Source organism: Spirosoma koreense, assembly GCF_054777875.1.
In genome coordinates this window covers 230,165-287,835 of the sequence record NZ_BAAHAC010000002.1, presented here as the reverse complement: position 1 = coordinate 287,835, position 57,671 = coordinate 230,165, and the positions used below count along the sequence as shown (strand labels likewise).

Sequence of the window (57,671 nt, the reverse complement as noted above, 5' to 3'; positions counted from 1 at the left end):
TCGCCACCGCGTACGTTATCCGCTAAACCGCACCGGCCACCCTATGGCTCGGACGGGGATTATTTTTCGAAGCCTAACGTTGATGACGTTATAGAGATCGTTTACGGACTCATGAGCGAAGCCGAGCCCGATCGCTTTCCTCAACTTTAATGATCCGGTCAGGAAAAAGCGAACGTCGTCGTCTCTTTCCTTCATTATTGCTCGTTCACTGGTTAGAAATGTCGTATTTTCAGGATATACAAACAGGTATCCGAACCACACTGAAAGGTCTGAGTCTGACCTTTCGGCACCTTCGGAATGCTACCCGGCGCCGGACGCCCCAGGGCATCGCGAGCGCAAATTATTTTGATGTACAAAACGGGCTGGTTACACTCCAATATCCGCATGAGCAGTTGCCCATACCCGATAATGGCCGGTATCGGCTTCGGAATGAGATCGAAGATTGTATCGTTTGCGACAAGTGTGCTAAAGTGTGCCCGGTCGACTGTATCACGATCGACGCCATTAAAGCAACGGAAGAGGTAGGCCGGGCTTCGGATGGATCGCCGATACGGTTGTATGCCGCCAAATTCGATATCGACATGGCCAAGTGCTGCTACTGCGGCCTGTGCACGGTAGTCTGCCCCACGGAGTGCCTGACCATGGATAAAAAGTTCGATTACAGTGAGTTCGAACTGGGAAAATTGACTTATAATTTTTCGAATCTGTCACCGGAGCAGGCCGATGAGAAACGGACGTTGTATGAGCAGTTTTTGCTGGAAAAAGAAGCGGCCAGAGCGGCTCAACTGGCGGCTAAGTCGGCTGCTCAACCCTCCAGCGACCCAGTAGCCAAACCGGTTTTCAGGCCGACGGCCAAACCCGTGGCGAAAACACCACCTGCTGAACCGGCCAATTCGGAAGGCTCTTCGATTGAGCATCCGCTCACGGATGCCACCCCCGAGGAAATGCAGCATATTGCGCAGGGAGGACTGGAAATGAAAAAACATCCGGTCTTCCAGCCAGCGGAGAAACCGGCCACCCCACCGACCGACATCCCTACCGAAGGGCAATCAACCAAGCCAGCGCAGGCATCAGAACCGGTAGAAGCAGTTAAACCCACGGCCAAACCAGCCGGTTTCCGGCCCACGATGAAACCTGGTTCACCTAAACCTGCCGTTGATGAGTCAGGTAAACGTACCTCAACCGACGCTGGTTCTGAATCACCGGAACCAGACGCCAGGCCACCAGGCTTCCGGCCCACGATGAAGCCGGCGCTCAAGGAAACAAACGAGCGTTCAGAAGCTGATGCGCCCAAAGCTAAACCAGCCGGATTTAAGCCGACGATGAAGCCATCGGCGACAAAAGCAGAAGAATCTGGCCCTGAGTTACCGAACCCGGCAGAATCGCCGGTGCCAAAGCCAGCGGGTTTTCGGCCGACCATGAAACCAGTCAAACCAGCTGAAACAGAGCCAATAGCTCAACCTGAAGCTGAGGTACCGGAGCCACCCAAACCCAAACCGGCTTTTCGGCCGACTATGAAACCGAAAGTAGCGCCATCCGAGCCGGAAAGCCTGGTTCCGACAGTAGAAAATACTGAAGAAAACACAGACGATCTGCCCGTGGAGCTGCCCAAACCCAAACCGGCTTTTCGGCCCACGATGAAGCCGAAACCAAAATCAGACGACGGTACATCAGCCAGTTCATAGACTAATTCATTCGTGCTTCAACTTGCTTTTTATGCTTTTTCGGCCCTAACACTGATTGGGGCGCTGGCCGTGCTGCTTACCCGCAATGTTCTATATGCAGCCTTCTTTCTGCTACTGACACTGCTGGGTGTGGCGGGTTTGTTTGTGCTGGCCAGTGCCGATTTTCTGGCTGTTGCCCAGATTATGATCTACATTGGTGGAGTGCTGGTGCTGGTTATTTTCGGGGTTATGCTCACTCATAATGCCGAGCCGCCTACGAATACTGGTAGTCAGCAGCCGAATCGTGTTCCGTCATTGAATCGAACAGGCCCGCGGGCGGGCTGGCTGATAGCTCTGCTAGTAGCTGGGGGCTTTTTTGCTGCTCTGTTTTCGTTGCTGATCCGGGCCAATTATGCGTTGCTGGATCAACCGATCGGCTGGCAGAGTACTATAAAAACAATTGGGATGCAACTAATGACCGAGTACGTTGTGCCCTTCGAAATCGCGGGGATTCTCCTATTAGCCGCTTTGGTCGGATCGGCCTACCTAGCCGCTTCTTACCGTAAACCGTTCCAACATGCAGCCCGTCGATAGTCACTTGTTTTTAGTTGTCGGAGCGGCACTTTTCAGTATCGGGCTGGCGGTCGTCCTGTTAAAACGACACGTCATTGTGGTTCTGATGGGAATCGAATTGATGCTTAACGCCGTTAACCTGAATCTGGTTGCATTTAGTCAATACGATCCGGATCGATTGCAGGGGCAAATGCTGGCCTTATTTGTAATGGTAGTTGCAGCTGCCGAGTCTGCCATTGCCCTGGCCATTGTGCTACAGGTATACCGACATTTCCGAACAGCGCAGCTAGACGAATTGAATGACTTGAAACAGTAACGTAACGCGGACGGTTGGCCGCAGCCATGAAAACTCGCCGGTTTTATATGAGTAATGAAGTGAACGGATTATCGCTTGCCTCTCTGTTTGAGCCAATTATCGATGGAATACTGACGGACGGATATGGCGTAGCTGATCAGTTTCTGACCTCCGCCGAAGTAGAGGCACTCACCAGCCACCTGCGCAATCGTCGGCAAGCCGGTCAGTTTCGGTCGGCTGGTATAGGAAATCAGCAGGTAACGGTCGAGAATACCATACGGGGTGATGAAATTTTATGGCTGAATGCCGATACGGCAACGTCCGATGAAGCAGCTTTCCTGCACCGGATCGACGCTTTTGTCGACTACCTCAACGAAACTTGCTACCTCGGTTTGCGGGAACACGAGTTCCACTATGCCGTTTATCCTGTCGGCACCTTTTATAAGCGTCATCTGGATCAGTTTCGAAGCGATTCACGGCGGAAGCTTTCAGTAATCTACTACCTCAACGCCGGTTGGCAGGAGGCCGATGGTGGTCAGCTCGCCCTTTATTTGCCGTCGTCCGATGGGCAGTCGGAACAGCAGGTTACGATCCTGCCAATGGCTGGTCGGTTAGTGTGTTTTGAGAGCGGTCGGCTGGAACACGAAGTGCTGCCCGCTACCCGCGAACGACTCAGCATAACGGGCTGGCTAAAAAGGGGGTAAAAGCTGTTTGTTTCCGTACGGTAGAATCGGGATATTTGCGGCCAATTCAGATCGATTCTAAATGCCCATCCACGATCCCCCGGTCTTTTCCACGCTGCTCACCATCTTGCTGGGGTTACCGTTTGCCGGGTTTTTGGCCTCGGCGGCCAGCCACCGACGAAGGGCAGGTGCGCTGGCAATAGTCCTGACGGGCATAGGGCTGATCTTGTCCGTAATACTGGCCATGAACGTTCCCGATCGGCCGCTATTCCTGCGATCTGATTGGGTAAATCTGACAAACAGTTCGTTTGGCATTAGCTTTCAGTTCGACCGGCTCAGTGCCCTGATGCTCGTTCTGGTTCATTTTGTTGCGTTACTTGTTCAGGTATACTCGCTGTCTTACCTCCACGACGAACCGAAGCTAAGCCGCTATTTTGCTTACCTCCAGCTGTTTGTTGGGGCCATGCTGGGTATCGTTCTGGCGGGAAACCTCCTTCTACTCTACGCATTCTGGGAACTGGTAGGACTGGCGTCTTACCTGCTCATCGGTTTTTACGCCGATCGGCCTTCGGCCAATCAGGCGGCTCTGAAAGCCTTTCTGATGAATCGGGTAGGGGATATGGGCTTCCTGATCGGGATTTTCATGACCTATTATTACTTCGATACGCTCGAGTTCGACGCCTTGACGACGACCTCAGTCATTAGCCCGCCGATGCTTCTTGGGCTCTGCCTATTTATGGGCTGTGTCGGTAAGTCCGCTCAGTTTCCGTTACTGACCTGGCTTCCCGATGCTATGGAAGGTCCAACGCCCGTATCGGCGCTGCTGCATGCGGCCACGATGGTTGCCGCCGGTATTTTCCTGCTGGCCCGAATCCAGCCGTTGCTATCCCCCGATGCCCGGGTGGTGATTACGCTGGTGGGTACGATAACGACCCTTTGGGGCGGCTATTCGGCAGTTTTTCAGCAGGATATCAAAAAGGTGCTTGCTTTCTCTACCGTTTCCCAGCTAGGGCTGATGGTAGCGGGTATGGGAACTGGCTACGTGAGCGGAGCGATGTTTCATCTGTTGACGCATGCCTTCTTCAAAGCAGGCCTGTTCCTAAGCGCGGGCTCTGTCATTCATGCAGTTCATACGCAGGACATGCGTCAGATGGGCGGCCTGAGAAAATCGTTGCCTACCACCTTCTTGAGTTACACATTTTGCGCAGCCGCTTTGGCAGGCGTTCCACTTTTCTCTGGATTTTTGTCCAAGGAGGCTATTCTGGGCGGGGTGTTCTCCTGGGCTGCCGATCAGCATGATGGTTTCGCGTATCTTATTCCTGGGTTGCTGCTGCTATCGTCTGCGCTGACCGCTTTTTATATGGCCCGGCAATGGCGAATGGTTTTCTTTGGCGCGTACCAAAGCGAAATAATTCCGCTGGAGCAGGTGCATGAACCGGATTGGCTGATGCGCGGACCTGTTCTAATGCTGACTGTGTTGTCGGGCTGGTTCTGGTTTTCTCTAAATCCAGTCTCAGCGCATGAGAGCTGGTTCTTTTCACTACTGCCAGCCAACGAAGACAGTGGCTTTTGGTGGTTGATACCTTTATCGATCGGGCTGGTTCTTATCGGAGGGGGGATGGGCTTTCGAATGCCGGAACCGCATGGCGAACGCAGTTACGTTCGACTTTCGCAGGAATACGGATTTTTAGATACGTTCTATCGGCATCTGGTTATCAACCCGAGTCGTAAACTGGCGACTTTACTGAACCGTACCGATCAGCGGATAATTGATGGCGCCGTAAATGGTGCGGGCGTCTCGACGGTTGTACTGGCTTATCTGGCCAACGGCATCGATCGGTTCGGGGTCGACGGTGTCGTAAACGGAGCCGCCTGGCTCGTGGGGCGCCTGGGGCGGGTTGCCCGCTCGGTTCAGAACGGGCTGGTTCAGTCGTACATTACAGCCGCCGTGGTTGCGTTGCTGCTGATGCTTTGGTGGTTACTATAAGGTTTATGGCAGCCACAACTGTCGGAAACAACTATGATTCTTTCGTTACTTATTTTTCTGCCGTTGATGGGTTCACTCCTGGTGGCGCTGTTGCCAGAGAACCTCAGTGCGCAGTTTCGATGGATTGCCCTCGTCGTAACCATCCTTGAAGTGGGGCTGGCGGTATTGGCCTATGGCCACTTTGATAAAACCCTGGCCGATTACCAACTGCTCGAACAGGCGGACTGGATTACCCTGCCCTTAGGGAATTTGGGCATTGCGTCGATTCAATATTTGCTGGGCGTCGATGGAATCAGCTTACCCCTTGTAATCCTGTCGGCGGTGGTTATGCTGATCGGGGTTGTGTCGTCCTGGTCGGTCACTCATCGGCTCAAAGCCTATTATTCGCTTTATCTGCTGTTGACCGGTACGATCATGGGCTGCTTCGTAGCCCTCGATTTTTTCCTGTTTTTTTTATTTTTCGAGTTTATGCTCCTGCCGATGTATTTCCTGATCGGTCTCTGGGGTGGTCCGCGTAGGGAGTATGCGTCGATCAAGTTTTTTCTTTATACCTTACTGGGGTCGCTGCTGATTCTGCTCGTGATGATTGGCCTTTATCTGTCTGTCATGGACCCCGTTGGTACCGCCGTAGCGGCCGGGATACTGACCGACCCAGCGGTGGTCACGGGAGAGGTGATTCGGGGAATTCAAACTTACCTCCAGCATGGGCAACTAAATCCGGCGCAGGTCGTCCATACGTTCGATATGCGTTACCTGGCCGATGGTGCCAACTATTTGCCGAATGCTTTGCTGAATACCGCCACTAATCCTGTTGTCGTAGGTATACCCGTTCGAATGCTGGCGTTCTGGGCCGTATTTATCGGGTTTGCCATCAAACTACCGATCGTCCCTCTGCACACCTGGCTGCCCGATGCGCACGTAGAAGCGCCCACGCCGGTGTCTGTCGTACTGGCAGGGGTGCTGCTTAAAATCGGTGGTTATGGATTTCTGCGGATTGTCTGGAGCTTCTTTCCGGACGGCGTCACCGAATACGCCCCCACGCTTGGTTTTTTAGGCACGTTGTCGATTGTGTACGGGGGCTTGAATGCCCTGGCGCAAATGGACGTCAAGAAAATGATTGCGTATTCGTCGGTTTCACACATGGGCTTCGTGCTGCTGGGAATTTCATCGTTGACAGCCGAAGGGATCAACGGTGCGGTTTATCAGATGGTTAGCCATGGTATCTTATCGGCCATGCTCTTTCTGATAGCTGGCGTACTTTATGACCGCACGCACGATCGGCGAATCGACTCGTATCGGGGACTCATGCAACCGATGCCGCAGTATACCACCCTGACGGTCGTTGCCTTTTTCGCTTCGCTGGGCTTACCGGGCTTTTCGGGATTCGTCGGCGAATTGTTCACGCTGATGGGAAGCTTTCAGTCGCCGTGGTTACCGGGCTGGTTAACAGCCTTGGCCACAACGGGTATTCTACTGGCGGCTGCTTATTTCCTCTGGACACTCCAGCGAATGTTTTTCGGGCCCACCTGGATACGACCTTTTGAAGCGCAGGCCGGTACCTCGTCGGTGCTTGCGGACCTTACTGCTCGGGAAAAAATTCTGTTAATCCCGTTGGGGCTGATGACGTTGCTACTAGGGCTGTTTCCGAACCTGCTGTTCAACCTATCCAGTGCTACCGTTGCGCAGTGGTTGACGAAGTTTTCGACGCAGTAGCCTTACTGGCTGTATCGCCGACGTCTGGCCACTTGCCACACTCCACCAATCAAGCCGATCAGGGCCAGTGGTCCGAGCAGGTTGAGTAATTGCCAGGTAGTACGGCTGGCATCTACCCGAATTTTATCCAGCGGGCGTAGCGTAACAGATCGGGTGCGGGCGGCAATAACCCCATTTGGATCGATCAGAAAGTCGATGGCGTTGAGTGCAAAATCTTTATTGGCAAACGTGTTGCGCGTAAACCGGTCATAGCCAAGTGGATAAGGCATATTCCGTTTGTAGTCGACGTCGTTCACAATCAGATCACCATCTGAGCAGACCAATACGCTGGAAGCCGTTCCTTCACTTTTGAAGCCAGCCGCCCGCGGATCGCCGGGTAAAATCCGGTTAGCAAACATAGATTTAAACTTTCCTTCGAGGAGGCAACCGATGAGATGCACACCGCCATTATATGTTTGCGGATCGGGTTGTTGGCGAGCTTCATTATAAGAAATCAAAGCAGGCGCTTTCAGAATCTTCGTGTATGGCGAAGTAAGCAGCAAAGGGGTTTTACGAATACCGATTGCCTGTACCGTATCGAGTGTACTAACGAACCGGCCAAGTACCGCATCGAGGTTCCGGACGATAGGGTTACCCGAGGTTCCGAAATTATTCAATAAGGGATAGAACCGCCAGGGAAGTAACTGAATGTTAGGTTTATCGCCCAGGTTGCCTACGTTCAGCGGAATCGGCGCACAATAATAATCCTTGACTACATCACGATTGACGCGCACTCCCCAGCGAAAAAACAAATCATCCAGGTTCAGGCTGAGTGGCTGAGCATACGTCCCCTCGTTATTGACGCTGTCGACCCGCTGACCATCGACCAAAAATAATGCTCGTCCGCCATTGACTACGTATTGGTCGATTTTGAACAACTCGTCTTCCGAAAAAGGCCTGTCGGGTTTAGGCACCAGCATCAGGTCCAGTCCGGTGACAGGGCCTGGCTTGGTCATGTCGATAAAAAACAAATCATAGTTTTCCTGAACCGAAGCCAGCAAATCAGCAAAGCGGGAAGGCGGGACCTGCGTATGGCTGTAAAGCAACCCCACCCGACGGCGGTTTTCGGCGGTCTGAGTGAGTTTTCGAATAGCCGACGCCAGCTGAAACTCGACTCCCTCGTACGATTGATTCAACTGCTCCTCTTTCGATGCCGTTTTATTGCCTTTCAGCAACAAAACGGGGGTTTCCTTGCCTTTGTAGGAAACAATAGCACCCGGGAAAATCAGCTTTTCGGTCCGTTTACCGCCTTCGCTGGCAAACAGATTCGTGGGGAATAAGCCACGCTGCTGTAAGGTTTCAATCAGTTTATTTTTTTCGTCGACGCTGGTAATGGCGGCCGGATCGATGAACCGGTAAGTTACGGTTTTGCCAGCACGTGCCTGAAATTCATCCAAGGTTTCGCGAACCGCATTTTCGAGCCGTTTGAAAGCGGGTGGAAGGTCACCCGTCAGATAAACATCGACATGGAGGTCATCCGGCAGGTCAGCCAGCAGGACTTGAGTTGCGTTCGAGAGGGTATAGCGCTTTTCCTGGGTCAGATCGAGCCGGAAAAAAACGAACGCTGACAACAGGTTGACGGCTACCAGAGCCGCCAGAATAAAAAGCGTACGTGAAGAAACAAATTTCATACGTGACCTTAACGAACAACTCGGTCCAGTTGGTCTATAGCCGCCTTGCTGTAGACGCGCTTTACCAGTGTTAATTTAAGCGCTGTACCGGAATGGCCGTCAGATTGATAGCCTGCGCATCATCCTGAGCCGTTTGTGGTGTGTCCAGATTTTCGGGTTCGATACCGAGCTTTTTCAGGATGCGGTACTGCCGGGCTTCCAGGTAAACCAGCCGGGCAATTAACTGATTCATGCGGGCATCCTGTTCGTCTTGCCGGGCCAGTAGGTAGGCGGTTTTAAGTTCCAGCTCGTCAAGGCGTTGTTTATCACGTTCACTCATAGGAAGTTCCATTAAGTATCGTATTGGCAAGTTACTACTTTTTGAGTTGCCTGAATCCTTACCGCCCATAAAACCCACCGTTGTCGTAGAAGCTCCGACGTCGACTCAGCTTAAGTTCCTGCAAAATAGACGATCGGGCGCGCAAATCGAACGAGTAGTTACCCGCCCGAATGTTATTTCCGGAGTAGGGCGTCCAGTTGAAGGCCATTTCCCAGCAGTGTAAATCCCGGTTGATACCGATGGTGGTTAACGTTGGGCTCTGGTACTGGAAATCATAACCCGTACTGATGGTGATCTTCCATTTGGGGGTTAGACTCAGATCGCCCGTTAAAGTCAACGCCTGAACGACCTGCGAAAGCTCCGGCGTCAGCTTGGTCAGCCCAAAAGTATAGCTGACGTTCATCGACCAGGGGACGTTGAAGTCGACGTACAACTCTGGATTGTTGTTGATGGCCTTCATGGTCGCTTCGGAGGCATTCGGACTGACTTTCTTTTTGTCGGCCTGCTTAGGCGCGAAGCGCGCACTTAGGTAAGCCTGTAAATTGGTCATCCGAAGCAGCCCCTGACCGGCCTGAAATGCGTATAGATTGGGTACCCGAATGAACTGCTGGTTGACATACGGCTGATCGGCCCGCAATCCCTGAAGCGATGGCGAAAAGGCAAGCGGAGTTACGGTTGAGGACGTTTCCGAAAAATAGTACTGGGGTGTTCCGCCGTAAGCCCGGTAGGCGTATGGATCGAATGTAGACGAGAAATTGAAGCTGATGTTCTTGAAAATCTGCGTGTTGGCACTAACTGCGATCGGTGACAGCTTGTAATCGGGCGCCAGGAAATTGTAGCTGCCGGTAAGGCTCAGGTTGTCAAAAATCGGAATTTTCTTAAAATCCTGGCCCGCCGAATCGCTCCGGGTCCGAACCTTCATCTCCAACTGGTTGACAATCCCGAACGAAACGAAAGCAGACTGTGTGCTCGATGCGTTGCTGGTGTTTCCGTCAATACCCCGGAACACCGACAGCGTCCGACGATACAGGGGCAGATTGGCTAAGCTACCCCTGGCGTCCAGAATCTGGAACTGCCCGAAAGACGGATTCGTGAAATCGGGTACGTAACTGAACGAGATAGATGGAGCTACTGTGTGGCGTATGGCTTCGATGCGCTTACCCCGGATAAAATAGGTACCGTAGAAGCGCGTATTCATGCTGGCGTTAACCGAGAAATTATAGGAAGGGAAGAACCCCCGGGCAGTGTCGATACGAACTGCATCACTGCTTTCCACGTAGGTGTAATTCAGCTTCCTGGTAAAAATATTCCCCTGTAACGAAAATCCCGGAGTCAGGTTGATGTACCGTAGAAGCTTGATGTTGGGCAGCGAAATGGGGATGCTGTACCGAGCCTGTACGACGCGGTTTTTCAGGATCTGGGCGGCATTGGCAAAGTTGAAGGCAATCAGATTGGGGTCAGCCGTAACGATGCCCAGCCGGGCGTTGTTGGCCCGCGTGATGCTGTCCTGAATCCGCTCAAGACTGCTGATCGTTGTTAGGTTGGTGATCACCGGGAAACCAAGCCCGGTGGTGTCTACCTGACGGCGGATGGTGTTGTTGACGGAAAACGAACCGCTCACGTCTAACCCGACCCGGAAGCTCTCATACCAGCGGCCGGTGCCTCCTTTGAGCGCAAAGGGCGAAATCTGGTTGACCCCGAAGTTGAAATCGGACGATACATCTGTTTTGCCATTCTCACGAACGCCCGTTCGCTGGTTGACCTGACCAAACTGCTGATTTACCCGAAAATTGGCTCCCGCCCGAACATACTGGCCGAAAGTGCGGCTGTACTGTACGGAAGAACCGGCAACGTTCGAAATATACGACTGGGTGCTGTAAGAGTTGAACTGGTTATAACTGTTGCTGCTGACGTTGACGTTGGCCGAGAAGCTGCCCCGTCCGCGCGGTACGGGTGAGTGCGACCAGCTAATCTGGAAATCGTTACGGGGCGATTGAGTTGTATCGACGAGGTCGCCGGAGCGGTTGCGGTTAAACTGCAGATTAAAGCTTCCACTGTAGCGATAGCGCTTATTATAAGCCGAAGATAATCCGAGCCCCCAGCTACCCCGCGAATAAATCTGTCCTTTAAACTGCAATCCCAGATTCTCGCTCACGGCCCAATAGTAGCCCCCGTCGCGCAGGTAGAACCCGCGCCCGTTGGGCTCTTCGCCGTATTGTGGCACAATAATCCCCGAAACGCCGATTTCTTTTCGTTTCGGAAAAGGGAAAAACCCGAAGGGCAAACCAATCGGTAACGGTATCTGGTTGATCACCAGGTTAAACGGGCCCGCTACAACCTGCTTGTTATGAATGACTTTCAGCTTACTGGCGTTGATGTGGAAGTGTGGGGTCGCCAGATTACAGGTCGTATAGATCGCTTTGCCGATATACATATTGTCTTCGGCATCTTTCTTGACGGTCGTCCCCCGAATATTACCTTCGCCCTGTTGGGTAATCACACCCTGAATCCGTCCTTTTCTGGATTTGAAATTATACCGGATCTCTTTCGTATCGTACTTGCCTTCGCCATCCTGAAACACCGGCCGGCCAATCCATTTTTTGGCGGTCGAATCGTAGCGTCCTTTGGCATAAACCTCATTCGTTAGGTAATTCAGCCGGATATAATCGGCTTTCAGGGAAATATCGCCGTAAATAACGCTGGCTTCCCCAAATAGCTCGACCGTACGTCCGTCGGCTGCGTAGATCGTGGAGTCCCTCGCTTCGTATTTAACCGTCGTTTTGAACGCATCGGCATTCTGCGTCGAATCTGCTTTAGCCGAATCACGGGCGGCTATGCGTAATGAATCCGCACCGATCGTCGTTAAGGATTGAGGACGGACGAGGTTGGGCGAGACGATTCCGGGAGTTACCTCGATGGGCTTCGCTGGGGTAGACTGAATTCGCTTGGGCTGCAGCGGGGCAATGGCGTTGGTTTTTACCGAGTCGGTCCGGAGGGTATCCCGTTTGGGTTTGGCGGCTACGCGGGCGGGCGGCTGTGTTTTCGCTGAGTCGGGTCGGGCGGTTCCGGTGCGTCCTGGTGCCGCCACACGAGTCGGTTGTTTGGCGGGGGGCGTCTTCGTGGCCCTGGACGGCTCAGGACCTAATTTATTGGGTGCCGAATATTTCTGGTTCAACTCGCGTTCAAGTTCGCTTTCCTGCTGCGGAACACCTGCCGGACTTGTTTGTGAATTAGGTCTGGTAGCCGGAGTAGGCTTAGGCCGAACAGTATCCGTGGGGGCAGATGCACTGGCTGGCCTGGTCGTATCGGCCAGGCTCGTCTTAGCGGGGGAGTCGGGTACGCGCTGAGCAGGAACCGAAGCAGGTGGTAATCCTCCCTTAGGCGGCTGCTGGGGTGTATTGGTACTTTGCCCCAGCGCGCAGAACGTCCAGAGTAAGCAGACAAGACCGAACGTCGTCTTTATCCATGATGGTCGTATACGCGAGGGCCGCAAAATAAAGTGACGTTTCGTTAGGACTATTAAAAAAATTATATTTGCCCAAAGACCGTTAAGTCTATGGCTTACAAAGGTATTCACGAACGGTTATCTCTACTATCGCTTTGAAACGATTTCAGCTGTTAAAAATTATTAAACCCGTGACGCTTTCAGCTCCCGGAATAATGACAACTTTGGTACTGGCCACTATTCCTTTGCTGGCCTTGACGACCACCGGTGACTTCCTGCCTGATCCTCCGCAGGATACAGTTCGTACGGAAGCTTCTCCCGCTACGCTGACGGCTCCCAATCAGGTTCGTACCATCGTGCTCGACGCGGGCCACGGGGGGAAGGATCCGGGTACGCATGGGCGTTATGTCAAAGAGAAAGATATCAACCTGGACCTGATTTTACAACTGGGGCGGAAAATTAAGAAGAATCATCCGAACGTCCGGGTAATTTACACCCGTTCGTCCGATCATTTTGTGGACCTGTACGAACGCGGAGCCATTGCCAACCGCAACCGGGCCGATCTGTTCATTTCGATTCACTGCAATGCCAGCCCGTCGAGCAGCCGCGTGTACGGTACAGAAACGTATACGTTGGGGCTGCACAAAACCGAGCGGAATCTTGACGTGGCTCGCCGTGAAAACGCCGTTATTCTGCAGGAAAAAAATTACCAGCAGACCTACAAAGGTTTCGATCCGAACTCGCCCCTGGCAACGATTATGCTGGCCAATTATCAGCATGCGTTTATGGGCAGTAGCATTAATTTTGCCGAGAAAATCGAGAAAAGCTTCCGGCACAACGCCGACCGTAAAAGCAATGGCGTCAAACAGGCTGGTTTTATTGTACTCTGGAAAGCAACGATGCCTAGCGTGCTGATTGAAAGCGGCTATCTGACCAATCCGGCGGAAGAAAACTTTCTGCGGTCCGATGAAGGGCAGGAAGCTATTTCAGAGGCTATTTACAAAGCGTTTGCCCGCTATAAGCAGGAAATCGAAGGCGAACAATAGGTCTATCAGGACCGGTGCAGACTCGGTTAGGTAAGATTCCTTGCCAGTAAATTCACCACTTTTTGGGACAAACCGATCTTAAAGTTGGTTATACCTACAACCAAATCGGTTGGCAGGCCCTGATGGGCTATTCTGTTCACCTTCACACACGCATGAAAATGTCACAGGAAATAAAAGTAGGCTTACTCGCGGTGATTTCGCTGATGATGTTCTACTTTGGATTTCGGTTTCTAAAGGGTGCTGATTTCTTTTCTTCATCGAATAAATACCAGGTTATTTACGACAATATCGACGGATTGACTGCGTCGAACCCCGTCCGGATCAACGGGCTGTCGGTTGGCCGGGTTAGAAGTATCGAGATCCTACAGGATCAGAACAATAAACTTCTGGTAACCCTGGAGGTCAATAAAGATATTCGGGTGACCCAGGGTGCGAAGGCGTTTCTGGCCGACGATGGGCTGCTGGGTGGGAAAATGATTCAACTGAACATGAACCCCCGTAACCCCATTCTTGAAGACGGCGGTATGCTTGTTTCAGCCAAGGAGTCGGGCCTGTCAGCGCTGATCCGGGAAAAAACCCTGCCGGTGCTGAATAACGTCGATTCGCTGACCTATCAGCTCAACAAGGTCGTATCGCAGTTCGACCAGACGGGGGTGATCCTGAATAAAACCCTGAGCAGCGCCAATGGTGTTGTCGGTACGCTGGGCCTGACGGTTTCCGAAAACCGGGCGGCCTTACAGGCTACGCTGGCCAACGTGAACCGATTAGCTTCGTCACTGGTCGAAACGGAAAAACAGCTAAAACCCATTCTGGCCAAAGCCGATACCTTTGCCGATTCGCTTCAGGGGCTTCAGCTGAAACAAACCCTGGCGAGTGTCAATAAAACCGTCGATAACCTACAGACCATACTGGCCGGCATCAATAAAGGGCAGGGATCGCTGGGTAAGTTAACCTCCGATGAAGCCCTGTATAGCAACGTCAATAAAACGGCATCCAGCCTGGAAAAACTACTGACCGACCTGCGCGAAAATCCCAAACGGTATGTCCATTTCTCACTTTTCGGCCGGAAAGACAAAACCGCGTCGGCAACGCTGCCCGCCAGTACAACCATAACGACGGTGACACCAGCAGCTGATTCGACCCAGAAATAAGGTCGGTTCGAAGCGGTTATTTTTCGATACAGTGAACCTTCGATAAAGCAACTCGTCAGAACAGGATAGCCTCAGCGTGCTGCCATTGGCGGTTTACCAGACAATACTATATGGGCTCTATTGTGTTCTCATGCAAGCTTACCTCGACGAACTAACGCAACGTGCCGGCCTGACCAAGATGGGGGGCGGCCAAAAAAGAATCGACGATCAGCACCGTAAAGGCAAACTCAGTGCCCGCGAACGCATTGATTATCTGACCGATGCCGGCAAACCTTTTGTAGAAATCGGTTTGTTTGCAGGAGAGGGTATGTATGCTGAACACGGCGGTTGCCCGGCGGGCGGAGTGGTCGTTGGCATCGGGTACGTGTCGGGACGCCAGTGTGTGATTGTCGCAAACGATGCCACGGTGAAAGCAGGGGCCTGGTTTCCTATTACTGCGAAGAAAAATCTTCGGGCGCAGGAAATCGCCATGGAAAATCGTCTCCCGATCATTTATCTGGTCGATAGCGCAGGCGTTTATTTACCCTTACAGGATGAGGTTTTTGCCGACAAAGATCACTTCGGGCGTACGTTTCGTAACAATGCGCAACTCTCGGCAATGGGTATTTTGCAGGTGGCTGCCATTATGGGAAGCTGTGTGGCGGGTGGCGCTTATTTGCCCATCATGTCGGACGAAGCGCTGATCGTAGAAGGTACGGGATCTATTTTTCTGGCTGGACCTTATCTGGTCAAAGCCTCGATCGGCGAAGACGTAGATGCTGAAACTCTCGGCGGAGCCACTACCCAGACCGATATTTCGGGAGTTGTCGATAATAAATACCCAGACGATAAAAGCTGCCTGGATGCAATAAAGCGCATTTTTGATAAAACCGGTCAGTCCGAACGGGCTGGTTTCGATCGCGTGGTTCCACAGCCGCCGACAAAAGATCCGGCAGATATCTACCAGATCCTCCCACTTGACCGGGTGAAGCCTTATGATATGAATGAAATCATAAGCCGACTTGTGGATAACTCGAATTTCGATGCTTATAAACCCGGTTATGGGCAGTCGCTGATCTGCGGATATGCCCGTATCGACGGCTGGGCGGTAGGTATCGTTGCCAATCAGCGAAAAGTGGTAAAGGCAAAAGGGAGAACCGGCCAGCCCGTCGAGATGCAGATGGGCGGGGTCATTTATGGCGATGCGGCCGACAAAGCGGCTCGATTCATCATGAATTGCAACCAGAAACGAATTCCACTGCTATTTCTACAGGATGTGTCGGGCTTTATGGTCGGTAGCCGGGCCGAACAGGGCGGCATCATCAAAGACGGCGCCAAAATGGTGAGCGCGATGGCGAACTCGGTAGTGCCTAAATTTACCGTTGTGGTCGGAAATTCGTATGGTGCCGGTAATTACGCCATGTGTGGAAAAGCCTACGATCCGCGACTGATGCTTGCCTGGCCAACGGCTCAGATGGCTGTCATGAGCGGAGCCTCCGCGGCAAAAACGTTGCTCCAGATTCAGGTAGCAGCGCAGAAAGCTAAAGGACAACCCTTAACCCCTGAAGAAGAACAGGCCCAGCTAAACAAAATTACCGAGCAATACAACGCGCAGCTCTCGCCTTATTACGCAGCGGCCCGGCTGTGGGTCGATGCCGTCATTGATCCGCTCCAGACCCGGCAGATCATCTCAGAAGGGATCGCGGCTGCCAATCACGCGCCCATTACCAAACCCTTTTCGGTAGGCATTATTCAGACGTAGTAGCGCTCTGGTTCGCTGGAGCAATTCGGGCTTATTTGGTAGCCCGGGTTGTCTTTACTTCATCGGCGGTGATGGCGTCCGCTTTGTTTCCGAAGTTGCTTCGGATGTATGTCAATACGTCTGCAATCTGGGTGTCCGTCAGGAAATCGTGAGCGGGCATGGCATTGTCGTACGCGTCGCCTTCGACCTCATGCCCCTGCAATCCTTTCAGCACAACGTTGATCAGCCGGGTTTTATCGCCCAATACCCAGTCGGTATTCCGTAGTGGTGGGTTTAGATTCGGTACGCCCGACCCGTTGGCCTGATGGCAGGTCAGACAATTTTGTTCGTAGACGATCTGACCGGCTGATTTGATTGCCGTCGCATCGGGTTTCGGCGGGGCTTTGACCGCGGGTTTTTTTGTCTGTGCCAAAGCGGTCGATAAGACCAGGCAAGCGAAAAGAGTAAAAAAAGCTTTCATGAGATCAAGGCTGTTTTCGCCATTTCAGCGTGTTGAGTAAATGTAAAATGTCTTTACGAATGTACTGAATAATAGGCTGTAGAGAGTCATTCTCGGTCGCCGTGTTAAAATACAGGGCTCCCCGCAAAAAATTCGTGGTCGAATCGGTAGTGATAAACTGTACCTGGCTGGGCACCTCACCCGAGAGATCAATCAGACTGGCTTCCAGACCGGATGATTTGAGCCGGATTTTTCGCTCTTCGATGGCCGACGCTTTGATGTTATGGCGGGTTGCCAGTTTATACGAATCGTCGAGTATAGCGCGCAGCCGGTTGATGTCGTGCCGAATTGGCTTATAAGTAAGCTGAACGCTGGCGTGATAAGCGGGGTAATTGATGAAAATCCAGTGGGGCTCCGATCGGGCAAACGTATCGGGCAAAATCCGGGCGATCTTGTTGTACTCGAACTGATAGGGGTGAGTCGGTTCGAGAAGCGTATAGCTGGGTGTGGGTAAATCAAAACGCGGGAATCCCTTGGGCTTAGGAACATAATTATCGGATGAACTACTTCCGCAGGCTGCCGTAATTAAACCAATCAACAATACGAGTGAGTATTTTACCACAACGGATCAGGCTAAGAATCGAATGAACAAAGAAAACAACGAAAAAGCCCAGCGTTTTGGTGCCAGGCTCATTCTATATTCCTTATACGGAGCTATGCATTCACATCTTCGAGTTGCTCCTGCCGTACGGGCTGACCCATCAGTGTAGCAAATCGATTGATATTGAACGTTGGCTCAAACCAGACTTCGCCCATCACAGGGTGTTTTACGGGGACTTCAGGATTTTGAATCTCATTCAATAATACACCAGTCTCGCCCGTTGTGTGTCGTTTTACCTGACGGATAGTATAAAGCTGATCGCGCTTGGGTGTTTGTACGCCAAACTCGGCGTAAAAAGCCAGCACAGGTGCCGGAAAACTATCATTCGTGCAAATAACTTCCATCTAAACCGGGATTTATTTGATTTGACTGATTAACATGATTTTAAGGCAAAAAGTCTCGTATCAGACTCAATTCTTATGATAAAAGTCCTGGAGTTGAATAACATCATCATCAGCTATTGATCTTGATGGTCAGTGTAATCCCCAAAATCCTGGTTTAGATACTAGTCCTCGAACAAGTTTCCCAGCTGACCCAATACAGATCCGCTTTCTTTGTGAGCCTGGGCACCGTTGGGCGACAGGCGCTGTACGAGTTTGGAGATCGGCATCGATTGAATCCAGACTTTGCCCGATCCGCGAAGCGTGGCCAGAAACAGACCTTCGCCACCAAATACCATACTTCGCAGACCACCCGCCCGCTGAATGTCGAAATTGATGCTTGGCTCGAAACCAACGACACAACCCGTATCAACGCGCAGGGTTTCGTTGTTGAGCGTCCGTTCGATCACTACTCCACCGGCGTGAATGAACGCCATTCCGTCGCCCTGTACTTTTTCCAGAATGAAGCCTTCACCACCAAAAAAACCGGAACCCAGGCGCTGATTGAACTGAATGCTTAGTTTAGTGCCCAGCGCAGCGCACAGGAAAGCGTCTTTCTGCACAATGAGTGTATTGCCGTATATATTGGCCAGATTGACAGGCATGACCGTACCGGGATAGGGTGCTGCAAAAGCGACCTTACGCTTGCCAACACCCCGATTGGTAAAGTGCGTCATGAACAACGACTCGCCCATGATCATGCGTGATCCGGCTTGCAGCAGTTTGCCCAGAAAGCCCTGGTCCGGCTGAGAACCATCGCCCATTTTGGTTTCGAACGAAATGCCATCTTCCATAAACAGCATCGAACCAGCCTCTGCAATGACCGTTTCGTTCGGGTCTAATTCAATCTCGACAATCTGAATGTCTTCACCAATAATTTTGTAGTCGATTTCGTGAGAATACATGACGGTAGTCGTTTGGGTTAGTCGTTGCTCGTTTCGATGAACGAAAACTACGGAAACCTGTGCATTTTGCCCATAAAATTTCGTACAAACGGCATTAAAAATGCCCGACCGGGCTTTAAACGGGTCGGGCAGTCAAGTCAGCGTTGGTTGATATCGTCGGGCAGGTCGTTGTCCGTCTCATCGAACAAATGCTCGTCGTCCGATTCGGGCTCGTCCTCTTCTGATTCAGCTTCCCCTTTCAGGTTCAGATCGGTCCGGTGTCGCAATTTTTTATCGTCAACCGTTTTATTGAGAAATTGATTGATCTTGTCGATGTCGAAGCTCGTGGTGATTTCACCAAAGGAGTTGATCTGAATATCGAAACCTTCGAGTTCTTTATGAACGCGCGGTTTATCGTTTTCGTCAGGGTTCGTTTTTTTCTTAGCCATGAGTTCAGAGTTTAAGCCAGGCCACAAAAAGCTCCTGAAAAGTTTGATTCATGTCCTGTTTAGCGTATAACTGTAAAATGCCTGTAGAGGTTAGTTGGCAGGTATGCCCAATGTCGCAATTGCTTTTTCCAGCCGGCTAATGGTTTCGTCTCTACCGATAATTTCCATCGTCAGCATCAGGTCGGGACCAGCCCCTGAACCCGTTAGGGCCAGCCGCATGGCCTGCATGATTTTGCCCTGTTTAATGCCTGCCTGCTGCATAGCGTCGGACAGCGTATGCTTGATGGTATCGGCTAGATACTCGCCGTCGAACGTCTGCAACGCATCGCGAAAAACCGTCACGGCCCGAACGGCATCCGCGTTCCACTTGGCAACGGCCACACTTTCGTCGTAGGTAGTCGGTGCATTGAAAATGGTGTTGGCTTCGGTAAAAATTTCCCGGGCGAAATTCACCCGACCTTTCAGCAGCGCTGCGATCTTTTCGGCTTTCTCCATCGAACACGTAAACCCGGCCGCTTCGGCCTGTTGTTGCACTGCAGGAGCTAGCTCCGCATCGGGACGCTGCCGGATATATTGGTGGTTGAACCACTGCGCTTTCTGGATATCGAATCGGGCGCCAGCTTTGTGTACCTGAGCCAGATCGAAACTGGCAATCAGTTCATCCATCGTAAACAATTCCTGCTCGGTGCCGGGGTTCCAGCCCAGAAGCGCCAGAAAGTTAACCGTAGCTTCGGGCAGATAGCCGTCTTCGCGGAAACCGCGCGCTACCTGACCCGTAACAGGATCGGTCCACTGTAACGGAAAAATCGGGAAGCCGCCCAGATCGGCGTCGCGTTTGCTGAGCTTACCGTTGCCTTCGGGCTTCAGCAGGAGCGGCAGATGCGCAAACTGGGGCATAGTGGCTTCCCAGCCCAGATACCGGTATAGCAGCACGTGCAGCGGTGCCGACGGCAGCCATTCCTCCCCCCGGATGACGTGAGTAATCCCCATCAGGTGGTCGTCGACAATATTCGCCAGGTGATACGTCGGTAGTCCGTCGGACTTCAACAGTACTTTGTCGTCGATAGCCGATGAATGAACATTGACCCAGCCCCGAATAAGGTCATTCAACCGTACTTCTTCCTTGCGCGGGGTTTTTAACCGAATGACAAACGGCTCACCCGATTCAATTCGCGAACGTACGTCGTCGGCGCTCATCGTCAGTGAGTTGCGCATCTGCATACGCGTGATCGAGTTATACTGGGCCGCCGGCGCATTGGCTTCTTCGAGTCGTTTGCGCATGGCATCCAGCTCTTCGGCGGTATCGAAAGCATAATACGCCTTGTTCTCGTCGACGAGCCGCTGGGCTTCTTTCTGATAGATATCTTTCCGTTCCGATTGGCGGTAGGGCGCATTGGGTCCGCCAACTCCTTGCCCTTCATCGATCTGGATACCCACCCAGCGCAACGATTCCAGAATGTAATCTTCGGCGCCTGGCACAAACCGATTCTGGTCGGTATCTTCAATGCGCAGCAGCATCTGACCGCCCATTTTTCGGGCAAACAAGTAATTGAAAAGAGCGGTACGCACGCCACCGATGTGCAGTGGACCCGTAGGGCTAGGTGCGAAACGAACGCGAACAGGAGTTGACATAAGATTTTTAACAGAGCGAATGAGTGAACAGTATAGGGACCGATACGGTTTTTGCCCTCGTTCACTCCAATTGTTTTACGCTCATTGAATAGCGATTACTGAAATTTCAACATTAACATCTTTCGGCAGGCGAGCAACTTCTACGGTTTCGCGGGCGGGCGGTTCGGCCGTGAAAAACTGACCGTATACCTCATTGATGGCTGCAAAGTCGTTCATGTCTTTTACAAAAATGGTGCTCTTGACAATGTTCGTGTACTCCAGATCGGCGGCTTTCAGAATAGCGCCGATGTTTTCCATGACCTTTTTCGTTTCAGCCCGAATATCACCCTGGCCAGCCAGCTCGATGGCTACCTGACCCGAAACGAACACCATTCCATTGGCTTTAACGGCCTGGCTATAAGGCCCGATCGGCGCTGGAGCCTGCTCGGTATAAACAATTTCTTTGTTCATGGTTTTACTAGTCGACGGACGACGGTTGACTTTCGCCCCAAAGTTACCATAAACCCCGGTAAGCCCGGCAGAGAATCTCGACCAAATCGGCTTGTCGGCCTATTCCGCTTTGTCTCCTTGCTTATGACTACCTGGAAAGACTGGCTCACCACGGCCACCGCCGATGCGGAAACGCAGTTCAATAAACTAAAGACCCACCTATTTAAACGACTCGATTCGGAGAAGCCTTATCGAATCATCTATTATCGAGGCTTTGGGAGTCCCACATCCGTCTGGCTCAAAGGGCGTGTGCTGCGGCAGCAGGACCTGAGTACGCCCAGTGATAACGACACACTGTGGCAAAATTTACTAGCCACCTACGAACGGTTCGGCAGTGAAGAAGTCGGCGGGGTAACTGTCCGGATTGAGGCATTCGGTCAGGCGTATTCCACCATAACCGACCCAGAAGGCTATTTTGACCTGACGATCAATCCGCCGGATAACCTCCCTCCGGGGAGGGCCTGGTTTCCGGTCCGGTATTCACTGGAAGGAATCAGTCAGCCAGCTACAGAACTGACCATCGGCCAGGCAGCCGGCCAATCGGTGAGTAAAGATGGGTATCTGATGATTGCGCCACCTTACAGCCAGTTTGGGGTCATTTCAGATATCGATGATACAGTTCTGGTAACCGACGCTACCAACTTGCTTCAGACGGCCCGGCTGACGTTTCTGGGTAATGCCTATACGCGGCTCCCCTTCGCCGGAATTGCGGCCTTCTACCGAGCTTTACAAAGCGGCCCCGTCACAACGCTCTTCAACCCCATTTATTTTGTGTCGAGCAGCCCCTGGAATTTGTACGATCTGCTGGTCGATTTTTTTCGGATTCAGGGCATTCCCAAAGGACCGTTGTTACTACGTGATTTCAGTATGAACCTTAACCTGCTGTCGTCTGAGGGGCATCATACCCACAAACTGGCAATGATCCGGAAAATACTGGATGTGAATCCGCAGCTACCGTTTGTGCTTATTGGCGACAGTGGTCAGCAGGACCCGGAAATTTATGCGCAGATCGTGAAAGAGCATCCCGGCCGGATTCGGGCTATTTACATCCGGGATGTCTCGGAAGATCGGCGGGACGAAGCTGTGCGGGAGCTTATTCGCACTACCGAAAGCTACAACGTACCGATGCTGCTGGTGACCGATACCGTTGCGGCCGCTGAGCATGCAGCTTCCATTGGCCTGATCGATTCCGACACGATCCCTGAAATCCGGGCCGACCGTCGGGCAGACAAGGAATAAGAACCCTTATAGTGACGCGAACGGAAACCCGCGATTTTAGGCTACTGATCATGGTTTTCACCCACATCACCTACGAACTGAGTAAAATTATATAGGTAACTACATTATTTTTTTCGACTCACGCAACCCTTTTTCAACACCCTCCGTATTGACGGACGAACCGGTTCAACTGTTCTTTTTCTCACTTTAAAAACACAGTTGATAATATGAACTCGTCCTTTTTCGCTAGTCGCCTGCTGGTGGTAACAGCTCTGCTGGTGGTAGCCTTGTTGGGCTGTAATGAGGAGAATCCAACGACGGTGCCAACGCTGGCACTCAGGACTACCTCGCTCGGTGAAGTGATTACCGGTGATAACGGTAAAACACTATACGTATTTGCCCCCGATGTAACCGGCGCTTCGAGTTGCACAGGGACCTGCAAAGACACCTGGCCTGTCTATTACAGCGCAACACCTACGATCGGCGGTGGGCTAAAAGCATCGGACTTTGCGACCATTACCCGTGCCGATGGCGACAAACAAACGACCTACAAAGGCTGGCCGCTTTATTATTTCAAAAACGATGCGCAGGCTGGTGATGTACTGGGCGAAGGTATCGGCAATGTCTGGTCGGTGGCCAAGGCCCACTATACAGTGATGCTCGCATCGGCGCAACTGGTCGGTAATGACGGAAAAAATTATACGTTCGATACGAAAGAAGGCGTTGGTAATTCAATCTTTCTGGTCGACAGCGTTGGGCGTACGCTCTATGCGTTTGCGCCCGACAAGTTCAACAAGAATACCTATACGAAAGCTGATTTGAGTAACAATGCTACCTGGCCTATTTTCGAAACATCGGCCAAAGTCGGTGATCTACCATCGAAACTGACTAAGTCGGATTTTGCTACGATTACGGCAGTTGGCAAAACACAACTGACTTATAAAGGCTGGCCGTTGTATTATTTCGGGTCCGATGCTGGCCAGCGCGGAGCTACCAAAGGTGTTAGTGTACCAAGACCGGGTGTATGGCCTGTTGTAAACAATACGTCGCCTATAGCACCAAATTAGTTGAGTATTATTGCTTAAAAGTTTAGTAACTTGTTGTCGCCGAAAGCTTAGTTGACGTCGGTATAAACGAGTACCATTACGCAGTTCAATGTCCAACGCTCCGAACATACCTGCCCTGTCTGATTTGCTGGCTGGTTGCCTGCGCAACCAGCGGCAAAGCCAGGAATTGCTATACCGGCAGTTCTACGGGTATGCCATGAGTATCTGCCTACGCTACGTATCGACCCGTGAGGGCGCTCTGGAAGTGCTTAACGATGGGTTTCTAAAAGTCTTTACGCGTCTGGACCAGTACGACCCGGCTCAACCCTTCAAAGGTTGGCTCCGGCGTATACTGATCAATACGGCGGTGGACCACTACCGGCAGGAAGTCCGTCATCATCATTACGACGATGTCGAAAAGGTTGAGCATACGGCTGCGTCCGAATCGGCCGATGGGCTGAGTCAGCTGGCCCACGAAGACTTGCTGGCTTTAATCCAGCGGTTGTCGCCCTCCTACCGGTTAGTTTTTAATTTGTATGTGATGGATGGCTTCACACACGACGAAATTGCCACTCAGCTCGGCATTTCAGTGGGTGCTTCGAAGTCGAACCTGGCCCGGGCCCGGGAGAATCTGCGCTTGTTACTGAAGCAATTAAATTACGATGAGTATGTCAGAGCTAACCGATGACCAATTGGACGGGCTCTTCAGAAAGTCGGCTGAAGAGTTCGATCCCCCGTTTGATCCTGCTGCCTGGCGAGACATGAAAACTCGCCTGGATGCCAGCGACCGTACGGTTGGGGTGCCGTTTTGGAAAAAAATGCTCCGCTGGGGATTGCCAATTGGGCTGCTTTTGCTGTTAAGTGGTGGTGGCTGGTATGCCTATCGCAGGACGAATCCGGGAACGGTTAAGTCTGTTTCGCGGGCCATGATCGCTTCGCGACCGACGATAAACCGAATCGAGAGTCAGCCTCCGCCAGTCGAAAAAACGCAAACCACTGAAAATGAACCCGCACGAACGACGACAGCCGACTTGAAAGAGTCTGGTGCAGATGCCGTTCAGCAATCGACCGAGTCACGTGCGTCGGTTGCTGAACGCATCCGGTCGGAAAAGCGGGTCGGTAATTCAGCGGCAGAACAGCCTACGAACTCGGCTTTAGGATCAGAAATTGCAACGAAACACCGCCCTGGGACGTATGGACTCGAAACAGATCGGAAGGAACTGGACGAAGAACGGGTTGCTGCATCAGGTATCGCGACTCGTACGACCGGACCAATGACGAAGGCTAATCGGCAAAGCAAGGTAGGGTTGAATACAAAGCGGACAAGCCGGAAGCAACGCAGGACAACCGTAGACGGTTTTGGTCTGGCGGCTATAGAAACGGCCTATCCGACCGCAACTTCTTCATCGGTTCGTCAACGACGTAAGGAGATGGAATCAGCAGGTTCACCAAAGGGAATTCGTGATCTGAGCTTGGCGAACCAGCTAAACACCACGGGCACAACGGTCAACGAAATAGGTGCTGTTCCTTTACCACCTGTGTCGGAACTGCAGGCTCGGTCCGGAAAATGGCCCAGATGGTCTGCCTTTACAAACCGGGATGTTACTGCCAACCCCGATACAAGCGTGAGTCGGATTACGCCGAAGGCTGCTTCACAACGAGGGCTGAGTATTCGGGCGATCGTATCTCCGGATTTGAGCACGATCGGGTTAAAAAACTTCGAGAAGCCTGGAACGAACGTGGGGTTATTGCTGGAGTACAGAATCGCTTCGCGCTGGAGCGTGCAGGCGGGCGTCATGCAAAGCACGAAAGTATACCGGGCGCTGTCAGGCGACTATCCTATGCCACCAGCGGGTACCTGGGGTGGGTATCTAAAGCCCGAAAGTGTGGATGGTCGTTGTAACATGCTGGATATACCGATTAACCTGCGTTATGACGTCATTATCCGTTCGCAGAGGGATGGGCAGCTAATTAACCGGTGGTTCGTGAGCGGGGGCGCAACGAGTTATATTATGAATCAGGAGCGTTACACATATAACTATGCGTATTCCCCCCATAATTATCAGCGGACTGATACGACTGCCAGCACCGGAGGCTACGGATTCAGTAATGTAAACTTCTCGCTGGGTTACGAACGTGGTGTAAGCAAACGCTTATCGCTGCAACTGGAGCCATTTATGAAAGTACCGCTACAGGGCGTTGGCTATTTCAAAGTACGCCTGATTAGCACGGGAGCCTTCTTCTCGATACGCTATAAGCTTTCTAAGTAATGACCAACCTATGATGAAAGTCGATGAATACAACCTGTTTTTTTTAATCTGTGTAACTACATCAAATGCCTAATCTTATGAAAGCCAATCCAACGAATGACCAGATGAATCGGGGAGAATTTTTGCGTAACCTTGGCTTAAGCAGCGCAACGCTTATGGCATTCTATTGCATGGGAACGACGCTGACCTCCTGCTCAAAAGGAAGCAGTGATCCAACGCCGACGCCCTCCACCGGCACAAACCCTACTACCGGAGCCGGATTTACCGGAAACGCTGATACCTCAAAAGGAGCCATCAATTTTACGCTCGACCTAACCAACAGTACCTACAATAAACTAAAAACGGCTGGTCAGTACGTCATTGTCGGTAGCCTGATCGTGGCGAAAGCGAAGAGTGGTTCGCTGATCGCGCTGTCTAAAACCTGTACTCACGAAGGAACGGAAGTTCAGTACCGGTCTGCGCAGGACGATATCTATTGCCCAAACCACGGGTCTGAGTACAGTACAACGGGCGCTGTGGAAGTTGGCCCGGCCAGCCGACCGCTGACGCAGTATAAGACGTCGCTCAGTACCGACGGAAATACCCTGACTGTAACTGCTTAATTTTTAGCTCGATCCTGATGAAATACGTGTTTTGGATTACCCTGCTATGGTTTGGCACCAGTAGCCTCCGTGCTCAGGATTCGACGGCTGTTCGTCGGGATACGGTAATTGCACCGGCTGCCAAGGACAATTCCGCCGATGACCTGCTGGCCGGGCTGACCGATTCGACGGAGACACAGCCGTTATTACCCCATAAAATGCTCTTTACCCAACGTGCTTTCTGGGGACCAAAGGGGTTGCTTCGGACGATGAAAATTGCTCCGCTTACCTCCGAAGGGCGCATCAATGAATTGAAAGTTCGGCGGACAATGCTCGTAACCCACCAGATTACCGGGTTCGTTACGCTGGCTGGGTTCGTGGCGCAGGGTATACTGGGCGCTAAACTGTATAACGCCAAAGGACAGGATTACGTCGATATCAAGAAATGGCATGAGCGTTCGGCTGCGTTCATTAACGTCTCGTACGGAACCACCCTGGTGCTGGCGCTTACGACTCCACCACCAATTATCGGTCCCAGAAAAGGATTCACGACCATTAAGCTGCATAAGTATCTGGCAATCGTTCACCTGACGGGTATGGTAGCTACCAATATTCTGGCACACATGATCGATCAGAATCCGGAGCTGAAGCCGGTTCACCGGGCGGCCGCTTACACTACTTTCGGCGCCTTTGCCGCTTCGATTATTGCCTTAAAATTCTAAGCATATGAAAAACTATTGGATGTTGCATGGCTACTGGCTAGCCATCGGGCTTCTGTGTGCTTTTACGGCCCCGCAGGCGAAGCGTAAGCTGATGGCAGATAAAGCGTTATCGACGGTGATTTACGCGGCCAAACACCCGCTTCATAGCTGGGAAGGCGTCAGTCATGATGTGAACTGCGCCATGCTGTACAACGATGAAACCAAACAACCCGAAAGCATTGCCGTATCGATCAAAGTGGCTTCCTTCGATAGTGACAATAACAATCGGGATTCGCACGCTATGGAAACGCTGGAGGGAATAAAATACCCGAATGTAACTTTCACCAGTTCCGACATCCACGCGGGCGATAATGGTACGCTGGCAGCAAAAGGCACACTGACGTTTCATGGTGTTGCCAAACCAGTCACCCTTCAGGCGACGCACAAGGAAGCGGGCGGGAAAATGACCTTGACGGGCGAGTTTCCGGTCAGTATGAGCGATTACAAAATTGAGCGACCGTCGCTGATGGGTATGAAAACCGAAGACGGCATGATTCTCAAATTTAATGTCGTGTTCAGTCTGTAATATTGCAAAATGGCGTAATGTACCTCAACTTGCTGGTACATTGCGCCATTTGCCATATACCCTGAATACACATGAGGATTATTGCCTTTTTTCTTTTTAACCTAATCACCTTTACCGGATTTACCCAATCCCCTTCTGCCAAACAAATTCAGGAGTTCGACAATTATGTCGAAACTGCGCGTAAACAGTGGAACGTGCCGGGCCTGTCGATTGCTGTCGTTAAAAACAATAAAGTTCTTTTTCGGAAGGGATACGGTGTCCGCGAACTGGGCAAGCCTGACCCGGTCGATACCCAGACCCTGTTTGCCTGCGCATCGACAACCAAAGCTATGACCGTAACCCTGATGGGTATGCTGGTCGATGAGGGTAAACTGGCCTGGGACGATCCGGTGAGTAAGTACCTGCCCGAACTTCAACTGTACGATCCATACGTAACCCGCGAACTCAAAATCCGTGATCTGCTGATCCACGACACGGGTGTTGGTGGCACCGATTTTCTGACGGGAGCCATGACTATTCCGGCTAATGAGATGTTTAAGCGGCTGGCATTGGTCAGACCGAGCTATCCGTTCCGGGCGGGGTTCGTGTATCAGAACACGTTTTATTCGGCCGCTGGGCGGGTTATCGAGCGGATTGTGGGCAAAACCTGGGCTGAATTCCTCAAAGAGCGCATCTTTATACCCCTGGGCATGAACCGAACGGCACCCAAGCGGGGATACATCAAGGACAGTAACCTGACCAAACCGCACTTCGCTATCAACGATACGATCCGGGTCATCGAGTACGGAGCGGATAGCGAAATCGGTTCGGCCGGTGCAGTCTGGTCATCGGCCGACGACATTAGCAAATGGATGATCTGTATGCTCGACAGCGGCAAATACAGCGGTGGGCGTTTACTCAAGCCTCAAACCTGGGCCGAAATGTTTAAACCGCAGACGTTCTTTCCGGAAGACGAATACCCAACCATGCAGATACTAAAGCCCAACTGGCGAACCTACGGCCTGGGTTGGTATCAGCACGATTACAAAGGTCATAAAGTGAATTTTCATACCGGCAGTTTATCAGGTCTGACGGCCATCATCGGGCAAATACCCGACGAAAAACTGGGTGTTTATGTGTTCGGCAATTACGACCACGCGGAGGTGCGCCACGCGCTGATGTACAAAACGTTCGATCTATTTGCGTTGGGCGGCAATCGCGACTGGAGCGCCGAATTCAAAAAGCTGTATGATGGCTTTAAGGAGGAGCACAAAAAAGCCGGGCAGGCTTTTATCGACAAGCGTGTCCCCAACACCGCGCCCTCCCTGCCTTTGGTGGCCTATGCCGGAAGATACACCAGCCCACTGTATGGACAGGCCGAAGTAAACGTACAAGGAAATCAACTGGTGCTCAACGTGAACAATAATAGCCTGAATGCGCGTCTGAGTCACTGGCACTACGACACGTTTTATGGTCCTCTTCAAAAAGCCTGGTATGGCAAAGCATTGGCCCAATTTAGCCTCAATGCGTCAGGACATGTCGCCGGGCTGCTCGTCGACGGAATGGATTTTCGAAAAGAATAGGTGGCTCAAAGCGCAACCTTCAGACGATAGTGCTTTGTCAATCCGCTGAAGGTTGGACCTGGGCTTCAGCGACTGGCATGGTCATTCGCTTTTTAAGACCACGACGAGCCAGAACTGCGCTGATTAAAAACAGGACTGAGCCTAAATAAAAAGGTGCGCCTGGCAGATAAGTCGGTGCTTTGGGCGAGGTGAAATACGAGAAAAGATTCGTCATGATCAGCGGGCCGAAAATAGACGTCGTGCTGGTCAGGCTCGTCAACGCGCCCTGGAGTTCCCCCTGTTCGTTAGCGGGTACCTGATTGGAAATGATTCCCTGAATAGATGGACCGGCAATACCCCCCAATGCATAAACGCTCATAAAGGCAAACAGCATCCAGCTTTGGCTCGCGATGCCCAGCAGCACAAAACCAATGGCGCTGAACGTCAGACCTACATAAACCGCCCGTTGCTGGCCTAGCTTTGGAATAATGATCCGGCTCAGACCGCCCTGCACAATGGCAAACGACAATCCAATAGCTGCCAGCGACAAGCCGACCGTTTTTTCATCCCATTTGAATTTCTCCATCGTGTAGAACGTCCAGGTCCCCTGAACGGCAAAACCAGCGATGTAAATCAGGACCAGCGAAGCGACCATGCCCAGAATAACGGGATACTTACCCAGACGCATCAGGGAGCCAACGGGATTCGCGCGCTTCCAGTCGAAGGGACGACGATTTTCCGGAGCAAGCGACTCCGGGAGGATAAACAAGCCGTACAGGAAATTCACCATCGTCAGACCGGCCGCCACGAAAAAAGGCACACGTGGTCCGTATTGACCTAAAAAGCCACCCATTGCCGGACCCAGGATAAAGCCAACGCCGAAGGCAGCGCCGATCAGCCCGAAGTTTTGGGCCCTCTTTTCGGGTGTGCTGATGTCGGCAATATAAGCGCTGGCGGTGGTGAAACTAGCTCCCGTAATGCCCGCCAGGATTCGCCCGACAAACAGCCACTCGACAGTCGGCGCAAAGCCCTGTAGAATATAATCGAGCCCAAACCCAAACAAAGAAAACAGCAGGACTGGCCGACGGCCGAAGCGGTCGCTGAGCCCGCCCAGTACGGGCGAGAAAACGAACTGCATCAGCGCGTACGAGAACGAGAGCCAGCCCCCGTAACTGGCTGCCTGACTGATGTTGCCATGAATAAGCTGTTCGATCAGTTTCGGAAAAACCGGAATGATAATCCCCAGTCCCGTAACGTCGATGAGTAACGTAATAAAAATAAAAACAAGGGCAGGCGCCGTCCGTTTGGAAGCCATAGACTAAAAAGTGAAGAGTGATGAGTGAAGAGTGATGAATAGCTGGTAAAACGCCGAAGGTATTCATCACTCATCACTCATCACTCTTCACTGACTTATGCGTAGGTATTCAGCATAACTGGCATGACCAGCATCAGAATGTCTTCGTTTTCTTCTTTATCCGCCGGAATAAGCAGACCGGCCCGGTTCGGTGCCGACATTTCGAGCGAGATCATTTTAGCGCTCAGGTTACTCAGCACTTCCGACATCAGTTTGGCGTTGAAACCAATTTCCATCGCGTCGCCGTCGTACTCGCAAAGGAGCTTTTCGTTGGCTTCGTTGGAATAATCCAGATCTTCGGCCGAAATGGTCAGAGACGGTCGACCGCTGTCGTTGGCTTTGAGCGACAGGCGAATCTGGTGCGTTGTGCGGTTGGCGTAAATCATGATCCGCTTCAGCGAGTTGAGCAGATCCGTCCGACCGATCGTCATCACGTTCGGGTTGTTGGTCGGAATGGCGTTTTCGTAATCCGGGAAACGCTCATCGATCAGCCGGCAGATCAGTTTCGTCGGCCCGAAGGTAAACGACGCGTTCGCCTGGCTGAACTCCGCCGTAACCGGTACGTTCTCCGGCAGTGAAGCTTTCAGCAACTGGAGCGCTTTCCGCGGAATAATGATCGAGGTGCTGGCTGAAGAGCCCAGGTCGGTCCGGCGGTAGCGAATCAGCCGGTGGCCATCCGTTGCGACAAACGTAGCGTTGTCGTCGGTCAGTTGCAGCAATACCCCCGTCATAGCAGGCCGCAGATCGTCGGTGCTGGTGGCAAAAACCGTATTGTTGATGGCGCTCAGCAGTACATCGGAGGTCATATCGACCGACATATTTTTGTTGACCGTCGGGAGCTTAGGAAAATCGATCGGATTTTCGCCGGACAGTTTGTAGCGGCCATTGTCGGTCAGAATTTCGGTGCCGAACGTGTCGGTATCGATGTTGATCGTGACAGGCTGTTCGGGCAGGCTGCGGAGCGTATCCAGCAGCAACTTGGCCGGAATGGCAATCGATCCGTTTTCGCTGGCCTCGACCGGAATCTGGGTGGTCATGGTCGTTTGCAGATCCGAAGCGGTTACCGTAAGTGTTCCGTCTTCCAGGCGAAACAGGAAGTTTTCGAGAATCGGAACGATCGGGTTGGTGGCTACGACACCATTAATATGCTGAAGGTTTTTGAGCAGGACAGACGAGGAAACGATAAATTTCATTGGGTCAAGCAGTTAAGACGTTTCGTCATGATAGATAAAAACAAAAGTAGCAAAAAAAGCCGACAGCCTGTGCACGTTTTAGCAGAACCTTTCCATAGCCGGCGACCGTTACATGGGATAATGAATACTGTAAAATGTATAATGGAGCTGATTGACCATTTTACGTTATTCATTATCCATTAGGCATTAAAATCATGGAAACCGAAATCGTTAACCGCGTCGCCAGCAGTGGCCTGATTACGCTCGATCTGGAGGATTATTATCATCCTGGCGAACGGGTAGTGTACGACCTGAAAGACAACCTGTACATGGGTCTGATCCTGAAAGAGAAAGATTTTCGGGCGTTTCTGAAAGAGCACGACTGGAGCCAATACGCCGGTAAAAACGTAGCGATCACCTGCACAGAAGACGCTATTATCCCGACCTGGGCGTATATGTTACTGACGCTTCAGTTGCAGCCCTACGCCCATATGATCGTGTTTGGCACGCTGGCCGATCTGGAAGAAAAACTGTATTTCGACGCCATTGCCCGCATCGACCCTGAAACATACCGCGATGTGCGGGTGGTTGTCAAAGGCTGTTCGAAAGTGCCGGTTCCGATAGCCGCTTATGTCGAGCTGACCCGTGTGCTGAAACCGGTAGTTCAAAGCCTGCTCTTTGGTGAACCCTGCAGTACGGTACCGCTCTACAAACGCCCGAAAGCATAAGGGACTTTTACATGCTTTTAAGAGCCCGTCGCTTAGGTTAGCGACGGGCTTTTTTGTTTCATGTCGATATTACGCCGTATTTTGACGAAAATGATTATGCTCGATTTTCGCCTGAACGTATTTTACACGGTTGCCAAACGACTTAGCTTTACCAAAGCGGCTGCCGAATTGTATGTGACGCAACCCGCTGTAACCAAGCACATCCAGGAGCTTGAGCATCAGTTCGGCACTGCGCTGTTCGACCGGCGCGGGAATCAGATTAGCCTGACCGCAGCCGGGAACGTGCTGCTTCGACATGCCGAGACCATCATGGCGACGTACCGCCAGATCGAGTTCGACATGAATGCGCTCAAAGGTGAATCGGGTGGGACCTTGCGGGTAGGTGCCAGCACGACTGTGGCTCAGTACGTGATTCCGCCGGTGCTGGCCCGCTTTCATGAACAATCCGCCGATGTGTCTATCTCGATGCTGAGTGGTAATACCGAACAGATTGAACAGCAGTTACTGAACAATGATATCGACCTGGGGCTGGTGGAGGGGCGAACGCATCATAGCGACATCCGGTACACGCCGTTTGTTAAAGACGAGCTGGTGCTGATTTGCCGGGCCGACCACCCCCTGGCCGACCGCGACGAAATTACGCTCGACGAACTGCGGGCGGTGCCGATCGTCCTGCGGGAGCGAGGGTCTGGTTCACTCGAAGTAATTGAACACGCCCTCCGGGGCGTTGGTGTACGACTGACCGACCTGACCATCGACATGCATTTAGGAAGCACCGAGAGCATAAAATCATACCTTGGCAGTTCGCGGTGCATGGCTTTCATTTCCATCTTCGCCATACAGCACGAACTCCGGGCGGGCACCCTGAAAATCCTCGACGTCGCTGGGCTCTCGATCCACCGAGATTTGTACTCCATTCAATTGCAGGGTGTCACGGAGGGGTTGGCCGATACCTTTATGCGGTTTGCCCGCCAACATTACAAGCGCGGGTAAACAAGGGCGAGGTGGTCAATCTGGATGTGCTTTTTCTTACTTTTGTGTAGAATCCAATCATCATGCAAACATCTTCTGTGCTGGCCTTGCTGACCGGCTCTGTGTTAATGACCACGTCTGTATTGGCACAGCCGCAGCCAGCTAAAAGCGGGGCGTCTCGTGGTAAAGTTACTTCATCGGCTGGGGCATCATCCAAACTCCCGGAGTTTTCGATGCCTCGTTCGGAAGCAGAATCGCACATGCGTTTTCTGGCTTCTGATGAGCTGGAAGGCCGCCGGACGGGCGAAAAAGGCAACTGGACAGCCGCCCGCTACATTGCCGAACAGTTTCGGCTGCTGGGCCTCAAACCGGCTGGAGATCAGGGCGATTATTTTCAGCGGATTAATTTCGAAAAGGTTAAAACCGCCACATCCGCCAGCCTGCTGGTCGGGAAAGATACGCTTCAGCTCGGCAAAGAGCTCGTTTTGATGGCCGGTGGCCCTACAAACACATCGGGCGAAGTGGTTTATGTCGGCTATGGACTAACCGATGGCGAAGATGGCTACAAAGGACGCGACGTCAAAGGGCGCATCGTGGTGGCCCAAGGTGGGTCGCCGGAAGCGAAAGGCCCCGGCGAGATTTTCCGGGCATCGAGAGACAAGCGGAAACTGGCTGCCGACAAAGGAGCCGCTGCGCTGATCGAGCTTTACAGCGAATCGATTCCCTGGGGCTTCGTCAACCAGTATTTCAATCGCGAGCAGATTTCATTACCGACTGAGTCAGGCGCTAGCAAAGCGGTTACGCATCTGTGGCTGAACAATGCCAATAACCAGTATAAACAGTTGAAAGAAGCCGGGCAGATGGTTACGCTTCGTACGTCGGGTCGGCCGCAAACAACGGCTCCTTCGGCTAACGTAGCCGGAATTATCGAAGGAACGGACCCGACGCTCAGGAATGAATACGTGGTACTCTCCGCGCATTTCGATCACGTCGGCGTTGGTAAGCAGGGCGGGAACGTCTATCAGCCGTCCGACAGCATTTTCAACGGCGCACGCGACAATGCGATTGGAACCGTAGCTATCCTGGAAGCAGCTAAAGCGCTAAGCGTACAGCGTCCTAAACGATCAATCCTGGTTCTGGCTTTAACCGGTGAAGAAGTCGGCTTACTGGGCAGTAAATATTATTCCGATCATCCGCTGGTGCCCCTCAGGCAGACCGTTTTCGATCTGAATACCGATGGTGCCGGTTACAGCGATACGACCCTTATCTCGGTAATTGGCCTCGACCGGACCGGCGCCCGGGCTGAAATCGAAGCGGGTGCCAAAGCGTTTGGTTTAGGCGTTTTTGCGGACCCAGCACCCGAGCAGGGCTTGTTCGATCGGTCGGATAATGTGAATTTTGCCGCAAAGGGTATTCCCGCACCGGATTTCGCGCCAGGTTTTAAATCGTTCGATCAGGAAATCGCTAAATACTACCACCAGGCCACCGACAATCCTGAAACGGTCAATTTCAACTACCTGCTGCGATTCTGTCAGGCGTATGCCTATACGGCTCGTCTGATCGCGAACCGGCCAACGCGTCCTCAATGGTCGGCTGGCGACAAATACGAAGCGGCCAGCAAGACGTTATATGGTCAGCAGTAGAGTTCTGGCAAATATGCTTTTTAGTGATAGAGCCAGCTGACCAGTCAAACCGGATAACAACCGCTCGACGAAACCGAAAACTAAACGGCGCTCCGGCGCGTTAAACTAGTACCAACAAGACGTTAAGATGCTACTTAAATATCTGTTTATCATCACGCTGATTATTTTATTCGTGCCACCCGTGCGCCGATTTGTATTTTATTTGCTGGTCGGTCGTCAATTGGTGAAAGAACAAAAAAGACAGGGCGATATTCGGGGCAAGCGGCATGAAGGAGAAGTCCGGGTTGACGCGCGTCCATCGAAAGACGACAGCTCAAGATATAAGGGCGGTGAATACGTTGACTATGAGGAAGTTAAATAGCTATTTCTTCCAAATAAAACAGCCCGCAAACTCCGACGAGTTTGCGGGCTGTTTTATTTGGCTGTCATCTCATGTTCGTGCTTATACCTGACGGCGAGTCCGGTCATCAGGTAGCCGTTGTCGGTCAGCGAGGTGTAGTATGTATACCGAACGGCTACCAGCGCATCGGCTCCCAGTTTCTTCGCCTGCATGGTCAGCCGAGATAGCATCAATTCTTTTTGCTGCATGTCGTTCCCCCGGCTCAGCATCCGGTGATTCTTTGACTGCCGGTCTGTCAGCGGCACTTCCCCCTGTACTTCCAGGTCCTGCAGGGGCTCGAAGGGCCGTTCGGGTCGCTGATTTTCGTAGAACACATCGACCGGATAATTGGGTTTATTCTGCAGATAAACCGCGGGTCGGAAACAACCCGTTACACTCACCGAAACAAGCAGGAACAGTACCCTGACTATACTCATCCGTGTATTATTTTTCGTGCGTCATTAATACTTCCTCCACGACTCTGGGGTAGTGCTGGTGTTCCAGTATCTGTACCTTGTGGGCTACGTCGTCGGGTGTGTCGGTCGGCAACACAGGGCAACTCGCCTGAAAAATCCGTTGCCCTTCATCATAGCGTTCGTTGACGTAGTGAATCGTGATCCCAGATTCAGTTTCGCCAGCCGCCACAACCGCTTCGTGAACGTAATGCCCGTACATACCCTTTCCCCCAAATTTAGGCAATAAAGCCGGGTGAATGTTAACGATTTTAGCTGGAAATGCCCGAACCAGATCTGTCGGAATCAACCACATGAATCCGGCCAGCACCACCAGGTCGACGTTCTGGTTCAGTAGGAGTTGTGTAATTCGGTCAGAGTCGTAAAACGTGGCTCGGTCGAAGAGGAGAACGGGAATATGCAGACGTCGGCTGCGCTCGATGACACCGGCTTTGGGGTTATTCGAGAGAATCAGTGAAATGTCTACCTCAGGATTATCGGCAAAATGATGAGCAATTTTCTCGGCATTGGACCCCGAGCCCGATGCAAAAATGGCGATACGTTTCAAGGGAATGAGGTTTAATGAGTAATGAATAATGGATCATGTAAAATGAATAATGTACACTGATGCAGCACCCATCATTCATTTTACATGATCCATTATTCATTACCTCTTGAGTCTCCGGCGAAATTACGGGCTTTTGTCTATTTTTGTGCGTACTCGCCCGAATCCAATGCTGGCAACCCATCAACTCACGTTTGAATACGGCCCTTCGAAACGGTTCTCGTTTCCGGATGTTCAGTGCGCCAATCGCGAAGCGCTGCTGATTCTGGGCCGCTCCGGTACCGGAAAAACCACCTTCCTGCATCTGCTGGCTTTGTTACTCAAGCCCAAAAGCGGCTCGGTAGTGATCGACCAGACCGACCTAACGCAACTGACCGTTGCTGAAACCGCGGCCTTCCGGGCTAAACACGTCGGGATCGTTTACCAGAAACCGCACTTTGTCAGTTCGTTGTCGGTGCTGGATAACCTGCTGATGGCCAACTACCTGGCCAATAAGCCTCAGGACAGAAACCGCGCGCGTGAACTGGCCGGACAACTGGGCTTCGGCGATCAACTGGGCAAGAAAACAAATCAGCTCAGTCAGGGCGAGCAACAGCGGGTGAGCATCGCCCGGGCCGTGATGAACCAACCCGATGTTATTCTGGCCGATGAGCCAACCTCTAGCCTGGACGACGAAAATACGGACCGTGTGGTCAGTCTGCTGCGTGAACAATCGGAGCAGATCGGGGCCAGCCTGATCGTGGTGACGCACGATCAGCGGCTGAAAGATGCCTTTAAGAACCGGGTCGCTTTGTGAGCCCAGTCAATCCGTTACCTCTAAGCTGTTTTCCTGAATTGATGAAGAGACTTTTATTTATTTTTATCCTGGTGCCTACCGTTCTGCTGGCTCAGAACCGGAAGAAAAAAGATTACCTGATAACGCTAACCACCGATTTTGGACCGATGCGGCTCGTGCTCTACGACCAGACGCCGAAGCATAAGGAAAATTTTATCAAGCTGGTAAATCAGAAATTCTACGACGGGCTGCTGTTTCACCGGATCATCCAGAATTTTATGATTCAGGGGGGCGATCCGAACTCGCGGAAAGCAACCGCCGACCAGCCACTGGGCAACGGTGATGTCGGGTACAAGATTCCGGCCGAATTCGTTCCGACGCTTTTTCATAAGAAAGGTGCTCTGGCCGCTGCCCGCGACAATAACCCCGAAAAAGCGTCGAGTGGTTGTCAGTTCTACGTTGTGCAGGGGCGCGTCTGGGATGAAGCCGGTCTGCAAAAACAGGTAGAGCGAATTCAGGCCATGAACGGTCGGGTGCCTACGCCCGAGCAGGCGCAGGTGTATAAAACGCTAGGTGGAACTCCGCATCTGGACGGCAATTACACGGTGTTTGGGGAAGTGATCGATGGCCTGGCCGTGGTCGACAGCGTGGCCAAACAACCGCGCAATGAAATGGATCGTCCGGTAAAAGACATCCGGATGACCGTCACCGGCGATTGGGTGAAGAAAAAGAAGATTACCAAACAGTACGGGTATAAATTTTAGTCATCAGTCGATAGTGGACAGTAGTCCGTATTAAGTCTGTTGACGATTCCCTGATAGCTATTAGTTAAAACTTTTATGAAACGTATTCTCATTACCGGCGCCAACGGACTGCTGGGGCAAAAATTAGTCGGATTGTTGATGAAGCAGCCGGATGTCGAATTAACGGCCACCGCGCGGGGCGACAATCGGCTCCCGTTTTCGGACGGCTACACGTATCGATCCATGGACATCACCGATCGGCAGCAGGTGCTGGATACCATCGGTGAAGTTCGTCCGGACGTAGTTATCCACGGAGCGGCCATGACCGATGTGGATAAGTGCGAAGTGCAGAAAGACGCCTGCTGGGCGCAAAACGTGCACGCTGTGGAATACATCATTGAAGCCTGCCGGGCAACGAATGCGTTTCTGCTGCATGTTTCAACGGATTTTATTTTCGACGGTACCGCCGGACCCTACGACGAGACGGCCGAGGCCAACCCAATTAGTTTCTACGGCTGGAGCAAGCAGGCGGGCGAATCAGCCGTGCGGCATTCGGACATACGCTGGGCCATTGCCCGAACGATGCTCGTGTACGGTATTGCCCACGATATGAGCCGGAGTAACATCATTTTGTGGGTAAAGAAATCGCTTGAAGACGGTAAAAACATCAAGGTTGTAACCGACCAGTGGCGCAGCCCGACGCTGGCAGAAGATCTGGCGATGGGATGCTACCTGATCGCCGACAAAGAAGCTGAGGGAATTTTCAATATCTCCGGCAAAGGCGTTCTGACCCCCTACGACATGGCTATTAAAACAGCCGATTATTTTAGCCTCGATAAATCACTGATTACACCCGTCGATGCCTCTACGTTCTCGCAGGTCGCGCGTCGGCCTCCGCGTACCGGCTTCATCCTCGACAAAGCCCGGACGGTACTGGGCTACGACCCGCACACGTTCGAAGAAGGGATTGCCGTGCTGGCGGGCCAACTAAAACCCGAAGTAGCGTGAGTCAGGTAAAAATATACGGTGTTCGCGAGCAACTGCTGCCCATCCGGAACCAACTGTCGGACGTGATTCACGGCTGTGTAGTCGAAGCGCTTCAGTTTCCGGAAAACAAACGCGCGCACCGCTTTTTCTATCTGGACAATGACGATTTTTTTCGGCCGGCTACGGCATCCGACCGCTACATCATTCTGGAGTTGATGATGATAGAAGGTCGTACGGTCGAAACCAAAAAGAAGCTGATTCACCTGCTTTATGCACGCGTTACGGAGCAGCTGGGTCTGGCAACTGCCGATCTGGAAATCTGTATTCTCGAAAGTCCGGCGCATAACTGGGGATTTCGGGGAATGACGGGCGACGAGATCAAGCTGAATTATAACGTCAATGTGTAAGCGGTGACTCTGCACCTGAAAGTAAAACCCGGCAGCAAACGGGACCAGCTGTTTTATGACGCTGCCGGACAATTGAACGCTAAAATTAAAGCACCCGCCCAGGACGGGAAGGCAAACGCTTACCTGATCGAGTTTCTGGCGAAAGAATTCAAGCTGCCCAAATCGAGCCTGACCCTCGTAGCGGGCTTTACCAATCCGCACAAACGTATCGAAATCGATGGTGATCAGGCCGCTATTCAGACGGTTCTCGGCCAACTGGAAAAATAGTAAATAAGCAAAAAAGTAACCTGGTCATGAACCGGTTGAACCCCATTGCCCGAATGGATATGGCTCAATGCTATACCTGTTCCGGCGATGGGGTTTTATGTAGCATGTAGGTTGAGATACCACATCGGTTCAGAGATTTTTGCGTCTGTTCTTCCTGCAGTAACTATTCAGAATTTTGGAAAATGTCTGAGTTTGTCATTCCGACGAAGGAGGAATCTTAGAGACAGTCAACCCTTAAGATTCTTCCTTCGTCGGAATGACAAACTCAGCGTCTGACCCATATTGGGGTACCTCAAGTGCGGATCTTGGAGAGCTTTATAGCCTCAAAAAATCAAATTTTCACCACCTATATTGTATTTATCGTATAATTTTAAAAATTATTTAGGGATTATGCGCCTTAAATTGACTACCCATAAATTTTATCACTCAGTTCAATGAAGGCAGGATTTACCGATGCGGAATTGATCTGTTCTCTCAAAGAAGGCAGTCAGAAAGCCTTCGCGGAGATCTACAATCGCTATTGGTACAAGCTATTCTGTGTGGCTTACCACGAAACCGGTAGCCGCGAAGACGCCGAAGAGTTAGTACATGATCTGTTCGAAAGCCTGTGGAACAAACGGGATCAGGCAGTTATCCGGCACCTGAGTGCTTACCTGGTCATTTCCATCAAACACCTGGTGACGAACTACATCAAATCGAAAATTACGCATCGGCGCTACCAGGAGTATCTGATTCTGCACGAATTGCACCAGGCCGAGTCGACGGACGAAACGGTCCAGTTTTCGGATCTGTCGAAAGCCGTGGAGGAGGTCATGAAAAAGCTGCCCGAGAAAACCTGCGAAGTATTCAGGCTCAGCCGGTTCGAGAATAAGCCCGTCAAAGACATTGCCCGCCAGTTGAGCCTGTCCGAAAAGGCTGTCGAATACCACATTACCAAGTCGCTTAAAGTATTACAGGGCCAGCTCAAGGTCTATCAGTCGGATAATTGATTCGCAGCAAACGCACACCCAATGAACCAGTACGATTTCGATAAATTGGTTGAGAAGTACCTTGCGGGCCAGAGTAGCCCGGGAGAAGAAAAACTACTTCACGAATGGTCGGAAAAAAAGCTGGAACAAAGTGCGTCCCCCCTCGATCAGGTCGAGCAGCGGGTTATCGGGGAGCAGATATGGAATCGTCTTTATCGACACACGCTTCGTCGCCAGCCGTTTCTGATCCGTTGGGGTGGGTGGGTGGCAACTGGCGCGGTGGCCGCTTCTGTTGTGCTTTTGCTGATGGCCGGTAGTTTATACTGGAAATGGCCGGTGCGGCCATCAACGGGCGCGGCTGTGGTTGCGCAGGGGGAAGCGGTGGAGCAGCCCCACACGATTTCGATAAAAAATACGACGGATAAAGCGCAGCGAATCAGTTTAAAAGACGGAAGCGCAGTTGTGCTGAAACCACGAAGCAGCCTAAGCTATCCCGAACGGTTTGGTGATAAAACCCGGCAGATTTATTTGCAGGGCGAAGCGTTTTTCGATGTCAGGCGCGACCCTGCCCGGCCGTTTATGGTGCATACGGGCGCGCTGATAACGCAGGTACTGGGTACCAGCTTCACCATCCGCTCGTACGACGAAGACAAAGCCATCGAAGTGCTGGTAACCCGGGGGCGGGTATCGGTCTACGAATCATCGGAAAAGTCGGTCAGCAGCCGCAACGGAGTCATTCTGATTCCGAACCAGAAAATTACGTTCGACAAAGCCTCACAAAAGCTGACACCGGGTCTGGTCGAAGTGCCTCAACTCGTTCAGCCGCCCGAAACGCGAACCAGTTTCGTGTTTGACAAAACCCCACTCACCCAGGTATTTGCTGCCCTGAACAAAGCCTATGGCGTCGAAATCCTGATCGAAAATCAGGCGTTGAACCGCTGCATTTTCAACGGTGACTTAAACGATTTACCGCTCTTCGTACAGCTGGATCTAATCTGTAAATCCGTCAACGCAACCTACGAACGACGAGGTACGACACTCTTCATTCATGGCGAAGGATGCCTTGATTAGTTATCAAAAGCTTAACATAACAGCGCCAGAGTTAACCAGCCGGTAATATGGGAAAACCTACTTTTGCGGCACCAAAAACTAGCGCTGAAAAATGGTCAATAATCCCTCATATGGCTTCTTTTAGCGGTTTTTACTCAATTTCCTACTAGTATGATGAGACGAATACACGTAAAAAAAATTCTGCTCGATGGTCTGAAACTGACGGTAGTACAGCTCGTACTGTCCGTTGCTTTCTGTGGCTTACTGTTTGCCGAAAATACCCTGGCTCAGGAGGTGCTCAACAAAGAAGTTTCGTTGAGAATGGAGGCCACCGAAGTCTGGAAAATATTGAACCGGCTCGAAAAACAGGCAGACGTCAAGTTTGTGTATAGTGCAAACAGCATTCGGGCCGACCAGAAAATGTCGGTCAACGTATCGAACAGCAAACTCTCGAAAGTGCTGGACGATTTATTCAGTCCACTGCGGGTTTCGTATGAAGTAGTCGGTTCGCGCATTCTGCTCCGCAAAAAAGTAGCGGAATCGTCGTCGTTTATGTTGCCAACCATTCAGGCGCTTCCGGTATCGGCGGTAACGAGTGCCGATCAGACCGTTTCGGGTACCATCAGCGACGACAAAGGCGAGGTGCTACCCGGTGTGAGCGTGGTGGTGAAAGGTACCCAGCGCGGAACGACCACCGACGCGAAGGGCCAGTATCGGATCACAGTTCCGAACGGGTCGGCCACGCTGATTTTCTCCTTCGTAGGCTATCTGCCGCAGGAAGTGGTCGTGGGTAATCAGAGCGTTATCAGTATTACGCTGAAAGTCGATTCGAAGTCGCTGGAGGAAGTGGTGGTCGTGGGGTACGGCACGCAGAAAAAAGTAAACCTGACGGGCGCCGTCGATCAGGTTACCAGCGAAGTGCTCGATAACCGCTCGCTGCCGAACCTGAGCCAGGGGTTGCAGGGTACCATCCCAAACCTTAACCTGGTAATGGGCGACGGAAAACCCATACAGTCGCCGACCTACAACATCCGCGGTACCACCTCGATTGGGCAGGGCGGGAGCGCACTGGTGCTGATCGACGGGGTAGAAGGTGACCCCAGCCGTCTGAATCCCAACGATGTAGCCACGGTTTCGGTGCTGAAAGATGCCGCGTCGGCCGCCATTTACGGGGCGCGGGGTGCGTTCGGTGTCGTGCTGATTACGACTAAAAGCCCGACGAAAGACCGGACTAGTTTTACGTATTCGGTCAATCACTCGATCAAAAGCCCCACGACGGTTCCCAACTACGTGACCAACGGCTATACGTTTGCCAAGATGTTCAACGAAGGCTGGTCGGCCTGGAACGATTATTCGCAGACGCCACAGAACATCAATAAGACCGTAAAGTTTTCGCCGGCTTACCTGACCGAGCTGGAGCGCCGGAACAACGACCCGAGCTTACCTAAAACCGTTGTGGACCCGACCACGGGCGAGTATGTGTACTACGAAAATATGGACTGGTACGGTGAACTGTACAAAAAGAGCACCAGCGCCACCGAACACAACCTGTCGTTTTCGGGGAGCAGTGGCAAAGCGGATTTTTACGTAACGGGCCGCTATTACAGCCAGGACGGTATTTTCAAGTACAACTCCGACGATTACAAGATTTTGAGTCTTCGGGCCAAAGGATCGATCCAGATTTATCCGTGGCTGAAAATTGGCAACAACGCCGATTTCTCGTCTATGAAATACCACAACCCGCTGAACGTGGGTGAAGGTGGTAGTATATGGCGGAATATTTCCGACGAAGGCCATACGGTTGCCCCGCTCTTCAACCCCGACGGAACCCTAACTTACTCGGCTGCGTACACCGTCGGCGATTTCTGGTACGGCAAGAACGGCATCGATATGGACCGGCGGGTATTCCGGAATACGGCGGATTTCTCGACGAAGTTCTTCAACGATAAATTTCGGGTAAACGGAAACTTCACCTTCCAGACGACCGATAACAACGAATATCGGACCCGCGTGCCGGTGCCGTACAGCCGCAAACCGGGGGTTATCGAATACGTAGGGACGAACACGAACGATCTGCAGAATATCTACCGCGAAACCCTCTATACGGCCACGAACCTCTACGCCGAATACGAACCGCGCTTCAACCCGAATCATTACGTGAAAGTATTGGCGGGTTATAACTACGAACACTCGAACTACCGGCGGCTCGAAGTAGTACGAAACGGACTGATTTACGAAAACGCCAAAGATATCAACCTGGCGCTGGGGCAATCCATAACCACAAGCGGTGGCATGGAAACCTGGGCCATTCTGGGCGGTTTCTACCGACTGAACTACTCGTATAAAGACCGCTATCTGCTTGAAGCCAACGGGCGTTACGACGGCTCGTCTAAATTCCCGACCAGTCAGCGCTATGCTTTCTTCCCTTCGGTATCGGCAGGCTGGCGCGTGTCGAATGAGCCCTTCTGGAAAGTGTCGCCCAAAGCAGTTACTGATTTGAAAATCAGGGCGTCGTACGGTTCTCTCGGTAATGGGAGCATTAGTTCCTACGCCTTTCTAGAGCAGTTCAACATTACCCAGTCGACCCGGGTGCTGAACGGCGTGAAACCGCAGACGACCCGGCAACCGACGGTTATTCCGGACGGGCTGACCTGGGAAACCTCCACGACTTCGGACCTCGGCCTCGACCTGGGGATGCTGAACAACCGGCTGGTTTTTACGGGCGATGCCTACATCCGTAAAACAACCGGGATGTTTACGACCGGTATGACCCTGCCCGCGGTGTTTGGAACGACGGTGCCCAAAGGTAACTACGCCGACCTGACCACCCGTGGCTGGGAAGCGGTGCTGACCTGGCGGGATAAATTTCAGGTGGCGAGCAAACCGTTTAACTACGAGGTTCGTCTGACGATGTCGGATTACCAGGCCACTATCGACAACTTCAACAACCCCAACAAACGCCTAACCACTGATAACTCGACCTACTACGTCGGCCAGAAAGTGGGCGAGATCTGGGGCTACGAAACGGCAGGCTTTTTCACCTCGGCCGACGACATTGCCCGGTCGCCCAAGCAGAATCTGTACAAAGCGTCCAACACGGGTCAATTGCTGCCGGGCGATATTAAATTCCGCGACCTCAACGGCGACGGGGTCATCAGCTATGGCGACAATACGGTGGCTAACCCCGGCGACCGGCGCGTGATCGGTAACACTACCCCACGTTACACCTACGGAATTATGCTCGGTGCCGACTGGAACAACTTTTTCTTCTCGGCTTTCTTTCAGGGCGTCGGCAAGCAGGACTGGTATCCAGGGTCCGAAGCGGCTATTTTCTGGGGGCAGTATAACCGGCCCTACAACAAAATACCGGAGTGGCAGCTGGGTAACATCTGGTCGGAAGATAACCCGAACGCGTACCTGCCGCGCTACCGTGGTTACGTAGCTCAGAATAGCTCCGGCGAACTGGCCCAGACCCAGACGCGCTACCTCCAGAACGCGGCCTACCTGCGGATGAAGAATATCCAGATCGGCTACAACCTGCCCCGGCCGCTGATCCAGAAAATCGGTATGAACAGCGCCCGCATTTTTGTATCAGGCGAGAACCTGCTGACCTGGTCACCGCTGTATAAGGTTACCCGTGATCTGGACATCGAAAACATCGGCCGCTCGGATACGGTGTTGAATCCATCGACCAACGCCAGCGATCCCAATAACGGCAGCAGCGGAAACGGCAATAACTACCCCATCCTGAAAAGTTTCACCATGGGATTATCGGCCACGTTCTAATCTTAAACGAATCATCATGAACACAAAATACAACTGGCTCGTCCTGATCATTCTTTTCCTGACGGGCTGTAGTGAACTGGAACAGGTACCGCAATCTACCGCATCGAAAGGCGCTGTCTTCAGCAGCACGGGTGGTCTTGATTTATACGTCAATTCGTTTTACGACAACCTGCCCGGTGCCAGCGATATCCACGAAGGCGACCAGATGGCCGATTATGCCGCCCGGACCCAAATACCCGATTTTCTACGCGCCGGAGCCTACGGTCCTCAGCAAAGCACCGGCTGGGACTGGACAGCCCTGCGGAACATCAACTATTTCATTGCCAACTGCAACAGCCCGTCCATTGCACCCGATGTGCAGCGCCATTACATCGGTCTGGCGAAGTTTTTCCGGGCCTGGTTTTACTTCGAGAAAGTAAAGCGTTTCGGCGATGTTCCCTGGATCAACAAAGCCATGACCGTTACCGATCCGGATTTATATGACGCACGCGACCCCAGGGCGATGGTAATGGACTCGGTACTGGCCGACCTGAATTATGCCTGCGATAACATCAAAACCACGAGCGATAATACCCGGAGCCTGATCACGAAATACGTAGCTTATGGGTTCAAGTCACGCGTTTGTCTGTTCGAAGGGACGTTCCGAAAATACAGGACCAGCTACAACCTGGGAAGTACCGCGGATAAATGGCTGACCGAAGCGGTGAATGCTTCCGACAAAGTCATGAAAGAGGGTGGCTTCAGCCTCAACGAAACGGGCGGTACCGAAAAATCGTACCGGCAACTGTTCACCAACACCACACCGGTTACCAATGAAATTATGCTGGCGGTCGTTGCCGACCCGACGCTGAGCGTGTATAATGACGCTAACTGGTGGTGGACCAGCGCAACTTATGGCGCACGGGTGAGCCTGATCCGGACGTTTGTGAACACCTACCTGAACATCGATGGTACCCCGTTCACGGATAAGCCGAACTACCAGACCCTGACGTTTATGGAGGAGGTAAAAGGCCGCGACAAACGCCTGCAGCAAACGATTCGGGCGGGTAACTATACGCGTACCAACGCTGGTGCTACCGAACCCGCTCCGCCGGTGTTCTCCTACACCTATACGGGCTACATGCCCATCAAATGGTCGCTGGACGACGTGTATTACGACGGCGGTTCGCGCAACATCAACTCCATTTCGATGATGCGGTACGCCGAAATCCTGCTCAACTACGCCGAAGCCAAGACCGAACTGGGCACGCTGAGCAACGAAGACTGGGCGAAAACCATCGGCGCGTTACGGAAGCGGGCCGGCATCACAAACGGCCTGACGACCAAACCAACGGTAGTCGATAATTACCTGAAAACGAATTATTTCCCGGATATTTCCGATCCTGTTCTGCTGGAAGTACGTCGGGAGCGCGGTATCGAACTGGTGCTCGAAGGATTCCGTTTTCCGGATATTATTCGTTGGAACCGCGGACCGCTGATGGAACAGGTCTGGAATGGGTTTTACGTGCCCGCGCTGGATAAACCGCTGGATCTGAACGAAGACGGTAAAGCCGATGTCGTCTTCTACAAAGTGAAACCTGCTACCCAACTGCCCGGCGTTACCTACGTCAACGTAGCTGAAACGGTCAATGGGGTGGCTAATCCGCAACGGCTGAAAAACGACACCTACGGCGAACTGACCTGGCTGGCCAATATTCCCCGCAAATGGGACGACAAGTTTTATCTTTACCCCATTCCGTCGAATGATTTGCTGATCAACCCGAAGATTGGTCAGAATCCAGGCTGGTAAACCAACGTACATATGTGTTCTGACGGGCCAGTTTCGCCGTCAGAACACAAACATTCACTTTATAAACTCAACAGAAATGCGCGTAGTGATTCTTCTTGTACTAGCTGCTATGGTGGCTGCTCCCACGGCTTTTGCCCAGAAAAATGACCCGATTACGGTTGCGACCTATAACCTTCGCTATAAGAATAAAAACGACGGTCCCAATGCCTGGGAAAACCGGAAGGAGAATGTAAAGGGGCTGATTCAGTTTCACGAATTCGACATTTTCGGCACCCAGGAAGGTCTGCGTGAGCAGTTGAACGACATCGCCGAACTAAAGGGGTTTGCGTTTATCGGCGTCGGGCGCGACGATGGCAAGGAAGCGGGCGAACACTCGGCTATTTTTTACCGCAAAGACCGCTTCAAAGTGCTGCAGTCAGGCAATTTCTGGTTGAGCGAAACACCCGACAAGCCGGGTAAAGGCTGGGATGCCACCTGCTGCAATCGCATTTGCTCCTGGGGAAAGTTCAGCGATCTGAAAACCAAAAAAGACTTTTACTTCTTCAGCGTTCACTTCGACCACCAGGGGGTAGAAGCTCGTCGGCAATCGGGGAAATTGATGGTAGCCAAGATCAAGGAAATTGCCAAAAACGAGCCGGTCATTCTGACCGGTGACTTCAACTCGACGCCCGAAACGGAGCAGATCCAGACCGTCCAGACCCTGCTGAGCGATTCACGCAGTGTGTCGGCCACGCCGGCCTACGGCCCCGAAGGCACCTTTAACAGCTTTAAATTCGATGCGCCGATGGACAAACGGATCGATTACATTTTCGTCAGCAAGCAATTCAATGTGCTGAAATATGGGGTGCTGACCGATGCCAAAGAGCAGCGTTACCCATCGGATCACCAACCGGTCATGGTGAAAGTAGTACTGAAATAATACACAGTTGAAGGTTATTTATAAAAAAAGCTGCCTGATCGGATCAGGCAGCTTTTTTCGTTCTGCTGCTGAAGGAAATAGCTACATCATGACACGTTAAGATGCTTCCTTCGTCAGCATGACAGAAAAAACTATTCGGAGCGCGACGAAGAAACTTTAGCTGCGGCCGGTTTCTCTTTGTCTTTTTCCAACTGCTTTTTCACGGCTTCGCGCTGATCGTCGCGGACGGTTGGGTATTTGATGCCCAGTTGTTCCAGATACGTTTTGTTTTTAGCCGGATCATAATAGAACGGCTCCAGCTTCGGCTTGAACTCAGCCATGATCTTTTTATTCAGGTAGATGGCCGGTTGCTCTTTGGGCGAAATCAGCGGCTCGTATTTAATATCTTTGGTCTGTTCGTCTTTGTAATACGCCCAGGCTTCTTTGATGATTTCGGGTTTGAGCAACAGGTCTAGCAACGTCATAGCCTCGGCTTTGGCACCGTACACAACCCCCTTATGCGCAATGGGCGTTGCCATCGAAATGGCATTGGCCCAGTGGTGACCCGGCAGGCCGGGAATGTTACTCGGATACCGCAGAACGATGGTCGGTAAAGACCACGAAATATCGGCGATATCGTCGGAACCACCGCCCATGGGCGTCATTGCCTGACCTCCCATCATCACAACCGGTGCCGACGAGGTTGGCATGCCCATCGAATCCAGTTTGGTCGCCAGACCGCTCATTTTAGGGGCCTGTAACTCCAGCTGCGACGCCCGCGCCAGCAACTGATCTTCTTCAGACCAGGTGGGCAGGCCCACTTTTTTGATGTTCTCGTAAGCCGCAGCAGCCATAACTTTGTTCGTATGTACAGGCCAGGCCGATCCAAGAATTTCGTAGCTGAACTTCGTATCGGTCATCAGGGCCGCTCCTTCGGCAATTTTAACCCCTGTTTCGAAGAGTTTCTTGATTTTCGGATACGTCCGCTCGCGGAAATAATACCACACAGCAGCTTTCGAAGGAACTACGTTCGGCTGGTCGCCACCGTCCGAAATCACGTAGTGCGATCGCTGGGTCAGTTCGAGGTGTTCGCGCCGGAAATTCCAGCCGATGTTCATCAGTTCGACCGCGTCCAGGGCGCTCCGTCCGCGCCAGGGCGCTCCGGCTGCGTGGGCGGCCTGCCCTTCGAAATTGAACTTGACCGATACCAGACCGTTGTTGCCGTTGTCGCCCCAGGAAACGCCCAGGTTGTTGCCGACGTGGGTAAAAATGCAGGCATCGACATTCTTGAAATAACCGTCCCGAACGTAAAAGGCTTTGGTGCCGACAAGCTCTTCGGCCACGCCCGGCCACAGCATCAGCGTACCCGGAATTTTTTCCCGTTCCATGAGCTGCTTCACGGCCAGCACCGCTACGATGTTGAGCGCCTGACCGGAGTTATGGCCTTCGCCGTGGCCAGGAGCACCTTCGACAATCGGGTCTTTATAGGCAACCCCCGGTTTCTGGCTTGCTTTCGGAATACAGTCGATATCGGAGCCAATGGCAATGAGTGGTTTGCCCGATCCCCAGGTTGCAATCCAGGCGGTTGGAATACCAGCCACACCTTTTTCTACCTTAAAGCCTTCTTTTTCGAGCAGTCCTGTCAAATAGGTAAATGACTCTTCTTCCTGGAATCCCAGTTCTGCAAAGCTGAACAGCTTGTCGTTGATTTGCTGGGCCAGGTCTTTGCGTGATTCAACGGCCGCTACGGCTTCCTGTTTCAGTTTTTCAAGTTTGTCGACTGACTTCGCTCCTTTTTTAGCCTGTCCGAAAATAAGGGCAGGCATGAGCAGAAGCCCAATTAATAGATTAGTACAGTTTTTCATGAAAAATGCCAAATTTTGTAGGGTATGATTGAGTATAACCTCCTAAAAATACGGAAATTATCCTCATTGATAATTATATTATTTCTCATCTCAGCTGAATTCCCACCAGACGCATGAGTCAGTTTTGTTTCCTGGTTAGTATGAGCTGTGTGCAGAAATGCTGGACAAACAGGATCAGCTACTATCGTCAATTCGTGTCCTGTCCTCGCGAAGCTCGCGGAAGAAGCGACACCCATCTTTGGGCGATATTCACTACTTTTGCGCCGGGCCGCCGGGCGGCTAAGTTTTCGTATCGTTTTCAATCGTTTATACCAAAGTCAAATGGAAAAAATTAAAGTGGCAAATCCGGTTGTCGAACTGGATGGCGACGAAATGACCCGTATTATTTGGAAGTTTATTAAAGACAAGCTGATCCTGCCCTACGTCGACGTTGACATTAAATACTACGACCTGGGCATTGAATACCGCGACGAAACCAACGACCAGGTAACGATTGACGCGGCCAATGCCATCAAACAGTACGGCGTCGGAATTAAGTGCGCAACCATCACGCCCGACGAAGACCGTGTGAAAGAGTTCAATCTCAAACAAATGTGGAAGTCGCCGAACGGTACGATCCGGAACATTCTGGACGGTACCGTGTTCCGCGAGCCGATTGTGATGAGCAACGTACCCCGTCTGGTAACCAACTGGACGGCTCCGATCATCGTAGGCCGCCACGCTTTCGGCGATCAATATCGGGCTACGGATTTTCTGGTACCGGGCGCGGGTAAACTGACCATGAAATTTGAAGGTGCCGACGGTACGGTTCAGGAATACGAAGTCTTCAACTTCAAAGGTCCGGGTGTAGCGATGGGTATGTACAACGTCGACGAGTCGATTCGGGGCTTTGCTCTGGCTTGCTTCAACATGGCCTTGCAAAAAGGCTGGCCGCTGTACCTGTCGACCAAGAACACGATTCTGAAGAAATACGACGGCCGTTTCAAAGACATCTTCCAGGAAATCTATGAAGCGCAGTTTAAGGCGAAGGGCGTTCATTACGAACACCGGCTTATCGACGATATGGTGGCTTCAGCACTGAAGTGGAACGGCAACTTCGTATGGGCCTGCAAAAACTACGACGGTGACGTTCAGTCGGATACGGTTGCCCAGGGCTTTGGCTCGCTGGGTCTGATGACCTCGGTGCTGGTTACACCCGATGGGCAGACGATGGAAGCCGAAGCGGCCCACGGTACCGTCACGCGTCACTACCGCGAATACCAGAAAGGGAACAAAACCTCGACCAACCCGATCGCGTCGATTTATGCCTGGACCCGTGGGCTGGCTTTCCGGGGCAAACTGGACGGTAATCAGCAACTGATCGATTTTGCTAATGCACTGGAACAGGTATGCGTCGAAACCGTTGAGAGCGGCAAAATGACGAAAGATCTGGCCATTTCGGTTTATCCGAGCGATACGAACCTGGTTGCCGGTGAGCATTACCTCAACACGGAGGACTTCCTCGAAGCGCTGGATACGAACCTGAAAGCGAAACTCTCGTAACCGCATCGGCGGCCTGGCAGCATTTTTATGATTTGACTGACTATGGTTGTTGCTTTCAACGAAAGCGCTATGAAAATCATAGTCAATCAATAAAATCACAAAAATCCAGCCGGGCCGCCGATGCGGTTCATTTTCCAAGTGCCACTCAAAGTAGGGTGGCACTTTTATTTTCTTTACCCGACAAACCGATATCGAATTATGAAACACATCTTTGCCGCCGTAGCGCTGACCCTGTTGTCCATTGTCGCTCACGCCAACCCATCCAGCAACGAACCGCCCACGAAAAAAATGAAAACGAACGTTGTCCAACACATCGTGCTCTTTAAGTTCAAGCCCGAAACGACTCCCGAGAAGCTAAAGGAAATTCTGGCTGCATTCGAAGCCCTGCCCTCCAAAATCAAACAGATCAAAGGGTTTCAGTGGGGCACCAACAACAGTCCTGAAAATCATGCGCATGGCCTGACCCACGCCTTCATTCTGACATTCGATTCAGAGAAAGATCGGGATGCTTATTTACCGCATCCGGCGCACAAAGAATTCGGCACCATCGTCGGGCCCTGGCTGGCCGACCTGACCGTGGTCGATTTCACGAATCAGGCGAAATAAGAACCATGTACTGTTCCTGCTGGCATTCCGTTCTGGTTCGTCAGCAGGAACGAACCTAATGCACGGCCTGATAACGGTCGTTGCGCACAAACAGCCGGACATCGTCTACCAGGCCTGCATAGGTGTAATGGGTAGCAATGACCTGCTCCAAGGCCTTGTTGATTTCATACCCCTGCGTTTTACGATCCGACAGGTAAAAGCCCTGCTTTCCGACTACGTCGACGAAAACAGGTGGTAACGAACGCAGCATGTTGGCCGCATACCGTTTGTGATAAACGGGCTTCAGGGTTTTATGCTCGATACTGCGAATCGTATGGTTTTCGGCGACGGCCTGCGGCATCTGAAGCCGAACGTAATAATCGTTGTGCCAGCCCCAGACAGCCAGTGTTTCCCCCTTGTGACCGTATTTCGAAATTGCCCTGGTGATGGTGTTCTGTGGGAGAACCCACCCGCCCTGCTGGTCGCTGGCAAAGGGATTCAGCGACTGATGCCGCCGATGATCAATCAGTAACCTGATGCCAAACGTACTTACGAAGGCAATGATCAATATTGCTGCAGATACCTGTGAAAAAGAGGTTCGGAAGCTGTTCAACAGGAAGGCAAACAGCAGCATCAATGGACCGAACACGTAATACAGGTAGTGGATAAAATAATTGCCGGGAAAAGTAACCGTATAAAAAGCGGTCAGCAGGACAAGTAGCAGAAATAGAAAAGGCAGTCGGGAATCGATATCGATTTTAAAACGACGGCTTGCGGTAAGCAACCAAAGTAGGCAGAAACCAGCCAACAGCGTAAGTAGCCAGGCAAATTCGCTGGCGTTGAGCAGAAAAAGTCGAAATCGAATGACTTTCTGGAAAAACGTAAGCGGTTGGCTATACGAGAGGTTGTCCCGTATGTAGAAATTAACAAAATCGTCGAACAGTCCTTCGGCATACATCCAGGCTATGAAAGCGAGAGGAAAAGCTACAGCCCCGCCCATAAGTACCAGTAATTGCCGCCCTTTCTGACCAGCCGACCGGGTTTTATTGGTCAAAATCTGATACACCACGAACAGGCCGACGGCACCCGCCAGCAGTAAGCCCTGAATTTTCTCGAACGGAACGAGGCTACACAAAAATCCGATCAGCAGAAGCTGTCCGGTTGTTTTGTCGGGTTGTTTATACTGCGTAATCACCAGGTAATAAAGCCAGCTCAGGGTCGTTACCGAAAGCAATTCGCTACTATAGAAGAGAAAATCGTAGGTTTTGGGCAGCCCCAGCAGAAAAAGGAAAGGAATGAGCGCCAGCCGGGCCGCTCTTGATCCAAACAAAAAACGAGCTGCGTAGAAGGTGAGACCGAAGCTCACCGCCAGCAAAACAAACGCTACCGAGTGAGCTGTGATATAATCGAAAGGCAGTCCCAGCAAGCGGGGCAATACCAGCAGATAACTCGTCAGCGGACCGCCTGTCGTGCCATCTACCGATCGAAAGTAAACCGGGTCGTACCACAAGGTCAACGCCTGGCTGATGATCTGGCTCTCGTCGATGTTGATTTCTCCATTGTAAACGATGCTGGGTAGCCGCATTAAAAATAGCGTCAGGAAAACAATTGCCAGGAAGAAACGATCACGCTTAACGAAGGCTAACCAGGTATATTTTTGAATGAACTTGTCCGGCAGGAATACCAGTAGCACCAGCCCCCATCCCATCGCATACATCAGCAATAAGTATACTATAGGTGAGTTATTAAAATTTATCATGCACTATGGTTAATCGATGATTGAGGAGGAAGATTTTCTGGCAACAAACGAACTTACTGATAAAGCGAAGTTGCCATGGTTGTATTCAAGAGACTCTGATTCTGCAAATAATCATTTTTTTGACAACAGAATCGGTAATCTCGATTGCGATATTATTAAAAAAATACCACGTATGATAAACTATCGTCTGCGAACGAGCGATAATCGGCGCCTGGAGTGGGCCTGAGCAGTTTTTAAGAAACGCAAAGAGAAACCCTGCGGGCTGTAGCTATTTAGTGGCTACAGCCCGCAGGGTTTAAAGGATAAGACGGGACTAAAAACGCTTTACTTTACCACTTCGGCAGGAACCCCGCCCGGCAAAAGTCCTTTCCGCTTTAACAAGGCATCGGTAAAACGAAGATCGTTTTCGCTGGTGAAAATGTTGAATGGCAGGTATAGGAACTGCGCTTTGGCTAGTCCTTTGGTTACCGTTTTGGCAATCCAGCTGGCTTTGACGTTCGCCATGGCCTCGGTATTATCCAGAAACAGAATGTAAGCGTCTTTGTCTTTAATGACGTTGTTGATCTGGGTCCATTTCAGAATCCCGCCCTCTTTGGCATTGATGCGCATCAGAATCTGGCGGCTGTCAATTTCATAAACATATTTCTGAAACAAGGCTTTACTCTGTTCCATCTGAGCGATACCCGTAATCTGAACGGCCCAGAACAGGACGTACAGAATGGTCAGCAACACGACGACAATGTAAATCCAGTAGTTCGGATATACGTTGGTCAGGTTTAGAACAACATTCAGAAAAATGGCGGCCAGGGGCACAAACGCCCATTTCCAGTTGTCTTTTACCCACTGGCGGAGGGCAATATTAATGTACGTTTTTTGATCTAAGGCGTACTTTTTGGTTTTAACAATCATAGCTACTTCTACATGAACAGACAAAGATACGGCGAATTAGAATCGATGCGGTATACCAGCCCTACCAGGAGGCCCGTTCAGTATGATATATTTCGTTGCCGAACGGCTTTTTCTCATCTTTACGGCGTGAATTGTTTTTTCGGATTGCTGCATGAACACCGCCCTACCAACGCTTGTCCTGAATCCTGAGCAGATACGCCAGAAAATCAGACGAATTGCTTTTCAGATCTACGAAAATAATTTTGAGGAGACTACCCTGGTGCTGGCGGGTATATCGGGGGAGGGGTACGTGCTCGCACAAGCTCTGGCAAAAGAACTGAAAGCCATTGCGCCGTTTACGGTCAATTTGCTACAGCTCCGGCTAGACAAAGGCCAACCTACGCAGCCGATCGTTCAGCCGGATCTGCCCGCCAGCGAGTATGCGGATACAGTCGTGGTGGTAGTCGACGATGTGTTGTATACAGGGCGAACCCTGGCTTTTAGTTTGCAGCCCTTTCTGGTCATGCCGGTCCGTAAACTACAGGTAGCGGTGCTGGTCGACCGGAACCATCCACGCTACCCGGTGGCCGCCGATTACAAAGGGTATGAACTAAGCACCACCCTGACCGAACACGTTGAGGTAATCCTGGGTGATGAGGAGCGGATGGGTGTGTATATGCGCTGACCGATCGGTCAGTTTGCTCATGATCTCGTACTGCGGATCAGACTGATTCCCGTAAAGAAGAAAATACCACCGAGAATCAAATAGACAAATGAAGCCTGGGCAACACCGCCTTTGGTAAAATCGATACCACCATAGACCAGACCGATCAATCCTACCAGCGTAAGGATGATTCCGAAGATACTTTTCACGTTCATACGTCGAGTTCGTTTAGTATAACTATCAGCTAATTCGGATAGATAACTACCAGAAAGCAAGAGTGTCCCTGACGAACCGATACTTTTTTGACCGATTACTCCAGTAAAGCCAGAATATCTTCTTTGGTGAGGGATTTCATGAAGTTTTCTTCCGTGGTGATCAGGCTGCCAGCCAACTGCTGCTTAGCCCGTTGCAACGACAGTATTTTTTCTTCGACCGTATTTTTGGCAATGAACTTGTAGGTAAACACGGTTTTCTTCTGACCAATGCGGTGAGCCCGATCGACGGCCTGTGCTTCGATGGCCGGATTCCACCAGGGGTCTAGGATAAAGACATAATCGGCGGCCGTTAAGTTGTGGCCCAGTCCGCCCGCTTTCAGCGAGATCAGAAACAGCTTTACCGAATCGTCGGTCTGAAACAATTCGACCTGGCTCTGGCGATCGGTGGTAGAGCCATCCAGGTAAGCGTATTTGATATTCTTTTCTTTCAGGTACTGCTGAACGACATTCAGGTGTTTAATGAACTGGCTGAATACCAGAACCTTGTGGTTTTCGGTCATGGCGCTTTCCAGCCGCATCAGAACATCATCCAGCTTTCCCGAATCGCCCTCATAATCAGCATCGACCATACGCGGGTGGTTGGCGATTTGCCGGAGTTTGGTGAGCCCCTGCAGCACCACCATCTGCGATTTCGCCATGCCTTCTTCTTCAATGTGTTCCAGAATCAGGTTGCGGTAGTACGACTTGGCTTCTTCATACTGTTTTTCCTGCTCCGGAGTCATTTCGGAGTAAAGCACACTATCAACTTTTTCGGGCAGATCCGTTGCCACCTGCGCTTTATTACGTCGAAGCATAAACGGTTTGATCAGGCTATACAACCGGCTGATCTTCGTGTCGTCATGCCGTTTTTCGATTGGAATCTGAAACTCATTCCGGAAAAAAGACTGGCTACCCAGCAGCCCCGGATTGATGAACGACATTTGCGACCACAGGTCCATGGTACTATTCTCGAGCGGAGTGCCGGTTAGAATAAGCCGATAGGCGGTATTCAATTGCACAACGGCCTTGGTAATGTGCGACGATGGGTTTTTTATGGCCTGCGATTCATCCAGGATTACGTAATTGAACCGGTAATCGCTCAGAATATCGATGTCGATCCGGACGATACCGTAGGAGGTCAGGATCAGGTCATAATCGTCGAACTGAGCGGTGTTTTTTTCACGATACGTACCTGTATAGACCATCACGCGCAGGTTTGGTGTGAACTTACGCGACTCGAGTTCCCAGTTATACAGCAGCGATGTAGGCATAATCAGCAAACTAGGGGCGGTAGCCCCCGCTTCTTTTTGCCCCTGTAACATAGCCAGGGTCATTACGGTTTTGCCCAGGCCCATGTCGTCGGCCAGACAGCCGCCAAAACGGTACTGACGCAGAAAGTTCATCCAGTCGTAACCGGCTTGTTGGTAGGGCCGCAGCTTTCCGTTGAACTGATGCGGTAATGGAAACGACTCGATTTCGTCAAAATCGCGTAGCCGTTCCAGCTTACGACTGATGAGCGTGGTTGCCAGATTATCGCGTTCCAGCTCCTGAACCAGCGCCAGATGATGCTTCTGCAGAACCAGCCCGTTATGAATCTTATCGGTTCCGTCGACGGGTTCCAGGAATCCAAACAGTTCGGAATATTTCGTAAACCAGGTTTCTGGAATTACGGCGATCTCACCGTTCGGTAATTTGAACTCTCGTTTCTTATTCAGAATAAGCGTTCGCAGTTTCAGAAAAGGAATCTCGAATTCGCCAAAACGAACATTGGCGTAAATATCGAACCAATCGCGACCCTCCTGAATAGACACGTCGATGCTCGAATAACCCAGAAAATAGCGTTTCGTATCCTGGGCATCCTGCCGAAGAACGAAGCCGGAGGTCTGTAATTTCTGGCTGTTATCCGATAGCCAGGCAAACGCTTCGGCTTTAGAAAGTGATAATCGACCCTGCCGCAGATCGACGCCCGTGTCGCGCAGAAAGGTTAACTTCTGACGCTCCAGCCGTTGGTCCCG

54 protein-coding genes (2 of these 54 running past the window's edge) are annotated in these 57,671 nt (G+C 51.7%); 35 read left to right on the top strand and 19 right to left on the bottom strand.

Translation table 11 applies throughout. From position 1 onward, the window contains the following. The 7 genes from ACYVC2_RS01875 to ACYVC2_RS01845 form a co-directional block, all read left to right on the top strand. Window positions 1-150: the 3' end of a thiamine pyrophosphate-dependent enzyme gene (locus tag ACYVC2_RS01875; protein ID WP_461100577.1), read on the top strand. The gene continues 2,256 nt to the left of window position 1, outside the view; 150 of the gene's 2,406 nt are visible here — the last part of the coding sequence; its start codon lies beyond the left edge, outside the window; its stop codon occupies window positions 148-150. A gap of 68 nt (window positions 151-218) precedes the next feature. After that, window positions 219-1,685, top strand: a complete 1,467-nt coding sequence (locus tag ACYVC2_RS01870) for a 4Fe-4S dicluster domain-containing protein (protein WP_461100576.1) — start codon at window positions 219-221, stop codon at window positions 1,683-1,685. Between the two features lie 12 nt (window positions 1,686-1,697). Continuing rightward, window positions 1,698-2,258, top strand: coding sequence for an NADH-quinone oxidoreductase subunit J family protein (locus ACYVC2_RS01865; protein ID WP_461100575.1), 561 nt, complete (start codon window positions 1,698-1,700; stop codon window positions 2,256-2,258). Continuing rightward, window positions 2,242-2,553: an NADH-quinone oxidoreductase subunit NuoK gene (gene nuoK / locus ACYVC2_RS01860; RefSeq protein ID WP_461100574.1), complete on the top strand. Its 312-nt coding sequence runs from the start codon at window positions 2,242-2,244 to the stop codon at window positions 2,551-2,553. The genes ACYVC2_RS01865 and nuoK overlap by 17 nt, the downstream gene beginning before the upstream one ends. Before the next feature lie 47 nt (window positions 2,554-2,600). After that, window positions 2,601-3,236 (top strand): 2OG-Fe(II) oxygenase, encoded by a 636-nt coding sequence (locus ACYVC2_RS01855; protein WP_461100573.1) that lies wholly within the window; start codon window positions 2,601-2,603, stop codon window positions 3,234-3,236. A 61-nt stretch (window positions 3,237-3,297) separates the two neighbouring features. Continuing rightward, window positions 3,298-5,202: an NADH-quinone oxidoreductase subunit 5 family protein gene (locus ACYVC2_RS01850; RefSeq protein ID WP_461100572.1), complete on the top strand. Its 1,905-nt coding sequence runs from the start codon at window positions 3,298-3,300 to the stop codon at window positions 5,200-5,202. A 33-nt stretch (window positions 5,203-5,235) separates the two neighbouring features. Beyond that, the gene (locus ACYVC2_RS01845; protein WP_461100571.1) at window positions 5,236-6,915 is read left to right on the top strand and encodes a complex I subunit 4 family protein; all 1,680 of its coding nucleotides are present in this window, start codon (window positions 5,236-5,238) and stop codon (window positions 6,913-6,915) included. Window positions 6,916-6,917: 2 nt separating this feature from the next. On the opposite strand, the gene gldG is transcribed toward ACYVC2_RS01845, so the two are convergent. From gldG to ACYVC2_RS01830, 3 genes are all read right to left on the bottom strand, one after another. Next, window positions 6,918-8,585, bottom strand: a complete 1,668-nt coding sequence (gene gldG / locus ACYVC2_RS01840; protein WP_461100570.1) for a gliding motility-associated ABC transporter substrate-binding protein GldG — start codon at window positions 8,583-8,585, stop codon at window positions 6,918-6,920. A gap of 70 nt (window positions 8,586-8,655) precedes the next feature. Further along, the gene (locus tag ACYVC2_RS01835) at window positions 8,656-8,904 is read right to left on the bottom strand and encodes a hypothetical protein (protein WP_461100569.1); all 249 of its coding nucleotides are present in this window, start codon (window positions 8,902-8,904) and stop codon (window positions 8,656-8,658) included. 58 nt (window positions 8,905-8,962) lie between these two features. Then, entirely contained in the window at window positions 8,963-12,397 is a 3,435-nt protein-coding gene (locus ACYVC2_RS01830; RefSeq protein WP_461100568.1) for a putative LPS assembly protein LptD, read from the bottom strand. A gap of 167 nt (window positions 12,398-12,564) precedes the next feature. Here ACYVC2_RS01830 and ACYVC2_RS01825 point away from each other — a divergent pair, with 167 nt between their 5' ends. The 3 genes from ACYVC2_RS01825 to ACYVC2_RS01815 all read left to right on the top strand — a co-directional run bounded on the left by ACYVC2_RS01825 (window position 12,565) and on the right by ACYVC2_RS01815 (window position 16,287). Beyond that, the gene (locus ACYVC2_RS01825) at window positions 12,565-13,395 is read left to right on the top strand and encodes an N-acetylmuramoyl-L-alanine amidase family protein (protein ID WP_461100567.1); all 831 of its coding nucleotides are present in this window, start codon (window positions 12,565-12,567) and stop codon (window positions 13,393-13,395) included. Between the two features lie 152 nt (window positions 13,396-13,547). Further along, the gene (locus tag ACYVC2_RS01820) at window positions 13,548-14,546 is read left to right on the top strand and encodes an MlaD family protein (RefSeq protein ID WP_461100566.1); all 999 of its coding nucleotides are present in this window, start codon (window positions 13,548-13,550) and stop codon (window positions 14,544-14,546) included. A gap of 130 nt (window positions 14,547-14,676) precedes the next feature. Then, window positions 14,677-16,287: an acyl-CoA carboxylase subunit beta gene (locus tag ACYVC2_RS01815; RefSeq protein ID WP_461100565.1), complete on the top strand. Its 1,611-nt coding sequence runs from the start codon at window positions 14,677-14,679 to the stop codon at window positions 16,285-16,287. Between the two features lie 31 nt (window positions 16,288-16,318). Here the strand turns inward: ACYVC2_RS01815 and ACYVC2_RS01810 are convergent, their stop codons facing one another. The 7 genes from ACYVC2_RS01810 to ACYVC2_RS01780 all read right to left on the bottom strand — a co-directional run bounded on the left by ACYVC2_RS01810 (window position 16,319) and on the right by ACYVC2_RS01780 (window position 21,182). Beyond that, a complete protein-coding gene (locus ACYVC2_RS01810; RefSeq protein ID WP_461100564.1) occupies window positions 16,319-16,747 on the bottom strand; it encodes a c-type cytochrome in 429 nt (142 codons plus the stop codon). A 4-nt stretch (window positions 16,748-16,751) separates the two neighbouring features. Further along, window positions 16,752-17,348 (bottom strand): gliding motility lipoprotein GldD, encoded by a 597-nt coding sequence (gldD, locus tag ACYVC2_RS01805; protein WP_461100563.1) that lies wholly within the window; start codon window positions 17,346-17,348, stop codon window positions 16,752-16,754. A 92-nt stretch (window positions 17,349-17,440) separates the two neighbouring features. After that, entirely contained in the window at window positions 17,441-17,731 is a 291-nt protein-coding gene (locus ACYVC2_RS01800; protein WP_461100562.1) for a hypothetical protein, read from the bottom strand. 161 nt (window positions 17,732-17,892) lie between these two features. Beyond that, window positions 17,893-18,672, bottom strand: coding sequence for a TIGR00266 family protein (locus ACYVC2_RS01795; protein WP_461100561.1), 780 nt, complete (start codon window positions 18,670-18,672; stop codon window positions 17,893-17,895). A 137-nt stretch (window positions 18,673-18,809) separates the two neighbouring features. Beyond that, complete coding sequence (locus tag ACYVC2_RS01790) at window positions 18,810-19,100, bottom strand: hypothetical protein (protein ID WP_461100560.1); 291 nt, start codon at window positions 19,098-19,100, stop codon at window positions 18,810-18,812. Between the two features lie 90 nt (window positions 19,101-19,190). Next, window positions 19,191-20,732, bottom strand: a complete 1,542-nt coding sequence (gltX, locus tag ACYVC2_RS01785) for a glutamate--tRNA ligase (protein WP_461100559.1) — start codon at window positions 20,730-20,732, stop codon at window positions 19,191-19,193. 81 nt (window positions 20,733-20,813) lie between these two features. After that, window positions 20,814-21,182, bottom strand: a complete 369-nt coding sequence (locus tag ACYVC2_RS01780; RefSeq protein WP_461100558.1) for a Rid family detoxifying hydrolase — start codon at window positions 21,180-21,182, stop codon at window positions 20,814-20,816. A gap of 123 nt (window positions 21,183-21,305) precedes the next feature. Between ACYVC2_RS01780 and ACYVC2_RS01775 the strand changes: the two genes are divergently transcribed. From ACYVC2_RS01775 to ACYVC2_RS01740, 8 genes are all read left to right on the top strand, one after another. Continuing rightward, entirely contained in the window at window positions 21,306-22,460 is a 1,155-nt protein-coding gene (locus tag ACYVC2_RS01775) for an App1 family protein (RefSeq protein WP_461100557.1), read from the top strand. Window positions 22,461-22,666: 206 nt separating this feature from the next. Then, window positions 22,667-23,506 (top strand): hypothetical protein, encoded by an 840-nt coding sequence (locus tag ACYVC2_RS01770; protein ID WP_461100556.1) that lies wholly within the window; start codon window positions 22,667-22,669, stop codon window positions 23,504-23,506. 88 nt (window positions 23,507-23,594) lie between these two features. After that, window positions 23,595-24,173, top strand: a complete 579-nt coding sequence (locus ACYVC2_RS01765; protein ID WP_461100555.1) for an RNA polymerase sigma factor — start codon at window positions 23,595-23,597, stop codon at window positions 24,171-24,173. Further along, a complete protein-coding gene (locus ACYVC2_RS01760) occupies window positions 24,154-25,755 on the top strand; it encodes a porin family protein (protein WP_461100554.1) in 1,602 nt (533 codons plus the stop codon). The genes ACYVC2_RS01765 and ACYVC2_RS01760 overlap by 20 nt, the downstream gene beginning before the upstream one ends. Window positions 25,756-25,832: 77 nt before the next feature. Further along, window positions 25,833-26,357 (top strand): QcrA and Rieske domain-containing protein, encoded by a 525-nt coding sequence (locus ACYVC2_RS01755; protein WP_461100553.1) that lies wholly within the window; start codon window positions 25,833-25,835, stop codon window positions 26,355-26,357. A gap of 17 nt (window positions 26,358-26,374) precedes the next feature. Next, window positions 26,375-27,058 carry a hypothetical protein gene (locus ACYVC2_RS01750; protein ID WP_461100552.1) on the top strand — a complete coding sequence of 228 codons (684 nt, stop codon included), beginning with the start codon at window positions 26,375-26,377 and terminating at the stop codon, window positions 27,056-27,058. A 4-nt stretch (window positions 27,059-27,062) separates the two neighbouring features. Further along, a complete protein-coding gene (locus tag ACYVC2_RS01745; protein WP_461100551.1) occupies window positions 27,063-27,623 on the top strand; it encodes a YceI family protein in 561 nt (186 codons plus the stop codon). Between the two features lie 71 nt (window positions 27,624-27,694). Further along, the gene (locus ACYVC2_RS01740; protein WP_461100550.1) at window positions 27,695-29,185 is read left to right on the top strand and encodes a serine hydrolase; all 1,491 of its coding nucleotides are present in this window, start codon (window positions 27,695-27,697) and stop codon (window positions 29,183-29,185) included. 37 nt (window positions 29,186-29,222) lie between these two features. On the opposite strand, the gene ACYVC2_RS01735 is transcribed toward ACYVC2_RS01740, so the two are convergent. Both ACYVC2_RS01735 and dnaN read right to left on the bottom strand, forming a co-directional pair. After that, window positions 29,223-30,479, bottom strand: coding sequence for a TCR/Tet family MFS transporter (locus tag ACYVC2_RS01735; protein WP_461100549.1), 1,257 nt, complete (start codon window positions 30,477-30,479; stop codon window positions 29,223-29,225). A 95-nt stretch (window positions 30,480-30,574) separates the two neighbouring features. Beyond that, window positions 30,575-31,711, bottom strand: a complete 1,137-nt coding sequence (gene dnaN, locus ACYVC2_RS01730) for a DNA polymerase III subunit beta (RefSeq protein ID WP_461100548.1) — start codon at window positions 31,709-31,711, stop codon at window positions 30,575-30,577. Window positions 31,712-31,905: 194 nt separating this feature from the next. Here dnaN and ACYVC2_RS01725 point away from each other — a divergent pair, with 194 nt between their 5' ends. From ACYVC2_RS01725 to ACYVC2_RS01710, 4 genes are all read left to right on the top strand, one after another. Further along, a complete protein-coding gene (locus tag ACYVC2_RS01725; protein WP_461100547.1) occupies window positions 31,906-32,418 on the top strand; it encodes a DUF2480 family protein in 513 nt (170 codons plus the stop codon). A 96-nt stretch (window positions 32,419-32,514) separates the two neighbouring features. Continuing rightward, a complete protein-coding gene (locus tag ACYVC2_RS01720) occupies window positions 32,515-33,411 on the top strand; it encodes a LysR family transcriptional regulator (protein ID WP_461100546.1) in 897 nt (298 codons plus the stop codon). A gap of 62 nt (window positions 33,412-33,473) precedes the next feature. After that, entirely contained in the window at window positions 33,474-35,033 is a 1,560-nt protein-coding gene (locus ACYVC2_RS01715; RefSeq protein ID WP_461100545.1) for a M28 family peptidase, read from the top strand. Between the two features lie 127 nt (window positions 35,034-35,160). Next, window positions 35,161-35,394: a DUF4834 domain-containing protein gene (locus ACYVC2_RS01710; protein WP_461100544.1), complete on the top strand. Its 234-nt coding sequence runs from the start codon at window positions 35,161-35,163 to the stop codon at window positions 35,392-35,394. A 53-nt stretch (window positions 35,395-35,447) separates the two neighbouring features. Here ACYVC2_RS01710 and ACYVC2_RS01705 read toward each other — a convergent pair whose 3' ends face one another. Together ACYVC2_RS01705 and purN are read right to left on the bottom strand one after the other, a co-directional pair. Then, window positions 35,448-35,849, bottom strand: coding sequence for a hypothetical protein (locus tag ACYVC2_RS01705; protein WP_461100543.1), 402 nt, complete (start codon window positions 35,847-35,849; stop codon window positions 35,448-35,450). 7 nt (window positions 35,850-35,856) lie between these two features. After that, a complete protein-coding gene (gene purN / locus ACYVC2_RS01700) occupies window positions 35,857-36,432 on the bottom strand; it encodes a phosphoribosylglycinamide formyltransferase (RefSeq protein WP_461100542.1) in 576 nt (191 codons plus the stop codon). 166 nt (window positions 36,433-36,598) lie between these two features. Here purN and ACYVC2_RS01695 point away from each other — a divergent pair, with 166 nt between their 5' ends. The 10 genes from ACYVC2_RS01695 to ACYVC2_RS01650 all read left to right on the top strand — a co-directional run bounded on the left by ACYVC2_RS01695 (window position 36,599) and on the right by ACYVC2_RS01650 (window position 48,120). Further along, window positions 36,599-37,225, top strand: coding sequence for an ATP-binding cassette domain-containing protein (locus ACYVC2_RS01695; RefSeq protein ID WP_461100541.1), 627 nt, complete (start codon window positions 36,599-36,601; stop codon window positions 37,223-37,225). 41 nt (window positions 37,226-37,266) lie between these two features. After that, entirely contained in the window at window positions 37,267-37,968 is a 702-nt protein-coding gene (locus tag ACYVC2_RS01690; protein ID WP_461100540.1) for a peptidylprolyl isomerase, read from the top strand. 75 nt (window positions 37,969-38,043) lie between these two features. Next, window positions 38,044-38,955 carry an SDR family oxidoreductase gene (locus ACYVC2_RS01685; protein ID WP_461100539.1) on the top strand — a complete coding sequence of 304 codons (912 nt, stop codon included), beginning with the start codon at window positions 38,044-38,046 and terminating at the stop codon, window positions 38,953-38,955. Further along, window positions 38,952-39,341: a tautomerase family protein gene (locus ACYVC2_RS01680; protein ID WP_461100538.1), complete on the top strand. Its 390-nt coding sequence runs from the start codon at window positions 38,952-38,954 to the stop codon at window positions 39,339-39,341. Before ACYVC2_RS01685 ends, ACYVC2_RS01680 begins: the two co-directional genes overlap by 4 nt. 3 nt (window positions 39,342-39,344) lie before the next feature. Beyond that, entirely contained in the window at window positions 39,345-39,608 is a 264-nt protein-coding gene (locus ACYVC2_RS01675; RefSeq protein WP_461100537.1) for a DUF167 domain-containing protein, read from the top strand. Between the two features lie 434 nt (window positions 39,609-40,042). Continuing rightward, window positions 40,043-40,597: an RNA polymerase sigma factor gene (locus ACYVC2_RS01670; RefSeq protein ID WP_461100536.1), complete on the top strand. Its 555-nt coding sequence runs from the start codon at window positions 40,043-40,045 to the stop codon at window positions 40,595-40,597. Window positions 40,598-40,618: 21 nt separating this feature from the next. Further along, window positions 40,619-41,647 (top strand): FecR family protein, encoded by a 1,029-nt coding sequence (locus ACYVC2_RS01665; protein ID WP_461100535.1) that lies wholly within the window; start codon window positions 40,619-40,621, stop codon window positions 41,645-41,647. Between the two features lie 150 nt (window positions 41,648-41,797). Next, complete coding sequence (locus ACYVC2_RS01660; RefSeq protein ID WP_461100534.1) at window positions 41,798-45,412, top strand: TonB-dependent receptor; 3,615 nt, start codon at window positions 41,798-41,800, stop codon at window positions 45,410-45,412. A 16-nt stretch (window positions 45,413-45,428) separates the two neighbouring features. Next, window positions 45,429-47,201 carry a RagB/SusD family nutrient uptake outer membrane protein gene (locus ACYVC2_RS01655; RefSeq protein WP_461100533.1) on the top strand — a complete coding sequence of 591 codons (1,773 nt, stop codon included), beginning with the start codon at window positions 45,429-45,431 and terminating at the stop codon, window positions 47,199-47,201. Between the two features lie 76 nt (window positions 47,202-47,277). Then, window positions 47,278-48,120: an endonuclease/exonuclease/phosphatase family protein gene (locus tag ACYVC2_RS01650; RefSeq protein ID WP_461100532.1), complete on the top strand. Its 843-nt coding sequence runs from the start codon at window positions 47,278-47,280 to the stop codon at window positions 48,118-48,120. A gap of 131 nt (window positions 48,121-48,251) precedes the next feature. On the opposite strand, the gene ACYVC2_RS01645 is transcribed toward ACYVC2_RS01650, so the two are convergent. Further along, entirely contained in the window at window positions 48,252-49,964 is a 1,713-nt protein-coding gene (locus ACYVC2_RS01645; protein ID WP_461100531.1) for an amidohydrolase, read from the bottom strand. Window positions 49,965-50,285: 321 nt separating this feature from the next. Between ACYVC2_RS01645 and ACYVC2_RS01640 the strand changes: the two genes are divergently transcribed. Together ACYVC2_RS01640 and ACYVC2_RS01635 are read left to right on the top strand one after the other, a co-directional pair. Further along, entirely contained in the window at window positions 50,286-51,506 is a 1,221-nt protein-coding gene (locus ACYVC2_RS01640) for an NADP-dependent isocitrate dehydrogenase (RefSeq protein ID WP_461100530.1), read from the top strand. A gap of 198 nt (window positions 51,507-51,704) precedes the next feature. Next, complete coding sequence (locus ACYVC2_RS01635; protein ID WP_461100529.1) at window positions 51,705-52,112, top strand: Dabb family protein; 408 nt, start codon at window positions 51,705-51,707, stop codon at window positions 52,110-52,112. A 55-nt stretch (window positions 52,113-52,167) separates the two neighbouring features. Here the strand turns inward: ACYVC2_RS01635 and ACYVC2_RS01630 are convergent, their stop codons facing one another. Together ACYVC2_RS01630 and ACYVC2_RS01625 are read right to left on the bottom strand one after the other, a co-directional pair. Next, window positions 52,168-53,850 (bottom strand): hypothetical protein, encoded by a 1,683-nt coding sequence (locus ACYVC2_RS01630; RefSeq protein WP_461100528.1) that lies wholly within the window; start codon window positions 53,848-53,850, stop codon window positions 52,168-52,170. 324 nt (window positions 53,851-54,174) lie between these two features. Next, entirely contained in the window at window positions 54,175-54,759 is a 585-nt protein-coding gene (locus ACYVC2_RS01625) for a YcxB family protein (protein WP_461100527.1), read from the bottom strand. 151 nt (window positions 54,760-54,910) lie between these two features. Between ACYVC2_RS01625 and ACYVC2_RS01620 the strand changes: the two genes are divergently transcribed. Further along, the gene (locus ACYVC2_RS01620; protein WP_461100526.1) at window positions 54,911-55,423 is read left to right on the top strand and encodes a phosphoribosyltransferase family protein; all 513 of its coding nucleotides are present in this window, start codon (window positions 54,911-54,913) and stop codon (window positions 55,421-55,423) included. A gap of 17 nt (window positions 55,424-55,440) precedes the next feature. Here ACYVC2_RS01620 and ACYVC2_RS01615 read toward each other — a convergent pair whose 3' ends face one another. Both ACYVC2_RS01615 and ACYVC2_RS01610 read right to left on the bottom strand, forming a co-directional pair. Continuing rightward, on the bottom strand, window positions 55,441-55,617 hold the full coding sequence (locus tag ACYVC2_RS01615; protein ID WP_461100525.1) for a hypothetical protein: 177 nt from the start codon (window positions 55,615-55,617) through the stop codon (window positions 55,441-55,443). 95 nt (window positions 55,618-55,712) lie between these two features. Continuing rightward, window positions 55,713-57,671, bottom strand: partial view of a DEAD/DEAH box helicase gene (locus ACYVC2_RS01610; protein WP_461100524.1) — the 3' portion only. It continues 1,041 nt past the right edge of the window; the window shows 1,959 of its 3,000 coding nt (coding positions 1,042-3,000); the start codon falls outside the window, past its right edge — the gene reads right to left on this strand; its stop codon occupies window positions 55,713-55,715.

Bases quoted from the DNA above. Each gene is read 5' to 3' on its own strand.
- ACYVC2_RS01640 (WP_461100530.1), top strand. From the start codon at position 50,286: ATGGAAAAAATTAAAGTGGCAAATCCGGTTGTCGAACTGGATGGCGAC.
- ACYVC2_RS01745 (WP_461100551.1), top strand. From the start codon at position 27,063: ATGAAAAACTATTGGATGTTGCATGGCTACTGGCTAGCCATCGGGCTT.
- ACYVC2_RS01820 (WP_461100566.1), top strand. From the start codon at position 13,548: ATGAAAATGTCACAGGAAATAAAAGTAGGCTTACTCGCGGTGATTTCG.
- ACYVC2_RS01870 (WP_461100576.1), top strand. From the start codon at position 219: ATGTCGTATTTTCAGGATATACAAACAGGTATCCGAACCACACTGAAA.
- ACYVC2_RS01630 (WP_461100528.1), bottom strand. From the start codon at position 53,850: ATGATAAATTTTAATAACTCACCTATAGTATACTTATTGCTGATGTAT.
- ACYVC2_RS01655 (WP_461100533.1), top strand. From the start codon at position 45,429: ATGAACACAAAATACAACTGGCTCGTCCTGATCATTCTTTTCCTGACG.
- ACYVC2_RS01725 (WP_461100547.1), top strand. From the start codon at position 31,906: ATGGAAACCGAAATCGTTAACCGCGTCGCCAGCAGTGGCCTGATTACG.
- ACYVC2_RS01650 (WP_461100532.1), top strand. From the start codon at position 47,278: ATGCGCGTAGTGATTCTTCTTGTACTAGCTGCTATGGTGGCTGCTCCC.
- ACYVC2_RS01670 (WP_461100536.1), top strand. From the start codon at position 40,043: ATGAAGGCAGGATTTACCGATGCGGAATTGATCTGTTCTCTCAAAGAA.
- ACYVC2_RS01855 (WP_461100573.1), top strand. From the start codon at position 2,601: ATGAGTAATGAAGTGAACGGATTATCGCTTGCCTCTCTGTTTGAGCCA.
- ACYVC2_RS01685 (WP_461100539.1), top strand. From the start codon at position 38,044: ATGAAACGTATTCTCATTACCGGCGCCAACGGACTGCTGGGGCAAAAA.
- ACYVC2_RS01810 (WP_461100564.1), bottom strand. From the start codon at position 16,747: ATGAAAGCTTTTTTTACTCTTTTCGCTTGCCTGGTCTTATCGACCGCT.
- ACYVC2_RS01705 (WP_461100543.1), bottom strand. From the start codon at position 35,849: ATGAGTATAGTCAGGGTACTGTTCCTGCTTGTTTCGGTGAGTGTAACG.
- ACYVC2_RS01710 (WP_461100544.1), top strand. From the start codon at position 35,161: ATGCTACTTAAATATCTGTTTATCATCACGCTGATTATTTTATTCGTG.
- dnaN (WP_461100548.1), bottom strand. From the start codon at position 31,711: ATGAAATTTATCGTTTCCTCGTCTGTCCTGCTCAAAAACCTTCAGCAT.
- ACYVC2_RS01665 (WP_461100535.1), top strand. From the start codon at position 40,619: ATGAACCAGTACGATTTCGATAAATTGGTTGAGAAGTACCTTGCGGGC.
- ACYVC2_RS01715 (WP_461100545.1), top strand. From the start codon at position 33,474: ATGCAAACATCTTCTGTGCTGGCCTTGCTGACCGGCTCTGTGTTAATG.
- gltX (WP_461100559.1), bottom strand. From the start codon at position 20,732: ATGTCAACTCCTGTTCGCGTTCGTTTCGCACCTAGCCCTACGGGTCCA.
- ACYVC2_RS01690 (WP_461100540.1), top strand. From the start codon at position 37,267: ATGAAGAGACTTTTATTTATTTTTATCCTGGTGCCTACCGTTCTGCTG.
- ACYVC2_RS01825 (WP_461100567.1), top strand. From the start codon at position 12,565: ATGACAACTTTGGTACTGGCCACTATTCCTTTGCTGGCCTTGACGACC.
- ACYVC2_RS01765 (WP_461100555.1), top strand. From the start codon at position 23,595: ATGTCCAACGCTCCGAACATACCTGCCCTGTCTGATTTGCTGGCTGGT.
- ACYVC2_RS01755 (WP_461100553.1), top strand. From the start codon at position 25,833: ATGAAAGCCAATCCAACGAATGACCAGATGAATCGGGGAGAATTTTTG.
- ACYVC2_RS01780 (WP_461100558.1), bottom strand. From the start codon at position 21,182: ATGAACAAAGAAATTGTTTATACCGAGCAGGCTCCAGCGCCGATCGGG.
- ACYVC2_RS01695 (WP_461100541.1), top strand. From the start codon at position 36,599: ATGCTGGCAACCCATCAACTCACGTTTGAATACGGCCCTTCGAAACGG.
- ACYVC2_RS01635 (WP_461100529.1), top strand. From the start codon at position 51,705: ATGAAACACATCTTTGCCGCCGTAGCGCTGACCCTGTTGTCCATTGTC.
- ACYVC2_RS01735 (WP_461100549.1), bottom strand. From the start codon at position 30,479: ATGGCTTCCAAACGGACGGCGCCTGCCCTTGTTTTTATTTTTATTACG.
- nuoK (WP_461100574.1), top strand. From the start codon at position 2,242: ATGCAGCCCGTCGATAGTCACTTGTTTTTAGTTGTCGGAGCGGCACTT.
- ACYVC2_RS01795 (WP_461100561.1), bottom strand. From the start codon at position 18,672: ATGTATTCTCACGAAATCGACTACAAAATTATTGGTGAAGACATTCAG.
- ACYVC2_RS01720 (WP_461100546.1), top strand. From the start codon at position 32,515: ATGCTCGATTTTCGCCTGAACGTATTTTACACGGTTGCCAAACGACTT.
- ACYVC2_RS01615 (WP_461100525.1), bottom strand. From the start codon at position 55,617: ATGAACGTGAAAAGTATCTTCGGAATCATCCTTACGCTGGTAGGATTG.
- ACYVC2_RS01770 (WP_461100556.1), top strand. From the start codon at position 22,667: ATGAACTCGTCCTTTTTCGCTAGTCGCCTGCTGGTGGTAACAGCTCTG.
- ACYVC2_RS01800 (WP_461100562.1), bottom strand. From the start codon at position 17,731: ATGGAAGTTATTTGCACGAATGATAGTTTTCCGGCACCTGTGCTGGCT.
- gldG (WP_461100570.1), bottom strand. From the start codon at position 8,585: ATGAAATTTGTTTCTTCACGTACGCTTTTTATTCTGGCGGCTCTGGTA.
- ACYVC2_RS01850 (WP_461100572.1), top strand. From the start codon at position 3,298: ATGCCCATCCACGATCCCCCGGTCTTTTCCACGCTGCTCACCATCTTG.
- ACYVC2_RS01660 (WP_461100534.1), top strand. From the start codon at position 41,798: ATGATGAGACGAATACACGTAAAAAAAATTCTGCTCGATGGTCTGAAA.
- ACYVC2_RS01625 (WP_461100527.1), bottom strand. From the start codon at position 54,759: ATGATTGTTAAAACCAAAAAGTACGCCTTAGATCAAAAAACGTACATT.
- ACYVC2_RS01775 (WP_461100557.1), top strand. From the start codon at position 21,306: ATGACTACCTGGAAAGACTGGCTCACCACGGCCACCGCCGATGCGGAA.
- ACYVC2_RS01620 (WP_461100526.1), top strand. From the start codon at position 54,911: ATGAACACCGCCCTACCAACGCTTGTCCTGAATCCTGAGCAGATACGC.
- ACYVC2_RS01845 (WP_461100571.1), top strand. From the start codon at position 5,236: ATGATTCTTTCGTTACTTATTTTTCTGCCGTTGATGGGTTCACTCCTG.
- ACYVC2_RS01740 (WP_461100550.1), top strand. From the start codon at position 27,695: ATGAGGATTATTGCCTTTTTTCTTTTTAACCTAATCACCTTTACCGGA.
- ACYVC2_RS01760 (WP_461100554.1), top strand. From the start codon at position 24,154: ATGTCAGAGCTAACCGATGACCAATTGGACGGGCTCTTCAGAAAGTCG.
- ACYVC2_RS01750 (WP_461100552.1), top strand. From the start codon at position 26,375: ATGAAATACGTGTTTTGGATTACCCTGCTATGGTTTGGCACCAGTAGC.
- ACYVC2_RS01790 (WP_461100560.1), bottom strand. From the start codon at position 19,100: ATGGCTAAGAAAAAAACGAACCCTGACGAAAACGATAAACCGCGCGTT.
- ACYVC2_RS01645 (WP_461100531.1), bottom strand. From the start codon at position 49,964: ATGAAAAACTGTACTAATCTATTAATTGGGCTTCTGCTCATGCCTGCC.
- ACYVC2_RS01815 (WP_461100565.1), top strand. From the start codon at position 14,677: ATGCAAGCTTACCTCGACGAACTAACGCAACGTGCCGGCCTGACCAAG.
- ACYVC2_RS01835 (WP_461100569.1), bottom strand. From the start codon at position 8,904: ATGAGTGAACGTGATAAACAACGCCTTGACGAGCTGGAACTTAAAACC.